Origin of the sequence: Synechococcus sp. A10-1-5-9, from assembly GCF_047716785.1 — a bacterium.
GTDB lineage: Bacteria > Cyanobacteriota > Cyanobacteriia > PCC-6307 > Cyanobiaceae > Synechococcus_C.
On the sequence record NZ_CP180406.1, the window covers coordinates 53,382 to 102,206 of the forward strand.

The following is a 48,825-nucleotide window of genomic DNA, read 5'->3' on the forward strand; positions in this document are numbered from 1 at the left end:
GGTGCCTCCGAGATCACCGGCCAAAAATGTTTTGGCTGCCATGGGGTGGTGTCTGGCATCGATCCCAAGGGTGAAGATGGTGCCGTTAAACGGCAAGCGATCTGGACGACATCCTTGAAGGATCGAGGTCGTCAGTGTTGTCCTTCTGGCCCAGCTTCATTGAAGAAGTTCAGCGGAAGCGGCCCCCAAGTAGTGCTGGGATGACTCTCGTCATCACCATGGCCAGTGATCAGGATTCCTTCCCCCAGGCCCTGTTCGATGCGGATGCGGATAGATCCGCCGTTCTGATTGGCTTTGAGGAACACAGGTCCTTGTTCCTCGGTGCTGGCTATCACAGTCATGGGCTCCCACGCCTGGCTGCGTTCGAGCGCCCGAAGGGCCGCTAAGGCTTGAGCGGCAGAGGGGGCCATGACGCCAACGGTGAACCAGCTGGCGCTGTCCATGGCTTCGGTGAGCTCGGATCGCAGGCCTTCCCAGACCTCAGAACTGAGCTCCGGAGCCCCGCGCAGACGGGCCAGATCGCCGAGGGAGGTGATCGCAGACTCCGTCATCCCTTCAGCTCCAGTCCTGCGGCACGTTGTGCGTTGGCGTTCTGAACAGCTCGGAGTAAATCGGCCACAGTCACCACACCGAGATCGCCATCCCTGCGGCTGCGAAGACTCACGGCATTTTGTTCAGCTTCCTTGGCACCGATCACGGCCAGAACAGGAATTTTCATCTGTTCGCCGGTACGGATCAACTTGCCGAGACGGTCGCCGCTGCGATCGATCGTGGCCCGCACCCCCACCTGGGTGAGCTGGTCCAGCAGGCGTTCGGCGTAGGGCTGCACCTCATCGGTGACCGGTAGCAGCCGCACCTGCTCGGGGGCCAGCCAGAACGGATAGTCGCCCGCGTAGTTCTCGGTCATGATCCCGAAGAACCGCTCCAGGGAGCCGAAGATGGCCCGGTGGATCATGATCGGGCGCTGTTTGCTGCCATCCGCAGCGATGTAATCGAGCTTGAACCGCTCCGGCAGGTTGAAATCGAGCTGGATGGTGGAGCACTGCCACATCCGGCCAATGGCATCTTCGATCTTGAGATCGATCTTGGGTCCATAGAAGGCCCCGCCGCCTTCATCGATCTTGTAAGCCCAGCCTTTGCGTTCCAGCGCTTCGATTAACCCTTTGGTGGCCAGATTCCAGACGGCGTCATCACCGATCGATTTCTCCGGGCGAGTGGAAAGGTTGATTTCGTAGGTATTGAAGTCGAAGGTGGAGAGAATCCGCTCGGTGAGGTCAAGGATTTTCAGGATCTCATCGCTGATCTGTTCTGGAAGGCAGAACACGTGGGCGTCGTCTTGGGTGAAGCCGCGCACGCGCATCAGGCCGTGCATCACTCCCGGCCGCTCGTAGCGGTACACGGTTCCCAGCTCAGCCCAGCGGATCGGCAGTTCCCGGTAGCTGCGCAGCTTGCTGGCGTAGGTGAGCACATGGAACGGGCAATTCATCGGCTTGAGCTGGTACTCCCGCTCGTCCACCTGCATCGGGCCGAACATGCTTTCGGCATAGAAGTCGAGGTGGCCAGAGGTCTTCCAGAGGCTGATGTCGGCCACGTGGGGGGTGTAGAGCAGCTCGTAGCCACCTTCGAAGTGGGCCTGGCGCCAGAAGTCCTCGATCAGCAGACGCATGCGGGCTCCTCGGGGGTGCCAGAACACCAGACCGGCACCGGCTTCATCCTCGATTGAAAACAGATCAAGGTCTTTACCGATGCGGCGATGGTCACGCCGCAGAGCCTCTTCCTTGCGCCGCTTGTGCTCGGCAAGCTGTTCGGGGGTCTCCCAGGCGGTGCCGTAGATCCGTTGCAACTGGGCCTTGGTTTCATCGCCGCGCCAGTAAGCCCCCGCCACGCTCTCCAGCTCAAAAGCCTTGGCGTTGAGCTGGCCGGTGTGATCCACGTGGGGGCCGGCGCAGAGGTCCCACCAGTCGTCACCCAGGGTATAGAGGGTGATCGGCTCTTGGAGGCCTTCCAGAATCTCCAGTTTGTAAGGCTCGTTCTGGGCCTTGATCTTTGCTTCGGCCTGGCTGCGGCTCACCTCGACGCGCTCGAGGGGCAGCTTCTTGTTGATGATCTTGATCATCCCTTTCTTGATCGCCTTCAGATCGGCTTCGGTAAAGGGATCCGGGTTGTCGAAGTCGTAGTAGAAACCGGATTCAGTCCAGGGGCCGATGGTGACGCGGGCCTGGGGAAAAAGCTGTTGCACCGCCATGGCCATCACGTGGCTCATGGAGTGGCGGATTTTGAGCAGCTGCTCGTTCTCGCTGGTTTTGGGCAGCACCACTGGGCTGGGGGGGGCTGAGGTCGTTGCTGCCGCGCTGCTCACCGTCTGCTGATCGGGATTCGCCATCCTATGGGGATACTGCCTGCACCCTTTGATGAAGCCGGATCGGGATCCTGAAGCCGATGCTCTGCTGGAGTCCCTCCTGGATTCACTGTTGAGGGATTTCAATCACTGGTTCCATCGGGGAGAAGAGTTGCTGAGGGTCTGTCCGGACGCTGTGATGGATCGAAAGGACCGTGAGGCCATGGCGGCGCGGCTGGATGAGGGCCTCAGGGCCATCGAAGCAACACGAGCGCTCGTGAGCGCCAGTCCTGAGGCGATGGCCGTGTCGATGGATGCCATGGCTCCGTGGCACCAGCTGGTGATGGAGGTTTGGGCTCTGGCGGCTCAGGTGTCCAGAACGTCTCGATGAGGAGCGCTTCAGGCCATCGACGCAGCGGTTGGATCAGCCTGGGAGTGCTTGCTGCCCTCGTTCTTCGCGCTCGTGGCGTGCCTCTGCTGTTGCCAGGGTGCCCTCTGCGCACTCTCACAGGGATTCCCTGTCCCACTTGCTTTCTCACCCGTTCGGCTCTGGCCACGCTGCACGGTGATCTCGGAGAAGCCTTGGAGCTTCATCTCTTCGGCCCACCCTTGGTCTTGGGCCTGGGTTGGGTCGGATGGCGGCAGGCGGTCATGGGGAGAGAGCTGCCCAGGCTGGGATCGTCCCGCTGGCTCCTGCTCATCGTTCTCGGCGCTGGACTGGGTTTGTATTGGATCGTGCGCCTGGGGCTTTGGTTTGGTTTGGCTGTTCCCCAGCCAGCTTGATCAGCTTTCGGTCCCGTTTCGTAATTCGCTCAGATTGCTCCTGTAAAACGCCAAGAGTTCGGAGTGGGACTTCACGGGTTGGCCATAGGCACTGCGTCCAGCATGGGTGGGGAAAGACGCCCATTCCGGTGCCAGACGGTTCATGGCGGCCCTGGTGAGCCCATTGCGGTCGACCTCCTGAAGGGCGCCGCGCTTTTTCACCAGGTGCAAAGCGGCTTGGTCTTGATGCTTGGGAGCAAAGCTGGGGAGCTTGAGCTTGCGTGCTGTTTCCTGCCAGGTACTGGGGAGGAACTGGTAAGCGCCGGCAGCAGCGCTGGAGTAGCGCTTCACCACGACGCGTTCAGGATGACGCGACAGATCTTGAAAGAGCCCACCGCCGTACAGGGTGCGGTACCCGAGGTCTCGGCCATCTTTCCAGGTTCCTTCCGCGTAGCGGATGGTATTCAGCAGGGCCCTGCGTTCCGGCGTAATGGTGTAAGGGGTGGCTTCTAGATCGTCGGTGCGCTCTTTCTGCTCTTGGCGACGAAGAGCATCATCCACTGTTTGAGCCTGATCCACTCGCTCCTCGGAGCGTTCGGCCTGGATGCCCGTCCCCAACGTCATCATTAGACCCACGCTGAGGGCTCCAATGCCGAGGATCTTGGGTCCGGAGGTCTTGGAAGAGCGGATCAATGTGGTGGTTTGACGCAGCAAGCCGGGAACGCTCCAGAGGAATGGAAGCGCCACCTTCGTTAATGGGAAGGGGCTCTGGCGAGTGGGTCGGGGTCGCCCTTGACGCTACGAAGTCTGTATGCCTGAGCAAAAACACTCAGGCCTGAGCTTGCCTGAGACCCATGAGATCTTGCTTCTGGACTGGCAATCCCCCATGGGAGGGTGCCGGCGGGTCGCTTCGGCTCTCAGGAGGTATTAAGTATTAGTGAAACTTTTTAGTTCCTTTGCCAATGATCAGCTGCTTCTGAGAAAGCCGAGGGCTGAGCGAACCCTTTGCGCGCTGGCATCCGCGACGGCACCAGCACGCTGGCGGCCGGTTTCCAGTACGGCGAGGAGCTGAGCACGGTCTTCCATCAGCTCGTGGTAGCGCTTTTGGATTGGATCGAGGGCCGCCACCGTGGCCTCTGCAAGAAGGGGTTTGAATTGACCCCACCCCATCTCAGAGCACTCCGCGGCTGCTGCCTCACGCCCTCTGCCGCTTAGAAGGGCGTAAAGCCCGAGCAGATTGTCTGTCTCTGGGCGTTCAGGATTGCCGAATTCAAGGCCTCGTTCCGGGTCAGTCTTGGCCCGCTTGATCTTCTTGGTGATCTGGTCCGGAGGGTCGAGCAGGGTGATGCGGCTTCCCTCATTCGGGTCGCTTTTGCTCATCTTGCTGCGACCGTCGGTGAGGCTCATCACCCGAGCGCCGTCCTTGAGGATGAGCGGTTGGGGAACCTTCAGGATCGGTGCGTCCTCGGTTCCGAACCTTGCATTGATGCGCTGCTGCGCGATGTCACGGGCGAGCTCAAGATGCTGTTTCTGGTCCTCTCCGACGGGGACGAGATCAGCGTCATAGAGAAGGATGTCAGCGGCCATGAGCACTGGGTAATCCAGGAGCCCTACGGACACGTTGTCCCCCTGTTTCAAAGCCTTCTCCTTGAACTGGATCATGCGTTCCAGCCAATTGAGAGGAGTGACGCAGTTCAGCAGCCAGCAGAGTTCGCTGTGGGCAGGCACCTGGCTCTGCACAAAAATCGTGCAGAGCTCAGGATCGAGCCCGCAGGCCAGGTAGAGGGCCGCCGTTGAGAGGGTGTCTTCCGCCAGGCGTTTCGGATCGTGGGGCACGGTCACGGCATGGAGATCCACCACGCAAAAGAACGTGTCGTGGTCGTGCTGGAGATCCACCCAGTTTCGGATCGCTCCGAGCCAGTTCCCTAGATGGAGGGCACCGGTTGGCTGGACGCCAGAAAGAACGCGTGGCCTCCCCATCGATCAGGCTCCGGGCTCGCTGGTCGGGGCCGCTTCGGCTGCAGGTTGTTCGGTTCCTGCGGCTTCAGGATCCGCAGACGCAGGTTCGACATCAGCGTCTGCGCTGGTTTCGGGCTCAGGCTCGGGCTCCGGGGCAGGAGGCTGAGGCTTGGCGGGTCGTGCAAAAGGGTCAGGCTTGGAGCTGCGACCTCCTTCACCCCGGCCCTCGCCACGACGACCGCCCCGCTCGTCATCACGACGACCGCCGCCACGGTTCCCCTGGGCACGTTGCTGGGCCACCAGCTCATCAAGCTTTCCATCCTCGAGCATCTGCCCAAGGGTGCGGACAGCAAATCCGAGCACTGCCACGGTGGAGCGCAAATTGAGGGCTTCCTGGAGCGCCCGCGCGGATCGCATCTCGTTGTCGCTCAATCTGATCCTGAAGCCGCCACCCTCTCGGTTGCCGGGGCCGCGGCCGCCTCGGGCTCCACGACCGCCCTCGCGGCCGCCTTCACCTGGTCCGCCCTGTTGGCGGGAATCGCTGTAGGAATCAGTCATGGCCTGGGGCCTGGAGTCAGGCGCAAGTGTGACGCATCACCGCAGCCCAGGGAATGTCCTGGGGAGCTTCGTCAGCTGTTTCAACCGTGGGTACCCCGAAAGGTGATCTGTTGTTCCGCGTAATCCCTCGGCTCCAAGTGGATGGTGCAGCGCACCGGTCCGAACCGGGTCTCCAGTCGATCCTCGACCTGCTCGGTGATGCGATGGGCTGCCGCGAGGTCATCCACGTCCACCACCATGTGCATGTCGATAAAGACTCTCTGTCCCAAGACTCCGCGGCTGGCGATGTCGTGGCAATTCAAAACTCCAGGAACTCCCATGGCCTGCGCATGAATTGCTTCGGGGGCAATGGCGATGTGATCAACCAACCAGGGCAGGTTGTCCCTCAGAACATGCCAGCACACGCGAATCAGGATCACGGCCAAGGGCACGGCCAGAATGAGATCCAGCCAGTTCACTTTGAAGATCCAGGCACCAGTCAGTCCCACCAGCACAATCACAGTGGTCCAGATGTCGCTGGTGGTGTGATTGGCATCGGCCAGAAGCAGCTGACTGTTTAGCTTTCGTCCTTGTCGACGCTCATAACGGGCCAGCACGACGTTCAGCACCAGCACAACGAGAAGCAACAGGAGTTCGGGCCAATCAATCCTCAGCTGGGGAAGTCCATCCAGAATGCGCTGGCCACCCGTGATCAGGATCTCGATCGCGGTAAAGAAGATGAATCCGGCGATCGCCAGGGCTCCGATCCCCTCATATTTGTCGTGTCCGTAGGGATGGTCGCGATCGGGCCTCGGGTCAGAGAGGCTGTTGGTGATCAGCGCCAGCAGGCTTGAAAGGGCATCTGTCGCACTGTGCATGGCGTCCGCGATCACCGCCAGGGATCCGCTGGCCAACCCCACCGCAAGCTTGAGTGCGGTCATGCTGAGGTTGATGGTCAAGGCCACCATCAGCACCCGCTTCACCTCGTTTCTGCGATCGCTGGCCATGGAAGGCTGATGATGACCTCTCAACCATATGGAGAGACCTTTGTCCTGGCCGTCAGGAAGGGTCGGATTGCCCGCTGCACGATTTCAGGCTGGCCATCAGCGGGTGCCGTAAGCATCGAGGTGAGCTAGGAAAGCCGGGTGTGTGGGCCCGTCGTGCAGTTTCCGGTGCAATCGATCCGCAACCTGGTCGTTTCCGGTTGGTCTCTGTCCCCCCGATTGGCAGGTCGGCTGGCTGTTTCCGCAGGTGTGCTCACCGCTGGGCACTGGTTGCTCACCGACGTCGCTCACATCCCAGGAGGAGGTTTCGGCGTTCTGGCGGCTGGAGCCGGCCTTTGGTGGCTATCCCGTCCGGTGAAGCCTCCTGTTTTTCAGGAACCCGAATCACTCAAGGGCTGGATTCAGCGTTGCAACGATGTTCTTCGTCAGTTCGCTGAACTGGAGACCGTCCTCGGGTTCACCGATCTGTGCAAGCCCAGAGCCGCCGAGCTCGATCGCTTACTGGACTTCGACGAGCCGCTCAGTCTTGGGGTGGTAGCCACAGACGGCACACCTTTACCGTCGACGGAGCGTTTGCAGGTCGCCCTGGCGGGTGTTCGCAACCTCGACCTCTGCATCGGAAGGCCTCTTCCTGTTGTTGGGACGTCCTGGAGCTGGCCAGCTGATCTGCAGCAGCTCGATGTTCTTCTGCATGTTCTGCCCCTGCCCCTGCGGGCGGCTGATCTGCTCTGGCTGGAGCAGCTGCCTGTCGATCGTCCCGTGTGGTTGCTGCTCGAGTCGGAGTCATCCAGGTCTGAGCAGATCCAGGCCCTGAACTGTCAGCTTCCGGAGCGTTGGCACCAATCGCTGCTTCCATGGAACGGGACGGCCGAGACGCTCAGGAGTGTGCTCCAGCCTGTCCGTCGTCAGCTTGATGAGCCACAGTCTGTTAGAGACATCACCCGTCAGCGACTGCTTCGGGACCTGCACCGCTGCTGGCAGGCCGATTTGGAAGGGTTTCGCCGCGAACGGTTTCGTGCCCTGCTTCAGCAAAGCCAGTGGATCGTGGCCGGTGTGGTGGCTGCGTCGCCGCTTCCCAGTGTCGACCTCCTGGCTGTCGTGGTTGGCAATGGCCTGATGGTGAAGGAGATGGCAGCAATCTGGAATTGCCCTTGGAGTCAGGACGTCCTGCAGGCTGTGGTGCGTCAGCTCGGGGGTGCCGCTCTCGCCCAGGGCGTTGTGGAATGGAGCGGCCAGGCGCTGCTCGGTCTGGCCAAGCTGGATGGTGCGAGCTGGCTAGCGGCTGGCGCGGTTCAGGCATTGAGCGCTGCTTATCTCACCCGCGTGGTGGGAGCGTCGATGGCGGACTGGATGGCTCTCAATGCTGGCGTTGCGGAGCCCGACCTCGAAGAACTCAAGCGTCAGGCGCCGTTGCTGGTGGCCCGCGCCGCTGACCGGGAACGACTCGATCTGCGTGGTTTCGCAGACCAGGCCCGCGACTGGATCCGAGCGAGGAGCGACTGGAGTGCCGCCTGACTTTGCATTAATTCATGAAGTATTCATGAAGCTGTTATGAATTAATGCTGCGAGATGACTCGAATAATGTGAAGTGGTGGTTATTGATCGACAATTCCATACTCTTAATTCTGAATCCAGGCCTTCAATTTGAGCGTTTGGATTCATTCCCGTACTCATTTGATTCATGGCTACTGCAATTCGCAGCGGTCGCCGCGGCAGCTGGGAAAGCTTCTGTCAGTGGGTCACCGACACCAATAACCGCATCTATGTGGGCTGGTTCGGTGTACTGATGATTCCCTGTCTGCTCGCAGCCACCACCTGCTTCATCGTTGCCTTCATCGCAGCGCCAGCTGTTGACATCGACGGCATCCGTGAGCCCGTCGCCGGCTCCCTGATCTACGGAAACAACATCATCTCCGGTGCTGTTGTTCCTTCCTCGAACGCCATCGGCCTGCACTTCTATCCCATCTGGGAAGCGGCTTCTCTTGATGAGTGGCTGTACAACGGCGGTCCTTATCAGCTGGTGGTCTTCCACTTCCTGATCGGTATTTCCGCCTACATGGGTCGCCAGTGGGAACTCTCCTACCGCCTCGGCATGCGCCCCTGGATCTGCGTTGCTTACAGCGCTCCGCTGTCTGCTGCCTTCGCCGTGTTCCTGGTGTACCCCTTCGGTCAGGGTTCCTTCTCTGACGGCATGCCCCTCGGCATCTCCGGCACCTTCAACTTCATGCTGGTGTTCCAGGCAGAGCACAACATCCTGATGCACCCCTTCCACATGCTTGGTGTGGCTGGTGTGTTCGGTGGTTCCCTGTTCTCCGCCATGCACGGTTCACTGGTGACCTCCTCCCTGGTGCGTGAAACCACCGAGAGCGAGTCCCAGAATTACGGCTACAAGTTCGGCCAAGAGGAAGAGACCTACAACATCGTGGCTGCCCACGGTTACTTCGGTCGCCTGATCTTCCAATACGCCTCCTTCAACAACAGCCGCAGCCTTCACTTCTTCCTGGCTGCCTGGCCTGTGGTCGGCATCTGGTTCACCTCCATGGGCGTCAGCACCATGGCGTTCAACCTGAACGGTTTCAACTTCAACCAGTCTGTTCTGGATGGTCAGGGCCGGGTTCTCAACACCTGGGCTGATGTGCTGAACCGCGCCAACCTCGGCATGGAAGTGATGCACGAGCGCAACGCTCACAACTTCCCCCTCGACCTGGCTGCTGTTGAGTCCACTCCTGTGGCTCTGCAAGCACCTGCCATCGGCTGAGGCTGAAGTCTCTTAACCCAAAGATTCAGCGTCAGTTGAATCGGAAAGCCCTCACCTCACGGTGGGGGCTTTTGTTTTGGGTTCAAACGTTCAGGACTGATGTGTTGCCATGTGCCTCATTAAATCGATGCACTTGCAGCTGTAGGCCCATTCGTTGTCGTACCAAGCCACCAGTTTCATGAAGCGGTCATTGAGAGCCATCCCCGCTCCCGCGTCGAACACCGACGTGCAGCTTTCTCCCAGCAGATCATTGGAGACGATCGGATCTTCCGTGTAGCCAAGGATGCCCGAAAGACCATTCTGTGAGGCCTGTTTGATCGTCTGCTTCAGATTCTCGTAGCTGGTTGGACGGTCCAGATTCACTGTGAGATCGACCACGGAGACATCAGGAGTGGGGACCCGGAAGGCCATGCCGGTGAGCTTGCCGTTCAGTTCAGGAATGACGCGGCCTACGGCTTTTGCCGCTCCCGTGGAGCTGGGAATAATGCTTTGCCCCGCTCCCCGTCCTCCACGCCAGTCCTTCAGGGAGGGACTGTCCACTGGTTTCTGCGTTGCCGTTGTGGCGTGCACTGTGGTCATCAGACCGCTGACAATCCCGAAGTTGTCGTGCACCACCTTTGCCAGAGGGGCCAGGCAGTTGGTTGTGCAGCTGGCGTTCGAGACAATCGCCTGCCCGGCGTAGCTGGTGTGATTCACACCCATCACGAACATCGGGGTGTCGTCCTTGGATGGAGCACTCATCACCACGCGACGGGCGCCGGCATCCAGGTGAGCCTGGGCCAACGGGGCAGTGAGAAAAAAGCCCGTGCTCTCGAGCACGTAATCCGCGCCGATCTCGCCCCAGCGAAGCTGACTGGGATCTCTTTCAGCGGTGATCCGGATCGGTTGGTCGTTCACAACAAGCGCTCCGTCCTCCACGCGGATGTCGCCTTGAAACTGACGATGGGTGGAGTCGTAACGCAGCAGGTAGGCCAGGTAGTCGACCTCGATCAGATCATTGATTCCCACTACCTCCACATCCGGGCAGGTCATGGCCTGACGAAAGGCGAGCCGGCCAATGCGGCCAAATCCATTGATGCCGATGCGGATGGCCATTGAGCGATGGAAAGCAGATCCTTTCCGGCTTATAGAGAGCTCATGCGCTCTTGAACGCTGCCCTTGCGGGGATCCGCACAGGTCGCATCGCGTGCAGCCTTCTGAATCAAGGATCAGCTGGACTTATCAAAGCCATCACCGATCCTCGTTGGCGCAGCCAGTGTCTTTGGTTGTGGAAGAGCAAAGTCCCTTTACATTGTGAAGGTCGGTTAACCGACTTTTTTTACCGCTGACGGGTTTTCCCTGACGCTTTCTCCCCCGTACTCATGACCACCACCATTCAGCAGCGCTCCGGCGCCAATGGCTGGCAGTCCTTCTGCGAGTGGGTCACCTCCACCAACAACCGCCTGTATGTGGGCTGGTTCGGTGTGCTGATGATCCCCACCCTGCTGGCTGCCACCACCTGTTTCATCGTTGCCTTCATCGCAGCGCCCCCCGTCGACATCGACGGCATCCGTGAGCCCGTCGCCGGCTCCCTGATCTACGGAAACAACATCATCTCTGGTGCTGTTGTTCCTTCCTCGAACGCCATCGGCCTGCACTTCTATCCCATCTGGGAAGCTGCTTCTCTCGACGAGTGGCTGTACAACGGCGGTCCTTACCAGCTGGTTGTCTTCCACTTCCTGATCGGCATCTTCTGCTACATGGGTCGCGAGTGGGAACTTTCCTACCGCCTCGGCATGCGCCCCTGGATCTGCGTTGCTTACAGCGCACCTGTGGCTGCTGCCTCCGCCGTGTTCCTGGTGTACCCCTTCGGTCAGGGTTCCTTCTCTGACGGCATGCCCCTCGGCATCTCCGGCACCTTCAACTTCATGCTGGTGTTCCAGGCAGAGCACAACATCCTGATGCACCCCTTCCACATGATGGGCGTCGCAGGTGTGTTCGGTGGCTCCCTGTTCTCCGCCATGCACGGTTCACTGGTGACCTCCTCCCTGGTGCGTGAAACCACCGAGAGCGAGTCCCAGAACTACGGCTACAAGTTCGGCCAAGAGGAAGAGACCTACAACATCGTGGCTGCCCACGGTTACTTCGGTCGCCTGATCTTCCAATATGCCTCCTTCAACAACAGCCGCAGCCTTCACTTCTTCCTGGCTGCCTGGCCTGTGGTCGGCATCTGGTTCACTGCCCTGGGCGTCAGCACCATGGCGTTCAACCTGAACGGTTTCAACTTCAACCAGTCCATCCTTGATGGTCAGGGCCGCGTCCTGAACACCTGGGCTGATGTGCTGAACCGCGCCAACCTCGGCATGGAAGTGATGCACGAGCGCAATGCTCACAACTTCCCCCTCGACCTGGCTGCTGCTGAGTCCACTCCTGTGGCTCTGCAAGCACCTGCCATCGGCTGAGGCTGAAGTCTCTTACCCAAAGATTCAGCGTCAGTTGAATCGGAAAGCCCTCACCTCACGGTGGGGGCTTTTTGTTGTGAAGCCACGGACGCATCGCCACGATGCCAACAAGACCGTGTCGCAACGATGGATCCATCTACAAGCGGTCACGGTCCCTGGAACTTGTCCTCACTTCTGGATTTTTCCCGTCCTGCGCATGCAGCCTGGTCTGATGTGATGCGCGGAGCCGGCATCACTACGCTGCTCGGCTGGATCGCCCTGACCTTGAACGCTCCCAGGGCGTTGCTGCCACTCACCCTTGGGTCGGTGTTCACGGCTATTGCAGAAACCGGTCAGGGGCGCGAGCATCCCTGGCGGACCATGGCCTGGACCACCAGCTGGCTCACGGTCGCCGCTGGATTCGGCGCCGCTATTGGCGAAAACACGCCACTGGCTGTTATCGCCTGTGGAGCCATGGGCTTGATCTGCGCCTCTGCAGCAAGCCATGACAAGCGAACGGCTGTTACCAGTCTGCTCACGTTGGTGGTGTTCACGATTTACGTGGGCTACCCCGGGCCCACTGTTCCGGCCCTGCAAGACATGGGGCTGATTCTTCTGGGGGGGGTGATCCAAACCCTCGTTTGCTCAGTGGTTCATGCCTTCCGACAGGTGAAGCATGAGCGCCTCTGCATTACACCAATCTGGAGACATCTGAGGACCTTTCGCCCGTCAGACATGCACGTACGGCATGGCATTCGGCTGGCCATCACTCTGATGGTGGCTACAGCTATTTCGGAATCGACAGGCTTGCCTCATCAGTACTGGTTGCCTATGTCGGTGGCTTGGATGAGCAGGGCTCAGTTGAACAACACCTGTCAGCGTGTTCTGCATCGTTTGTTCGGCACTTTTTTAGGGCTGGGTTTCATTGCACTGGTGGTGCGGTGGATCGGTCCACAAGGAGCGCATTGGTTACCGCTTTCACTGTTAGGAGCGGGGATCCTGATCGCCTACGTCTGGGTGCACTACGCCGCAGCGGTGGTCGGTGTGACCATCTGGATCATCGCCGCCTTTGCCCTAGTGGGAGATCCTGTGATCGATACGCTCTGGAACCGCATGCTTGACACCACCATCGCCTCCGCGATCGTGCTGATGGCAGTTTGGATTGATCCTCGTGCCAGTGAATCATGAATGCATCGACGTGGCTGATGCTGAGACCGCTCTTGTGACTCTGTGAGCTCCCGCCATCGGCTGAGGCTGAAGTCTTCAAGAGATTCAGCTTCAGTTAAATCGGAAAGCCCCCACCGAAAGGGGGGCTCCTTATTGCCTTGCTTTTGGCTGATTCGTCAGGCTCAATTTTCAGGTGATGCCGCTTATGCCCCCTGCTTCTCTCCCCTCAGAACCAACCTGTGGGATCTGTGTGCTCCATCAGCACTCACCTCAGCTCGAACCCATGGAGATCTGGAGAAGTGAGCATTGGTTGCTGCGTCACCATCCCCATCCCAGTCCCCTCGCAGGTTGGTGTCTGCTCGATGCCCGACGCCACTGCGGAGGTCCTCTTGATTTCAGTGCTGTTGAAGCGGCGGAATGGGGCCTCATCGTGCAACGTGCCTCGCTCCTGGTAAAGCAAACCAGCGGTTGCGAACGCGTGTACGCCATTGCCTTCGGGGAGGGAGCGCGCCATCTCCATCTGCACCTCATCCCGCGTTGCAGCGGCATCCCCGAGACGGAAGCGTGGGCCGTTGCAGACCTCTATCGGGATGTGAAAGATAAGCGCCGCTTAGCGGCGGCTGATTCCGAGGTTGATGCCTGGATTCAGGATGCACGCCACAAGGCCCTCAGCCTGATGGCCTCAGCCGTGTAGATCGAAGCGGTCCAGCTCCATCACCTTCACCCAGGCTTTGACGAAGTCGGCCACAAAGCGGCTGCTGCCGTCGTTCTGGGCGTACACCTCAACAATCGCGCGAAGCTGGCTGTTGGATCCGAACACCAAATCGGCGCGGCTGGCGCTCCAGCGTTCGGCTCCGCTTGAACTGTCGTGACCGACATACGCATCCTGGGCTTCGTTGGTCGGTGTCCAGCGGGTTGTCATGTCCAGCAGGTTCACGCAGAAGTCATTGCTGAGTACGCCGACATTTGTTGTGAACACGCCTTGCCGGTTGCCGCCGGTGTTGGCGCCCAGCACGCGAAGACCCGCCAGCAGCACGGTCATTTCAGGGGCGCTGAGCGTGAGCAGCTGGGCTTGATCAATGAGCAACTCCTCGGCCCGCAGGGGAAGGCCGCTGCGTTTCCAGTTGCGGAAGCCGTCCGCCAAGGGCTTGAGCACATTGAAGGAGGCGGTGTCGGTCTGCTCCGGGCCGGCATCGCTGCGACCGGGTCTGAACGGCACCATGACCGATTGGCCGCCATCAGCGGCAGCCTTCTCCACGGCGGCACACCCTCCCAGTACAACCAGATCGGCAATGGATACCGACTTGCCATCGGTGCGGCTGCTGTTGAACTCGGACTGAATCGTCTCCAGGGCCGCGAGAACTCCATTCAGCTGCTCGGGGTCGTTCACCTCCCAGGTGCGTTGGGGCAAGAGCCGGATGCGACCTCCGTTGGCACCCCCGCGGCGATCGGAGCCGCGGAATGTGGATGCTGAGGCCCAGGCTGTTGCCACGAGGGCGGACATGCTTTGGCCACTGGCCAGGATCTGCTGCTTGAGGTTGCTGATGTCAGCGTCATCGATCAGCGCATGGTTGACGTCAGGAATCGGGTCTTGCCAGATCTGCACCTCCTCGGGAACCTCCTGGCCGAGGTAAAGAGCACGGGGCCCGAGATCGCGATGGGTGAGTTTGAACCAGGCCCGGGCAAACGCATCGGCGAAGGCCTCCTGGTCCTGATAGAAGCGCCGGGCCACCGGCTCCATGATCGCGTCGTGCCTGAGCGATAGATCAGCGGTGGTCATGATCGGTGCTGACGACTTCCCGGCCACATGGGCATCGGGAACCATGTGCTCGGGCTTCACATCCTTGGCCGTCCATTGCCAAGCGCCGGCTGGGCTCTTGGTGAGTTCCCAGTCATAGGTGAACATCATCTGGAAATAGCCCTGATCCCAGCGGGTGGGGTTCGGTTTCCAAGCGCCTTCGATGCCACTGCTGATGGTGTGTTGTCCTTTGCCCGTTTCGTAGCTGTTTCGCCATCCAAGGCCCTGCTCATGGAGAGCAGCACCTTCCGGCTCGGCGCCCAGGTTGCTGTCTGGAGCTGCACCGTGGCACTTGCCGAACGTGTGACCACCAGCCACCAGGGCCACCGTTTCCTCCACGGTCATGCCCATGCGGGCAAAGGTTTCACGCACGTCGCGACCTGACGCCACAGGATCGGGTTCGCCACCAGGACCCTCAGGATTCACATAGATGAGCCCCATCTGAACGGCTGCAAGGGGTTGCTCGAGCTCTCCCTTTTCGTTGTGCCGCTCATCGCTGAGCCAACCGGTTTCCGTCCCCCAGAACACATCCTCTTCCGGTTGCCAGATATCCACACGGCCGCCGGCGAAGCCGAAGGTGCGGAAGCCCATGGATTCCAGGGCCACATTGCCCGACAGGATGATCAAGTCAGCCCAGGAGATGGCATTGCCGTACTTGCGTTTGACTGGCCACAGCAGCCGCCGGGCCTTGTCGAGGTTGGTGTTGTCAGGCCAGCTGTTGAGGGGGGCAAAGCGCTGGTTGCCGTGGCCTGCTCCGCCGCGACCATCGCCCGTGCGATAGGTGCCTGCGCTGTGCCAAGCCAGACGGATGAACAGTGCTCCGTAATGACCCCAGTCGGCGGGCCACCAGTCCTGGGAATCGGTCATCAGGGCCTGAAGATCAGCCTTCAGGGCGGTGTAATCAAGTGCGGTAAATGCTGAGGGGTAATCGAAATCGTCGCCCAGCGGATTGGAGGCCGGGTGATGTTGATGCAGGATCCCGAGGTCGATCTGATTGGGCCACCAATCGCTGTTATCTGTTCTCCCCGCAGGTGTAACGGCTCCCGTGTGACCACTGAATGGGCATTTCAGATCTGACATCGAAAGCGTCTACATCCACTTTTGGACCTTATCCATCAGCTCAGATGGCCGCCAGCGATCTAGCGCACATCTCCAGGGTCTGAAGCAGCAGTCGGTCGTGTCCTGGAGAGGCGATCAGCCCAAGACCAAGCGGCTTGTTGTCCACTCCCCCAGTGGGAATGCTGAGTTCAGGAGCCCCGCTTAGGCCAGCCAAGGCATTGAGCAGGATGAGTTGTCCCACCAGCGAGCCCGCACCACGATCCAGGGAAAAGCTGCCGATCGCTGGGGCTGTGCACGGTGTGATCGGCTGTGCGAGCAGCCCATGATCACCCAGCAGCGTGGCCAGAGTGTCGCGGACGTGCTGACGGTGTTGAATCACCTGCTCCTGTGCACCCTTGGACCGGTTCCGCACCATCGCGAGGTTGCGTTCCAACACCGGTCCCAAGGGCAGATCGTTTGGCAGTGCTGCGAATGTGGCCGCTATCTCATCCCATTGGATCGTCTGAAACAGATTCTGGAGCTGCTGCGGATTCTTCAGACCGAAGGTCGCGAGGGGGAGCGCTTTGATCTCGCAGTGGATTGTTTGGCTGAGTTGTTCAGAGCTTTTGATCAAGGCCAAGCGGACGGGTTGTTCGAGATCCGTCCAAAGTTCAGGGATCCAGTACAGCCTTGTTGGCGCAGGAGCCTCAGCGGATTGGCGCTGTTTGTTCGAAGAAAGCAGCACCTTGGCTGCCGCTAGTAACACCTGCGGGTCACGGCTGAACAGACCCGTTGTATCGAGGCTTGGTGCTAGCGGCTGCAGTCCTTGAACGGACACCGCACCATGGCTTGGTCGCCAACCCAGCAGACCGCACCAGCTGGCAGGCACGCGAATCGATCCACCGGTGTCGGTGCCCAGTGCCAAGTCCACGTCACCCCTGGCCACAGCGGCAGCGCTGCCGCTGCTTGAGCCACCGGTGATGCACCCAGGGTTGGCACTGTTGGGGGGGCTCCCGGTCCAGGGACTCTCCCCGCTGAGACCGAAGGCAAACTCATCCATGGTGGTGCTGCCTGTGCAGATTGCGCCCGCATCAAGCAGTTGTTGAACCGCGTTTGCGTTGCTGAGGCTTGTGGATTGTCGTTCTCGCCAATGGGGGTTGCCGCAGCCTCGCCGTTCTCCTTTGAGATCGAACAGATCTTTGGCTGCGAAGGTGTGGCCCTGGAGTGGACCTCCCTCGCTTCCGGTCATCTGCAGCCGGCGAATCCAGATGGTGTCTTCTTGCATCACATGGGCCGAAGGCAACCTCGAACAGCGTTGTGTTGCGGACCGACAGTTTTAGCCATAGGGGCCGAAGCGCGTGGCGCAGGCAGCACCGCAGCGGGCGCCGAGACGGACGGCATCGCCGACCTCCCAGCCAGCGGCGAGTCCAGCGGTGACCCCTGCGGCGAAGCTGTCACCGCAGCCGTAGGACTCGACCCTGGGCCCAGGGAGGGGCTCCGGCGCGTAGCGACCTCCAGGCATCAGGAGGCCTCCATCGGCACCTTCCGTGGTGATTCGCAGCATGGGGGCGGGATCAAGGGTTCCCTCGGGAAGCTGTTCGTCGGGATCAAGGCCACTGCCGATCAAGGCATCGAGTGGAACCGATGCTTCCTGAAGCACAGGCAGACGCAGTCTTGGCGTTGCTGTCAGCACCTTGGCGGTGCGGGCAAGGCGCAGGCCAGCGGCATCGGTCGCTGATACGAACACGCCATCGCAGTCCGCGAGTCGTTCCCAGCCGAGGGCATCCTGCGCGCAGGGGGTGAGTCGATCTCCGATCACGGTGATGGCACGGTCGCCGCCTGGATCCATCAAGCTGATGCCATGTCGGCTCGGAGTGTCACGCCAGGCGATGACTGGCTCCACCCCCAGCTGCCTGAGCCGTTGTTCACTGCGATGTCCGATCGCATCGCTGCCGAGTGCGGTGAAAAACAGCACTCGTCTTCCGGTGAGACGTGCTAGCTGAACAGCCACCACCGCACCGGCGCCCGCCGGTTCCTCGAGGGATCGGCAGGCCCGGCTGATTCGGCCGGGCTGGGGGAGGCAGTCCACCTCCAGAAAGGTGACCCATTCCTGATGGCCGATCACGGCCAGGTTCAACGCGGACAGGTCTGGCAGGTCGCTCAAAGCCACAGAGTTAAGGGACGGGCAGGATGGACTGGGCTGCATCCCGAAGGCGGACATTGATCTTGCCGCCCACGGAGTTCACCTTGACTCCGCCGGTGATGTTGAGCGTCTCCCCATCGGGAGTGCTCACCTGAAGCGTTTCCCCATCAACCGCCCGAATTGAAACTGGGTTGGAGACCTCAGAGACGACAATGGGGGAGGCCACGTTCACATCACTGTTGACCTCCAGCGGCGTGCTGGTGTCCACCTGGATCGACCGGCTTAAAGCGACTCCATCTGGAATTTTGACGCTTCCACTCACTGGAAGAACCTTGGCTGCCTCCACAGACAGTGCCCCTTCGCTCTTGACGCGCACTGGGGTTTTGAACTGCTCCACGCTCACTCCACCGACGAGCTTCACCGGCAGAGGCTGACTGAGGGGCAGACCGATGGGGATCGGTTTTCTCAGAATCTGCACGGCAGCGATGGCCACGGCCCAGGCCGCCAGCACCACAGCTAGAGGCCAGCGACTGGCCATGAGCAGTTCGAACCAGCGGGGATCGTTCGTACGCGTTCGCGTGTCACCGCGCTCGGTCATGGCAGCCGTTCAATGCAATCAACTCGGTTGTACCGGGTTCTGGACGCGGCAGCATGACTTTGAACGCTCTTTTTTGTCGCTCAGAGTTCGTACTCCCCCTCGAATTGGGCCAGCAACCCTTTGTAGAGGGCAAGCGTTCCCTCACTTTCTTCTGTGAAACCTTCGGTTTCATAGAGCTGGGCTAGATGGGTGCTGGCCATGTGCACGCGAGAAAACGCTTCCGCGTACTCGTTCTGGATGTCTTCTTCTCGGATATCCCGAATCATCGCGGAGATGAATTCAACCTTTTTCTGGGCGGCTTTGATATCAGCCTCCATCTCCTTGCTGAGCTTGCGGCGCTTGCGAGGCATGCCTCTGATCTGACAGCCCTCAACCCTAATGCATTCTCGCGTCTAAGACATAGATGGGAAGAATTGGAATCGATTGCAGCGCAGTCGTTCTTGAGCGTCTGTGCCTGCAAGGATTTGCTGGAGTTTGCTTTTAGTTACTCGCGTTGTTACTTCTTGCTTTGTTATCTGATTTTGATCGATCAACAGGGGGTGATGAGGGCAATGGGTGGTTGCAGCGCCGGCACTCAGGGCTTAGCGTGATGATACAACAGTACTATCAGTGAAGGAAGCGTGAAGGAGTGGCCATTCGTGGATGACCGTGATCTGGAGAGCTTCAACGGGGCGCAGAGTTGCTCGAGTTGCAGCAGCTTTAGGTACGTATCCCTGGCTCAATGCCAGGTGCTGGGGTCTTGTCATCTGAAGCAGCGGCTTCTGCCGCCTGGAATGCAGCTCATCCGTAAGTGCAAGGCCTGGTCCCACGCCACGCCTTGGGCGATGGGCTCCACTTCTGCAGCTGAGGTTTAATTACGAGGTGCTGACGCTAGATCTAAATTTAATATTCACCGTCTGCAAAAGCGTTGATGGCCTGGGAATACACGCAGCTCCGTTTTGTTCCACGCGGTAAAAGCTGGACAGGTGAAATTGAAGAGCTTTGGTTGGACGACAAGCAACTGATCTCCAGGAACCAACCGCAACAGGTGAGTCTGGTAGAGCTGATGAATGAGCTTGGTTCCCAGGAGTGGGAGCTGGTGACTTATGCCCAGCCCTTCACCGGCTACCACGGGGGCTGCTACACCTTTAAACGCCAACGCTGAGATCAAAAAGGGGAGGGCATTCCCAGGGCCTCCCCAATAGGCGCAGTGCCGTCCGGACTTCTGGCTGCGCTCACCTCAGTGTGGTTCATAGCGATACACGCTTGCCAGGGGTAAATCACCTACTTATGGGCCGATACGGAGACGGGCACGGCTGGTCTGCATTGGGCAGCGGCAGCTGAGCCGTGTCCCGAAGGGGAACGGGCTATCTGCCGGGGCAGTAGTGGGCCGTCAGCCAGGCTTCAGTTCATTTCTTATGTGCAAAACGATTGTGCGCTGATGAGTCTCGAGTTAAGTGCGGTGGCGTCGCGGATGCGTTACGGATGCGTGCCGTCGCCTTAGCTGTGGTTCTGCCAGTCGATTTGCCTGGATTATCAAGGGTGTGTAACTTTTGATTGGCTGTTGGGAATTGTTCTTAATAAGTAAACAGCCATAAGTTATTCGTTTGATGCGTATGTAATACATACGATTAACGTACGCCGCCGTGCAATCCGGTGGCTTCCTAGCTCTAGGAATTTGTTTTGAGAAATTCTGCAGAGCATTTAATTCTTTTAGCTATCTGTTTGTTTAGAGCTGTTCTTAATCCAGAAGTCTTTGGGTGCGGTGCGGTTATGAGCCTGCTGTTCACTGCTGCAGAACCGCTTGCCTTTAACAAACTGAGCCTCGGTTTTGGCTTCTTCAATGTGTTCTTGCATCTTGAGTTCTGTGTATTCCTTCTCTGCTTTCTCGATGTCGAAGTGCTCGTGCTGACCTGGTTCTGTTGCTAATCCTTTCTCTCCTGGGGCCATATCCCAGATTGCTTTCTTCTTTTTCTTGGGGAGTCCTGGTTTGCGTTGCTTCAGGTTTCTGCGTAAGCCGTGCTCGTCGGCCCATTCTTCTTTGGGCATCGGCTTGAACTTATCTGATGCTGGTTCGCCAGTGATATCTCGTGCAGTACGTGCGGCTTCGAAGAACAGGGCTTGTTCTTTCTCTTGTGCTTCTTGTTTATCTGTGACGTAGTTCTGATAAAGCAGGTCAACTCGCTGACGGATTTCGTCCATCTCTTCTCGGGTGAATTTGTGCTTACCCGTGATGCCTCCTATTTTGTGAACGAACTCGTCAACGTCAAGGTCTGGAATACCGCTGCGTGCTTCTGCTCTTTGGCGAATGCGTTGCTGTGCTTTAAGCCTTAGCTCTTCTGCTGAGAGGTCCTGATATCCACGGAACACTTCAGTAATCGTTCGCTGCTGATTACTTTCGAGTGGGCTGAGGATTGCAGCCATCAGCGGTACATCTTTCTCTGTAAGAGTTACTGTTGCTGCGACTGCTACTTGGCATGTGTTTCCTTTGAAAAATGCTGGTGCTTCAAGCACGGCAACAGGCCGCACTGAATTTACAGTGTTGAGCATTTGGCAACTCCTTTAATGAGGAAATTTTTTCTTTCATGCGGAATAGGCTCACGCCCATATAGATGATCACTTGCCTATGTGAATACATTGGCTATAAATATTTAATTGTGTGGGATATCTTCTCAATGCTTGCTACATTTTCTTTGTAGTCTTTAGGAACCTTTTGCTATGCGGCAGCTCATAGCACCATTGGTATTGTTATTGATTGCCATCGGCTTTTGGCTGTCTGACCGACCTACTGCTGATACAGCCGGCAGCGGCGAGAGTTCTGCGGATATCACAACGGATGATACGGACGTAGCGAAGAAGAAAGCGGACACTAAGGGTTCAGTAGATACGATAGTGTCAGATGACATCTTTCCTCAGAAATATTTGACCAATTGGGAGACTGATGAGGGATTGCTGTCTTTGATGCGAGCTCCTGATAGCAAAACTATTCGGGGAATTTATTTTCACCCTGTTCGCACTAACGAAATAAGGGGAAAGGTAGTCACTTCATACATTAGCAGGCGTTCTGCGGCGACATTGACAGGTTTCTGGTTTCAACCTGTTTCAGATAAGAAGTGCAATTTTGAAAAGAACGGAACTTATTATTGGGGAAGACTGGCCTTTATGTTTAAAGATAATAGCTTTAAGGGGATATGGGGCTATTGCGGTGACGAGGCTAATTATTACTGGAATGGTAAGCGTGCGTAAGCATTTTGGATTCTATTAAAAAAGCGCCTAGTTTTCTAAGCGCTTTTGAAGTGTTGCCACCCACAAACTCTGCTGAATGCAATCAACTGAACTAGACAGATTTGATTTGACTGACTTCATATTGGCTCAGCTTCACGCTTTGCTTTCACATGCTGGTAACGCTGCTTGCCTGCCTGTATTTGAGCAGTCCTTGGATTGCTTTTCTTAATACAAGCAGCAAGGAAGCCGTTTTCCAGAATCACAAGTTCCACGATGTTGCGATCAGCCATTTTGTGCAGAGACTCTTCGGCAAACTCTGCACAGTCACGACGTGGATGCTCACCGCCCTCAACCCTAGAGCTGAGGGTGGAAGGTGGTGTCGATCAGAAGCAGAAGGGCAAATACTGGGCGCTGCAGGCGGCGTAGCCGTCAACCAGTGGGCCTAGGCCGATCTGATGCAGGATTCCTTGTCCAGTCAGCCCTTCGGTGATCACGCCGATCACAAAGCCGAGCATGGCGGCTCGTCCGTTGAAGCGCTCGACCCGTTCCAGCTGCTCCTCATGAATGGCCCGGGCTGCGGAACCTTGAAACCAGCTGTCTTGCGCAGAATTACGTGTCATGACTTGCTTTCGCTCGTATTGCAACAAATCCTAACAGTTGTTTGACGAATGGCTCCGATCAGGGCTTTTTCCACTCCACTGGCTGTCTGCGCCTGGGATAGAGCTCGCGGCAGAGCGGGCACACGGTGCCATCGCAGCCGCGGGCTGTGCAGTGGTCCCGTCCATAAAAAATGATCTGCAAATGGAGTCTGTTCCAGGCGTCCTTGGGAAACAGACTTTTGAGATCCTTTTCCGTCTGCGCCACTGAGTCACCACTGCTCAGTCCCCAGCGCTGGGCCAGGCGATGGATGTGGGTGTCGACCGGGAATGCCGGCACTCCGAACGCCTGAGCCATCACCACGCTGGCGGTTTTGTGGCCCACGCCCGGCAGGGCTTCCAGCTCCTCGAAGCTGGCTGGAACCTGGCCTGCATGCACATTCACAAGGATGTGGGCCAGCTTGTGAACATTTCTCGACTTGGTTTTGGCCAGGCCAAGCTGGCGGATGTGGGAGAGGATCTCTGCTTCCTCCAGGGCGGCCATCGCCTCCGGGGTGGGGCCAGCGGCAAACAATGCCGGTGTCACCTCATTGACCTTCTTGTCGGTGCACTGGGCACTGAGCAGGACCGCAATCAACAGGGTGAAGGGATCGCTGTGGTCGAGGGGGATCGGTGGCTCGGGATAGTGCGCGTTCAATCGCTCCAGAACCACGGCTGCCCGCTCGCGCTTCTTCATGACGCTGAAACGAAAACGCCATCGTTGCAGCGCTTTCTTCCGGATGCGAGCATCAACTACTGCTGACGGCACAGTTGATGAGCTCCCAGGAGTCCAGACCCGAATCCGACACGCTGAACGCCTATGAACGGGTGGTGCAGAAAGAAGAGGAAGCGGCGGAGAGGCGGGCGAAGCCTAAAGATGCAAAAGAGGATGACCCCAGTGATCTCTACCGACAGCACAGCCATCAGCAGTCGATGGAGGGAGGCTGAAGCTGAATCAGGACCCGGGTTGAATCGCTTTCTTCACAGACTCAACACCCTTCTGGATTGCTTCGGCGGGTGCCTTGATCATCTGCTGCTTGGTGTTTGACCAGATGTTGATGGCGTACACAATGGATCCACCGATGATCAGCGCGGCTACCACCAATCCGAAGCCGTTGCCTCCCTGTTTGATCACAACGGGTTGTTGCTGATCCTGTTCGCTCATGGCCATGGTCATTCCTGAAAGGGTTGTAGCCATGGAATTGTGCTCAAGCTGCTGATTTGGATCTGATCTACGGTCAATCTCGATGCGGCCTTCACCTCCTTGAACAGCACAACCCGTGGAGTGATTTACGTGTCGGTGTGGGTGGTGATCTGGGGCACCGCTTCGTCACTTGTTGACTGGCTTCTGCTCAATGCCGACCTCTATGAGATCGGCAGTTTTGGTCAAGTTGCCACCTTCATCGGCTATGGAGCGGCCGCTGCTGTTTTGGCGGTTAAGACGTCGGGACGTTTCCTAAGCAGTGGTCGTCAGGATGACCCTGACGCCTGAGGCTCTTTCTGAACGACTTTCGCTGTGATCAGTCCGGCAATGAATCCCGTGGCATGGCCGATCCAGCTCACGCCTGCGGGAGAAGCCCAGGGAAGAAGTCCGGGCAAGGCACTGCCGAACAGCACCAGCGTGATCAGGCTCAACAGGATGGCGAAAGGCCGCCGTTCGAGAAAGCCGATCAACAGCAGGTAGCCGAGGAGGCCATACACCACGCCCGAGAGGCCATGGGCGCCGACGGGCCAGAAGAGCCACACCGGGATCTCCATCAGGATGACCGCGATCCAAACGGCGACATAGGCCCTGGTGTTGCGCGCCAGCACCAGGTAACTGAGGGGAAGAAACACCAGGCTGTTGGCGAGCAGATGCCCAAAGCCTCCATGGCTGAAGGGGGCCGTGACAAGCGACCACCAGGGTGTCCCCGGGCCCATGGCCAGGTTCCAGCGACCGGCGAACACCAGTTGATCGATCAGCTCCTGGAGCCAGGCGATGCCGAGGAGGACCAGCGGAAGCGCGATCACTGCACGCGGAACGTGACACCCATCACGGCGGTGATGTCTTTGTCGATTGTGCGGGTGTCGTAGGCGCCGTAGCGGCCCATGTCGGTTGAATTCGGAACCGTGATCTGAAACGTGCCCGTATCGGCTTTGGTGATCGCTCCGATCCCTGACCCTGCCTGACGTGCAATGGCCACGGCGCGTTTGCGCGCGTCCGCTGTGGCTTTGGCGAGCATGTCGACCCGCTTGTCGGCGAGTTTGGTGTAGGTGTAGGCGGGCGGCTGAATCGTGAGCGAAACGCCATCACCCACCAGTGAACCGATGGATCGGGACACCTTGCTGATGAGGCTGACATCGGGCGTGCTGATTCGGATCGGCTGCCGGGCCGACCACTCGGTTTTGATCAAGGCTCCGTTCACGCGGTTGCGGATGTCATTGCTCGACGATTCGAGCACCGCGAGCTGAACCGAGCCATCGGGGACGCCCTGCGTACGCAGAAACGCCAATGTTCGCTGAAGATCAGGCTGCAGGTCTTGATAAGCGGCCTGTTGGCTTGTTCCGCTGCCTAGTACAACCACGGTCCAGTCGGCGAAGTCACTGCGGATGCGTTCCGTGCTGGCTCCCGTCACGGTGATGGTGTCCGCGGCTGTGCGTACCCCTTTCACGGCCACAGCACCGGCCACCACCAGTCCGGCACTGAGCACCACCATGGGCAGCACCAGCGGGGGCGTCCTGCGGATCCATCCAAGGAGGCCGCTCGCCGGTTCGCGTTGGGACTGCGTCTCGGTTTCGCCCACTGAATAACTCTTGTTCGTATCAAAACCCTAGGGATTGGGGTGTCTTCCGGCATGTCCGTAACGGAACGGAGCTGTGACCGGCTATGAATCCTTCACCGCTTCTCCGATTCCCTCAATGACCTCCAAAACTGAGGTGATCGTGATTGGGAGCGGCATCGGCGGTCTGTGCTGTGCAGCTCTCTGTGCTCGCGCTGGCCATGAGGTGCTCGTCCTGGAGGCCCATGGGGCCGCAGGCGGAGCTGCCCACGGCTTTCAGCGCCAGGGTTATCACTTCGAATCCGGTCCATCGCTTTGGAGCGGACTGGGCCGGTGGCCCAGCAGCAATCCTCTCGCTCAGATTCTTCGAGCTCTCGATGAACCCCTCGAGGTGATGCCTTACCGGGACTGGGATGTTCTCTTCCCAGAAGGCCACCTTCGGATCGGTGTTGGCGCCAAAGGCTTTGAGCAGGTGGTGCAACAACTTCGCGGTGATGCGGCCTTAGATGAATGGCGACGTTTCGCCAGGATGCTGCAGCCGATCGCAGCGGCGGCTGATGCCCTTCCCCTTCTGGCGCTTCCAGCGGGAGGAGTCGATGGAATCGGGCCCCTTTTCAGACGCAGTGGCCGTTTGTTGCCTCACCTTCCGGCCCTTCGGCATCTCACCGGTGCCTTTGGACCTCTTGTGGACCGTCATCTGACGGACCCCTTCTTACGCCATTGGGTTGATCTGCTCTGTTTCCTGATCAGCGGAATGCCGATGGCGGACACCAATGCTGCGGCCATGGCCACCCTGTTCGGGGAGTGGTTTGATCCCGACGCCTGTCTTGACTTTCCCAAGGGTGGAAGTGCCGGTGTTGTGAACGCTCTTGTGCGGGGCTTGCAGAAGCATGGGGGGACGTTGCGACTGGGTGCCCGGGTGAAACAGATCAGGCTTGATGGCGATCGGGTGATCGGCGTGGATCTCACCAACGGCGAGCAACTGGATGCTGATCATGTGGTGAGCAATGCCGACGCCTGGAGCACGGCGGCGCTGCTGCCTGAGAATGGGACGTCGCGATGGCGTCAGGAGCGTTTGAACACGCCCGCTTGCGGTTCATTCCTGCATCTTCATCTCGGGTTTGATGCTTCTGGGCTGGACGATCTGCCGATTCACACCGTCTGGGTCGGGGACTGGGAGCGTGGCATCACCGCGGAGCGCAACGCGGTGGTGGTGTCGATTCCGTCGGTGCTTGACCCCGGCATGGCCCCTGCCGGTCAGCACGTGCTGCATGCCTACACACCAGCGAATGAACCCTGGGAGCTCTGGAGCGGGTTGGATCGCTCCACGCCGGACTACGAACGCCAGCGTGCGGATCGCTGTCAGGTGTTCTGGCATGTGCTGGAGCAGCGCATTCCGGATCTCCGTAGCCGGTGCCAGGTGGTCATGGAGGGCACACCCCTGACCCACCGCCATTATTTGTCGGTGCACAACGGCAGCTACGGCCCGGCCCTTTCCGCTGCTCAGGGCCTGTTCCCTGGAGTGCAGACCCCGGTGAAGGGGCTTCTGCAGTGCGGTGCCAGCACGTTTCCTGGAATCGGTATCCCTCCGGTGGCTGCCAGCGGTGCGATGGCAGCCCATGCCATCACCGGAAAGAAAGCCCAGGCTGAGTTGCTCGAAAGCCTGGCGCTCTGACGACCCTCCCCTGAACAAGTCCAAGGAGCGATTGGCCTTAGGGACACGCGCTTTCCCTTTTCTTTCCTTAGGTTCCGCGCCGATGTCGAGGGCTGCCAGTGGTCGTTCAGGTTCTCAGTGCCAACGAGCGCTACAAGCTGGATGGCAGTGATGACGCACTCTTCTACAGCGAACCCCGGTTCGTTCAGCATCTGGATGCTGGCTTCAGAGGGCGACTGACCCAGCTCTACAGCGAGCGCATCCCCGGTTGTGCTGTTGTTCTCGATCTGATGAGCAGCTGGGTGAGTCACCTCCCTGACGACCAGCGTTACGAACAGGTCATCGGCCATGGCCTCAACGCCCAGGAGTTGCAGGCCAATCCCCGCCTCGATCGTCATTGGGTTCAGAACCTCAACGAGTTGCAGTCGTTGCCCCTTGACGACAGCAGTGTGGACTGCACCTTGATTGTGGCGGGTTGGCAGTATCTGCAGCAACCGGAAGCCATCGCCGAGGAGCTTCTCCGAATCACCCGCCCCAACGGCCAGGTGATCGTGGCCTTCAGCAATCGCATGTTTTTCACCAAAGCTCCCCAGATCTGGACCGACGGAGCGGACGGCGATCATCTCCGCTACGTCGCTGAGGTGCTGATGGCCCAGGGTTGGCCCAAGCCGGAACTGGTTGCTGAGGAAACCCGCAAGCCTGGTCCCATGGGATGGTTGGGCGGAAAGGGCGATCCTTTCTTTGCGGTGATCGCTACCAAACCCGTTCCATCAGTTGTCTCCTTCTGATTCGTCAGGGGGAATCGACTGCCAGCCACTGTCCCAGAGCGATCGGTCGCGGAGCTCTCTCCAGCTGAGGCGAAGCCGCACCTCGGGGGTGAGAACTGAGCACAGCTCAACCCAGCGCTCCGATCCCCGTCCCCCCTGGAGCACGAGGCGGAAGTGGCGTCTCCCTTCTCGGGGGATGCGGCTTGTCCATGCTTTGGTTGCTTTCCAGCTCACCTAGCCTTCGTTCATTGCCTGCAGCTCATGATGCCGCTGCTTTGGGCTCGCCTGTTGCCAATCGTCAGCCGGGCATGACCACCATCGGCTACTGGGATCCCCAAACGGATCTTGCCGCGTTGCTGAAGATCATGGAGGGACAGGCTGCTGCAGCCTTGGCAGACTTGCGGGCGATCCTGGCCGATGTGATCAAGGAGACCCTGCCATGAGCCCGCGCACGATCGCCATCAGTGGAGCGTCTGGCAAGACTGGATTCAGAATTGCCGAAGAGGCGCTGGCGGCTGGAGATCAACCGCGGCTGCTATTGCGCGCCGATTCACAGATCCCAGCGTCGCTGGAGGGTTGTGAGCAGCACCGTTTGAGCTTGATGGACTCCTCCTCCCTGGATCGGGCCCTCCGTGGCGCGGATGCGCTTGTGATCGCCACCGGAGCGCGTCCGTCGGTGGATCTCACTGGTCCGATGCGTGTCGACGCTTGGGGTGTGCAGCGGCAGCTGGAGAGTTGCCAACGGGTGGGGCTGCGCCGTGTGGTGCTGGTGAGCTCTCTCTGTAGCGGACGCTGGAGGCATCCACTCAACTTGTTTGGGCTGATTTTGGTGTGGAAGCGCGTGGGGGAACGCAGTCTTGAACGCAGCGGCTTGGATTGGACCGTGATCCGCCCGGGCGGGCTTTCGGAACGGGAGGAGTCGCTCGAGAACGAGGGCGTTGTCTGGACAGGGCCAGATCAACAGGAGAGTCAGTCCATCCCCCGGCGCCTGGTGGCCCGTTGCTGCCTTGAGGCCTTGGATACGCCGGGATCGATCGGTCGGATCCTTGAGGTCACAAGTAACGCTGGGCAAACCGTGCAACCGCTATCGAAGGCGATGTTGAGTATCGATTCCTACGGCACAACCAAGGGCACCGCGCGATAAATAGTCCGTCAAAGGGCATTGCTCTGGGGCGCAAATCGGGAGATCCAAGACGGGCCAGCACCCGTCTTTTTTATTCAGACTCTCCGCACAGAACGGCGTGCTCATGGCTGATGTGGATCTGGCGGTGATTGGCGCCGGCCTTTCGGGCTGTGCTCTGGTGTCGGCTCTTCGCCGCAACCACACGTTTGACTCGATGGTGATCTTCGAGGCCGGACGCGGGCCGGGAGGCCGTTGTGCAACGCGACGCCGGCGGGATGATGCCCTCTGGCGACTGGATCATGGGGCACCGACCCTGAGCTTCAGCGGTTCACCCCAGGGACGGTTGGGCGCGCTGGTTGGCGATCTCTGCGATCGCGGGGTTCTGGCTCCGGATGCTGGTCCCGTGTTCGGTCTCGATGGGGATGGCGCGCTGTGTGAGCTTCCCGCTCATCCGTTGCTTTGCGGTCCGCGCTGGCGCGGCCAGCCCACCATGGCCGCCGTGGCCGAAACGCTGTTGGCAGACGCTGGTGACGCTGTCTTTACCTGCTTCGGGGAGCGGATCAGCAAGCTCAGCTGGGAGGACGGACGCTGGTTGCTGCCCGGTGGCTGGCGGGCACACACGCTGGTGTTGAGTGGAACACTGCTGGCCCATCCGCGCTCGCTGGCGATGCTGGGCTGGCCCGATGTTCCATTGCGCAGCGCTGTGGCTGTTGGGGTTGATCCCGGACTTGATGCAGCCCTTGAGTTGATTGCCGTGATGACGGCCAGCGTGCGCTGGAACCTGATGCTGGAGTTGCCTTCGGTCACTGGCGATCCGTTCTCCAGCAATCCGTTTCCCAGACAGATCTGGCTCACAGCGGAGGCTCGGGATCATTGCGGTGTCGAACGGCTGGTTCTGCATCAACAGAGTGGTGGCCGCCTCGGTTTGGTGGTGCATGGCCTCGACGATGGTGCTGCGATCAGGCCGGACACCCAACCGGATCTGCTCGTGCATCACGAGAATCGACTGCTGGCGGTTTTGCCCCAGCTGCTTGTGCCGTGGCCTGCCTTGCAGGCAGCTCTCCCTGGGGCGCGAAGCCTCGGGGTGATGCGCTGGGGTGCGGCGCAGCCCCTGGATCAAGCGCTGCCCAGGTCTCTGCAGTGGTGTCCGCAGGCCCGGGTGGGCTTCTGCGGCGACTGGATTGCTGGCGCAGGCTTCGGGATGGCGGAAGGCGCTCTGCAGAGCGCGCTGGATCTGGCAGAAACGCTGCAGTGATGCGTCCGGTGGCTGAAGCAACACTCAGATTTGTTTCATCAGCTAAAAAAAATCCCGAGATTGCCCGCTGAGGCTGGCTGTGTTCCGGATCGCGCGTCAGAACTGAGGAAAGGCTTCCTTCCATGCGATCGCATTTTCAGCCGGTTCGGCTTCACGCCAGCGTCCACGACGATGACCCCTGCCAGTGCGCTGAATGTGTTGCCTTGCGAGGTCGCCTGCAAACCATGGTTCTGTCGGCACCGGGGCGATCGACATCGAGGCGTCCCAGCGCGGAACATCGCTGAGCGTTGGTTTCAAGGTTGGTTGAAGCCTTGATTCTGTAGCGCTTGGGCCAGGGTCTGAAGGCGTTGAGCATTCACCCCAAGATCCGAGTCCCCCAGGCGTGAAATAGATCGGGCTTCGATCCGTTCGGGTGTGGATGCATTGAGCTCCAGATCATCAACAAAGCCGAAGATGCGGCTGCTGAAGGTGGCATGGAGGTAGGCATCCTCCCGACTGATCACCTCCGCTTGGGGTGTTGATTCGATCAGTGTGGTGAGGCTCTCCAGTGCTGCGCTGGAATCCGTCACAGCCCATTCGACCCGCGCGCAGTGCGCTGGCCCAGGGCAGGCGCTGAGATGGCCTCCATTGACGCCCAGATCCTCTGGCACCGGGCCGACCAGATGAAACAACGCGAGCACCAGGGGGAGAGCGAAGAGAGCAAACGCGGGCATGACTTGATGATGAGCGGGTGGGCGGCTCAGGTCCAGCGCACTGGATCCTTGGAGTTCAGATGCTGCACATGATCGACGTCACGATCGAGAAGATCGTGGCTGATCGTGAGGCAGATGCTGTCGAGGGGAAGGGAGAAGCTGCTTCCGTCGGAGTCGAAAGGTCCCTCGACGTAAGCGCCGATGCGTTCCGCCATGAGGAACAGCAGCACAATCAGCACTCCACTGATGGGGTTCTGGTGCCTGGACCCGGGTTCGTGAAAGTACAGAAGCAGAAGCAATCCGAACAGCCAGGTGAGAAGGCGTACGAACACGTCATAAGACGCGGGCAGCGGTGTGTTGCGGATCCGTTCCAGTCCTCCGATGGCCTCCGTGCAGGCATTGGCCACCTGCATCAGCTGCAACCGTCCGAAACTATCAATGTGCCCTTGGTGATAGAGGGCTCTGATCCATTCGGCCCGCAGCAGACAGAGCTGACGCAGGCTGCTGTTGCGGGGCAGCTTGAGGCCATCGAGAAGTCGTCCCTGCAGCTCTCTGAGCTCCCGATGCCAGAAATTACGCAGCTCGAAGTTCAGCTGCCACACCAGCGCTATCTGCAGCTGCAAAAGTTTGTGTTCCTTGTTCCGGTTGATCCTGTCGCTGTTCAGGTAAGCGCGGATGGTGTCAGCCCAGCTTCGGCTCACAATGAGGATCGCTCCCCAGAGTTGTCTGGCCTCCCACCAGCGCTGGATGGCCTGGGTGTTTCGGAAGCCGATGAAGATCGATGCTGCGATCCCGAGAATCCTCACCACATTGCCGTTGGCTGTTCAGCCGCGGGGAACCACGTCACTGTTGATGAGCACCGCGATTGTGAGCAGCAGCAGCAATTCCAGTCGCATGCGTTGCATCAGCTGCAGCAGCACCAGGGGGTAGTCCCGGCGCCGCGTGCTGGGCGGATGGCCGTAGTCACCGAGATCAATCATGGTTTTGATGTCGCGGTCGCTCCTCCGAGACGGCGATCATGACTGCACTTGTGGCAAATCCATGCATGCCAGCTGGACCGAGCAGTGGTGGCCGGTGGCTTATTTGCGTGATCTCGATCCGGGCAAGCCGCAACGCTTCACATTGCTTGAGAGGGACCTCGTTCTGTGGTGGGACGGTGTCAACAGCACCTGGCGCGCCTTCAATGATGTCTGTCCGCACAGGCTGGTGCCCCTGAGCGAGGGGCGCATCAACTCCGCGGGCGATCTGGAGTGTCCTTATCACGGCTGGAGTTTCAACGGGGAGGGGCACTGCACCCGCATCCCCCAGATGGGGGATGCGGGTAGAGCCCGTGGCCGACGGTCCAACTGCGCCAGCCTGCCAACGCGCTCGGCCCAGGGGTTGCTGTTCGTTTGGAGTGGTGATCCGGAGAAGGCTGAGTCCAACGATCTGCCTCTGGTGCCTTCGCTTCAGGAAGAGGGGGATGGCTGGGCCGATGGGTGGATCGTGCAGGACACGTTTCGCGACTTGCCCATGGACGCTCTCACCCTGCTCGAAAATGTGCTGGATGTGAGCCATGTGCCCTTCACCCATCACAAAACCGTCGGAAAACGGGAGAACGCCGCTCCTGTGCTGGCTGTGATTCAGTCGGAGGATGACTCGGGCTTTGAAGCTGTCTGGGACGAGGGCCCCCGCCGGGGGCGGCTGGGTTCCCAGTTCACCCATTTCAAAGCTCCGCAGTTGATGTGGCACGACCTCGATGCCAAGGGGTTCGCGCGGATTCTCACCGTGGTGTATGCCGTGCCGATTCGCCGCGGGCAGTGCCGTTTGTTCGCCCGGTTCCCGTTTCAGTTCAAGTCGGCGTTACCGAAGGTGGTGGTGGGTCTGCGCCCCCGCTGGCTGCAACACATCGGCAACCACAAAGTTCTGGAAGACGACCAGGTGTTTCTGCACTGGCAGGAACGGGTGCTGGAGTCTGCTGGCGGCAGCGCTGGCGCCGAACGCGCGTTTTTCCTGCCCACTGAAGCGGATGTGTACGTAGCAGCGTTGCACCGCTGGATCAACAACCATGGTGGAGAGCCCTTCGCCGGACAGCCGCTTCCCCCCAGGCAGGAGGTCGACGCTCTGATGGATCGGTATCACAGCCATACCGTGCATTGCCGCAGTTGTTCCCAGGCCTTGCGGTGGATTCGCATCGGGCAGCCGTGGTGCTGGGTCGTCCTCTGGACGGCTGCGGTGTTGATCGGTCTGGGGCAGATGGGCTGGTTGAGTGCCTGCGGCGCGCTGCTGGCCGTTTTCGCTGGTCTGCTTCTCCAGCGTCTGCGGCGTTGGGAGCGGGGTTTGACGGCCGGTGATGGGCTGGCGCCGCGCAATTATGGAACCTGATTGATGACATCATCGGCTCGGAGATGATCCGTGTGACCTCCCCCTGCCCTGACAGCGTGATCGTGGCGCTTGGGGTTCATGACTGGCCAGTCTGGGCCAGTGAAGTGAGTGAATTTCCCTGGCATTACGACCAGAGGGAAACCTGCCTGCTGTTGGAAGGCGATGTGACGGTCACTCCCGACTCCGGCGAGTCCGTGCACATCAAGGCGGGTGATCTGGTGGAATTCCCTGCCGGGCTGAGGTGTACGTGGACCGTGCATCAACCCGTGCGCAAGCATTATCAGTTCGGTTGATCGTTGGGCTCCTTGCTGACGCGCTGCAGTCTTCAGACATCCACATCGGCTCCCCACTGAGGTCTGCAGGGTCGCCAGCCCACCCTCAAAAGCTCTCTCCACAGCTGCTCTGCAGTTTCTCGCCGCAGGTGCACCCGGGTGGTCAGCAGAGGAGGCTGGTCTGGAAAAGGTCTCCCTGAATCCACGAACACGCGGGGGTCGCGGTTCCAGCTTTTTTCATCGGGATGGAAGCGCTTCGTGTTCTGGGTGCTTGGGTCCTGGATCCAGCCGTGACGGGGCATCGCTTGCGGGGGGTGATCAGAGAAGCGCGCATCCACTCCTCCGCCTTGAACGGTGCGTAGGGCGAACTCGGAGCCATGGAGACGCTGCTGGTACACCTGTTCTAGACAGGTAGTACAGATGTGTCAATGCGTTGTGGCGTTGTCCGTGTGGCATGACTAAAGACAGGGGAGCACTGTTGCGGCTTTCGCTTTGATCTCCGTCTGGCAAGCACCGTCTGCAGGGGCCCCGCTTGAGTGCGCCCAGCGGCCTGCACTTCAACCTGTTGCTGATGAGCTGGTGCTGGAAGTGATGCACTGCGGCCTCTGCCACAGCGACCTATCGATGATCGGCAATCACTGGGGAGTGAGCCGCTATCCCTTGGTGCCAGGCCATGAAGTGATCGGCAGGGTCACGGCGGTCGGAGAGGGAGTGGATCCAGGCGTGATTGGTGAGGTCCGCGGTCTGGGCTGGATCAGCGGCAGCTGCAACCACTGCAGCCTCTGCCTTGGGGGTGATCAGAATCTCTGCAGCTCTCTGGAGGCCACGATCGTGGGGCGCCAGGGGGGATTCGCCAGTCATGTTGTAGCTCGGCAGGACTGGACAATTCCGCTGCCAACCGGATTGGATCCGGCTGAAGCGGGTCCCCTGTTCTGCGGTGGCGTCACCGTGTTTGCGCCGCTTGTGGATGAGGCGGTGTCACCCACGGCCCATGTGGCCGTGGTCGGCATCGGCGGACTGGGCCATATCGCCTTGCAATTCGCGCGGGCTTGGGGCTGTGAAGTCACCGCGATCACCACCAATCCCGCCAAGACGGAACAGGCGCGCCGATTTGGAGCTCATCAGGTGGAGGAACTGGAAGCGCTTTCCGATCTTCAGCGTCGGTTTGATCTGGTGATCAATACGGTCAACCATCCCCTCGACTGGAGTGCGGTGATGGCCTCCCTCAAGCCCCGGGGACGCTTGCATCAACTGGGAGCCGTGCTCGAGCCGATTCAGGTCGGCGCCTTCGATCTCATCTCTGCGCGGCGGTCGATCACCGGCAGCCCCACGTCCTCACCGGCCAGCCTCCTGAAGATGGTGGAGTTCTGCGTTCGCCACAACATCCGCCCCTTGGTGGAACGTCTGCCAATGGATCAGGTGAATGTTGCAATCGAAAGGCTTGCCAAGGGCGATGTGCGCTATCGCTTCGTGCTCGATGCGTGAATCTGGAGGCGTTTTGAAGACAGGTATGAAAGCCCCCGATTCTTTGCTGGAGCGCATCGCCGAAGTTTCGGGCATGGGACGAGGCTGCCGGCGGCTGGTGGTGCTGCTCACTCAGCTCGGTGATTTCGACTCCCTGGAGTACGCCCAGGCTCTTGTTCCGGCTCTGCCCCAGCTGGATCAGGCGGGGATCCAGCTCTTGGCGATCGCCATCGGAGACCGGGAGGGTGCTGACCGGTTCTGCGCATTCACCGGTTTTCCGAGCGAGCGGCTGCAGGTGGAGCCTGATGCTCGCCTGCACCAGGACCTGGAGCTGTCTCCAGGGCTTCAGGCCCCAGGCGGAGCGTGGCCTTCCTTGCTGCTGATGTGTGCAGGCATCGGCTCTCCCGGCACCCTGGCTGAAGTGCTGCGTGGTTACACCGGCGATCGCACCGCGCCCCAACGTTTCAGCGACGATGAAGTGATCAGCATCGGTGTGTTGCCGGCGATCCCCGCCGGACTGTTTCGCCGGGCCGGTGGCGGCGGGTTTCAACGACCGTTCGAATTGGCCACGGTGCGCCTGCGCAACATGAATGAGGTTCTGCGCCACTGGGGCACCTATGTCCCCGACGATCGCTTCATCACCCAGCGGGGAGGCACGTTCCTGTTGGAGGACGACGACTCCCTGCTGTACGTCCATCGGGACCGCGGCATTCTCGGTTTTTCCGAAACGATGAATCGTCCGCTGGCTTTTCTCGATCCCTGGATACCAGATGCCGGTTGATCCGAGCCATCCGGTTCCGTTGCCTCCCTGGCGGCCTTTGCTGCGGGGAGCCCGCCAGCGGGAGGGACGGGCTCCGGGGGCCAGCTGGCTCCAGTTGGCCAGCATGGCGGCCGATGGCACGCCGCGGGTGCGCACGCTGGTGTTTCGCGGCTGGAGTGATGAGGGCGCCCTCGAGCTGCTCACCGATGCCCGCAGCGAGAAGCCAGTTGAACTCAGAGGGCAGGGGCAGGTGGAGCTGTGTTGGTTGTTCCGCAAGGCCAGAGAACAGTTCCGGTTGCGTGGAGCCGCTCAGTTGCTCCGTGATGGCGACGATCCTGAGGCTCTGAACGCCCACTGGCATCGGTTGACGCCCGGAGGGCGCTCGGTCTGGGCCTGGCCGCATCCGGGGCAGCCCTTCGATTCGGCTGGCCCCTGGCCGCAGGAGGTCGCCGACGGGGCACCTCAGCCCCCGCACCTGGTGTTGATCCGCATTCAGATTCAGCGTGTGGAGCAGCTCGATCTCAAACCCCATCCCCACCGGCGTCTCTGCTGGGATCGAGGCGAGGGTTGGGCCGAGCGACGGCTCAATCCCTGAACGTCCAGAGGGCGAGCCCACCACCCCGGCCCCGTGCCGCCAGCCAGCCGCTTGCATCCCTGTGGATCAAAGCGAAGAACGGCTTGCGCTTGGCGGCTGGAGCCGGCAGCGACCGTTGCAGCAGGGTGATGGCGCCCAGCGTCAGCCTGACCTGCTCGAAGTGGAAGCTCAGCAGGGGTCTGCCTCCAGCCAGCTCCCCAGGTCCGTTGAACTGCAGGGCTAGGGCACCGAGGTTCACGGCGTTGCGCAAGCGCAGCCCTTTGTCGTCGGCCAGGCTGATCTCCAGAGAGGCGCCAAGGCTGCGCAGCAGCCATCCGCTCAGGGCGTTGGCGTCGCTTTGTCCCTTGGGCCAGATGGTCTGAAGCTGCCAGCAACCGATCAGGTCTTTGGCGTTGATTCCACTTCCCTGATGGCGAACCTGCCGCTCGAGCGTCAGCAGATCGTTCCCTGTCACGGTGGTGATCGGAATGGACAAGGAATTCTCGACACTGTCGCCGACATGCTGTCGGATCGTGCGCAGGCGTGCTAATTGGGAGCACCTTCCTTAGCGATTTCATGTTGTTCCTCATGCACTGGCACTTCAAGACCGGCTATCACGAGAAGGCGGCTCGCAAGTTCCTGGAGACCGGTGCTCCTTTGCCGGCTTGCAAGTCGTGGAAGCGCTATCACGCACCCGGATCGGTTCAGGGCTGGATCCTGGTGGAAACCGATGATGCCGGCGTCTGCTACGAGCACGCCGCCGAATGGGCGGAATGCCTCGACTGGACGGTGACACCCGTGTTCACCGATGAACAGGCCGGTCCCCTGATGGGCAAGGTCTACAGCTAATCGCACGACTTGAGCCGTCGTTCGTCTCCGTCTTGCCGCCAAACTGCGGCAAGACCTGGGGGCGTGATGACAGAGGACTCGGTGAAGGCGGAGGCGCTCTCCTGGGCTGCCCTCGAGGCTCTGGCACCGGCTGCAGCTGAGCGGGTGGAAGGCCCCACCAACGCCCAGGCCAGCTTGCGGCTGTTCGGGCACTCCGAGGCGGACGTGCAGGTGACGTTGTTCCGGGACCACCACGCCTGGTGCCCGTACTGCCAGAAAGTCTGGCTCTGGCTTGAGCTGCGCCGGGTGCCGTACCGGATCCGCAAGGTCACCATGCGCTGTTATGGCTCGAAGGAGCCTTGGTTCACGGCCCTGGTTCCCTCCGGAATGCTGCCGGCCCTGGAACTCAATGGTCGCCTGATCACCGAGAGCGATCGCATCCTCGAGGCCCTCGAACGCGCCTTCGGGCCGGTGGGAGCCGGCATGACGGACAGGCGGGTGAGGCGGTTGCGCGAACTGGAACGGCTGCTGTTCCGTGCCTGGTGTGTCTGGCTCTGCTCTCCGGGCCTTCGCGAGGATCAGGAACGGCGCGCCCGGGACCAGTTCCAGCGGGTGGCCACCCAGATGGAGGAGGCGATCGCTAGTGGTGGCGGACTTTGGCTGGATCCCGATGATCCGATGGGGCCGATACCCGGCACCGCGGATCTGGTGTTCATCCCCTATGTGGAGCGGATGAATGCATCACTGGCTTATTTCAAGGGGTTTGCTCTGCGTGAGGCCCATGGCGGCATCGACCGTTGGCTGTCAGCCCTCGAGCAGCTCGAGACCTACCGCGGCACCCAGAGTGATGTGCACACCCATGCGCATGATCTGCCTCCGCAAATGGGCGGATGCTGGTCGGATGGCAGTGCCCAGCAGCAGCGCATGGCCGCGGCAGTCGATCACGGTGAGGGGCTAGGTGCCCTGGAATGTCGATGGTCACCCTCCCCAGGGGAGGTGACACCCCAGGCCAGAGCCCTGGAGCGGGTGCTGCGCCATCGCAGCACGCTGCTGGCACGCAGCCCTCTCGGGGAGGCCTTTGATCAGCCCTTGCGCGCGGCACTCACGACGCTGATCGCTGGGACCTCTGTGATGCCAGCTCCGGGGTCAGCCGCAGCTCTGCGCTATCTGCGGGATCGCATCTCTGTGCCCCGCGACATGCCTCTGCACAGCGCCCGCTTCTTGCGACAAGCTCTGGAAAGCACGGCGTCTCTGGCAGGAGTTGATCAGCCGTCTCTGCTGCCGTTTGAGCATCGCTTCGATCAGGATCCACGGCCGTTTGTCAGCTCGGGCACCTGATCGGGTCCCCACGATCAAGCAAGGTGGGGAGCCTTCTTACTCGATGCTCCGATGGCTGGAGATGGATTCGGAGCGACAGGCTCCTCTGCAGCTGGCGCCAAGCGCAGCAGCTCTAAACGCAAGCCCCGGCAGTCGAATCATCAGCGGGAACGCTGTCCCCTCGGTCGGGATCCCGGCTTCGAGGCGATCTGTGCCCGCCAGACCCTCGGCTTGGCCTTGTCCGGTCGCCTGACAGAGCAGGCTGTGAAGCGGGCGCACAAAGCCTTGGCTGTTCAGCATCACCCCGACAAAGGCGGTGATCCCGAGATGATGACCAAGCTCAACAACGCCCGCGATCTGCTCCTGGAGCCAGAAATGGAGGCAATCACTGTTTGACGGTCACAGTCGCTCTTCTTGGCACCGGTCTGCTCGGTTCCGCCATCGCTAGCCGTCTGCTTGCGGTGGGCTGCTCTCTGCGGATCTGGAACCGGGATCGAGCCCGTTGTGAACCGTTGATTGCGGCGGGTGCCCAGTGCTTCGGCCAGCACGGTGATCACCGTGCTGCGGGATGGTCCCGTGACGTCTGAGGTGGTGGCCTCGCTTGGTGCCCTGAATCAGAGCTGTGTGATGCCTATGGGCACCATGGGCATCAGCGAAAGTGTGGCTCTGGAGGCCCAGGTGCTGCATCAAGGCTGTCTGTATCTAGAGGCGCCAGTTCTGGGAAGTCGTCCTGAGGCACTGGCTGGACGCCTGCTCGTGATGGCTGGCGGAGAGCAGGCGGTGTTTGATCAGCAGCACGTCCTGCTCAGCCACCTTGCTGAAGAGCCGAAGCGAATGGGCCCTGTGGGAACCGGGGCAGCTTCGAAACTCGCGCTCAACCAACGGATCGCCAGCCTCACCCATGGCTATTCGTTGGCCTTGCGATTGGTTCAGGCCTCCGGTCTGGACGTTGACAGTTTCATAGATGTGGTGCGTCCGTCGGCGCTGTATGCGCCGACGGTGGACAAGAAGCTCAAGCGGATGCTGGCCCACGACTACAGCGATCCCAACTTCAGCACCAGCCTTCTGCGCAAGGATCTGAACCTGTTTTTGCGGGAGGAAAACTTGGCTGGAGTGAATGCCGACGCTCTGGAAGGACTGTCTTCTTTGCTGATGCGTGCGGAAGGAACGGATCTGGACGCTGGTGATTACAGCGCCCTGTATGAGCTCACCGCCGCTGAATCGCCCCTCAGCTGAGGTACCAGCGGATCAGTGCCAACACTTGACCGGCCGGGCCGTAACCCGTGATCCATTCGCCGATCAGAGCAGCAGCAAATCCAACCATGGCGGTGCGACCGTTCAGCCTCTCGACTCCGGCAAGAGCGCTGGTGTTCCAGGGGCGGTTGGTGGTGAGACCTTCTCCGAACGCTTCAACGGGCTCGTAGTGGAAGCGCGGTTCGGGCATGGCGTTAGCTCTGTTCATGTTGGAGCCTATGCAGAGACGATTGATTTCTGAATAGGGTTCAACCGGTTATTGCGATGTCAGTCGTGGATGCAGAGCACCTCCGGTCCCTGTTCACCAAGCCTTACGGCGTGGCCGCTCCTACAGAGGATCAGTGGAGGGAGCTGTATGACGAGGCTGTGCATTTCCAGGATCCAACCCAGGAGCGCGACGGCATCAAGGCTTACATCGAGGCGCAGGATGGATTGATGCGCCGTTGCGACGATGTTTATCTCACTGCTTCTTCGATCGCTGTCGATGGAAACACCGCATTCATCGAATGGGAGATGGGGCTGAAAATTAAAGGGATTGAATTCATCTATCCGGGGACGAGCCGTCTGCGGTTTAACGCCGAAGGAAAAGTTTGCGATCACCGCGACTATTTCGATTTCGTTGGGCCGACCTTCGGACCTGTGCCGGTATTGGGCGGATTTGTGCGCTGGCTTTACAAGCGGTTTGTGGATTGAGAACGGCTCAACTTCCAGAACGCCAGGCTGGTGACGGCCGCCCCAAAGCCGAGGAAAAGAGTGAGAAAGGTTTCGCTGCTCATGTCAAGAGAAGTACAACTTTCACAATATTTTGGCGGGCTTGAGCGCTTTCCGTGGGCTGACCCCAGGTGTTGCTAGGTAATTTTGCTTAATGCCGAGTGAGCCAGGGGGAATGCTCGCGGGCTTGTGCCCGGCCTCGTTAAATTTTCTAAACGATTCAGGCTTTCCCGTGCTCAGAACCATTCTTTCGAAGCCTCTTCTCGCCGATTTGGGCCTACTGGTTCTCCGCGTCTTCACGGGAACTCTTTTGATTCACCACGGTTACGAGAAGCTCGCCAATATCGACAATTTCGCGGACGCCTTTGTTCGTCCTCTGCATCTGCCGTTTCCGATTGTTCTCTCATATATCGCCGCCTTCTCCGAGATCGGTGGTAGCTGGCTCCTGATCACTGGGCTTCTGACCCGTTTTGGTGCTCTGGCCATTCTCGGAACGATCACTGTGGCGATCTACCACGCCGTGATCACGGCCGGTTTCAATATTTATCTTCTCGAGCTTCTTGGTCTTTACTTCGCCGCTGCCGCAGCGGTTTTGGCGGTTGGTCCCGGTTGCTTTTCTATCGATGAATTAATTGTTCGTCGTTTCTCCTCTGCTGAGCCGTCTGAAAGTTCTGAGTCTGATGCTTTTGCAGGTTCTGTGAACTAATTGTTGTTTAGGCTGGAGTTATGAACTTCAGCCCTTTTTTCTTTTGAGATATGAGCTCAATCAGTTCACCAATTTGGAGTCTGATTGTTTTTGCAGGAGTATTTGCTGTTTTGCAAGTTTGGTGGATCGGTTCTTTGATGGTAAGGAATCGACGCTCAAAGGGTGAGCGCCCACTGACTTCATCCCAATTTCGCCAAAGTCTCGAACGGATTTTCAAGGACAAACCTTAAATTGTCGGAGCTTTTAGTAGCTCGACTGAGGCAAGGTGAATCCTGACTGCATATGCTGCACATCGAGCATGATCCAGGTGAGCCAGACAAGAAGGGCCACAACACCTGAACCCGCAGCGAAACGTCCCACATTGCGGATCAGCAGCTCAAAGACACTGACTTCCTTCATGGCAATCGATCGGGTGAATTCATATTGCTTGATCATGGCCTGATGTGTGGACGTTTTGCTCTCTCCATCTCAGTTTCGGCTCTCCCGCATCCCCTGCGAGAGCGCCTGGATCCCGTGCATCGCGAACGTTACGAGCCTCGCGACATGATTCGCCCTGGAGAACCTCTCCTGTCCTTGCGCCGGGATGAGAGGGGGACCTCCCCGGCTCTCATGCTCTGGGGTCTGATTCCTGCTTGGTGTCGGAATCCTTTGGCCGGACCAAGACCCTTCAATGCCCGTGTTGAAACTCTGAATGACAAAGCCAGCTTTCGGGGTGCCTGGCGTCATCGCCGCTGCCTGATTCCGGCCAGTTGTTTCTTTGAAAAAGGCTGGCGGATCCGGCGGGGAGATCAACAACCGTTCTGGCTAGCCGGCCTCTGGGAACGCTGGCTCGGTGCCGATGGCAGTGAAATCGAGAGCACCACGATTCTCACCACCACTCCCAATGCGCTCATCCGGCCTTTGCACCCGCGAATGCCTGTGGTGATCCCGTCAGGGTTGGAGGACGCGTGGATGGCTTCTGTTGATGGAGCCGGCTTAAGGGCCTTGCAACCCTTATTGGAAAGCTGGGATCCCACCGGTTGGATTCGGGATCGGCCTGGAGACAGTGATCAGCCTGGAGACAGTGATCAGCTCTCTCTTTTTGAAAGGCTTTAGCGTGTCGCAAGACACCATGGCAAACCCTGGTTTCCCTTAGCTTTCTTAAACAGATATTCGAAGATTCATGCAACTCTATTTTGTGATCGGCACGATGCCTGATATTGACAGCCAGCTTGATGTTTATCGGGAATTCATCAATTACTTCGAAGGTGGTTGTCAAAATGATTGTTTCGAGGGCTTTGAATTGGTTCAGCGGGCACACCTTCCTGGTCAAGGTCAGGTGGTGGCTCTGATGAAAGCCCGCGGCACTGAGGAACTCTTCCGACATCTCGCACCCTGGCGGGCACAATTCGGCGTGGAGATGGAGATCACTCCAGCGATCAGTGATGCCGAGGTTGTGGCCAATCACAAAGTTCTGTTCGCCTCAATGGAGGATTGACTGATCGAGGCTCCGCGACTTGAGGGGTGGTGCGTCACTCAGAGGATCATCGCCATTGCATCATCCTTTCGGGGTTCAACCCTCAGTCGTTTTTCTCTCAATCAAAAAGATGCCGTTATTTTGCTGATCTGGTTGAACAATTCTCAGGATATTAATCAGACGATGGTTGTATTTTGAAGTTGCGCTTTTTCAGCGTTTGAGTCTCGATAACTGCCTTAAGCCAAGCTCACGAACTTGATCTGGAAGTGGTACGTATCCGAGGCGTTCAGCATCATCCTGACCTTGGCTGCTCAGGATGAATTCCAGGCTGCGTCGTAACGTCACAGTGTTGTTTCCGAGTCCACGGGCCGGAACCAGCATCCAGTTCAGAGTGACGATGGGGTATCCGAGATTGGGATCAGGATTTTTGCCCACTAAGCGTTCATTCAGGCGAATGGTGCTGACAGCTGCACTTGCCGCTTCCTGAGTTGGACGTAGGAATTTCCCTTGGCGATTTTCGAGTGCTGCCACTTGCAGTGGTTCGCGAACGTATGCGGATTCGATGTATCCGATGCTTCCAGGCGTGGAGTTCAATGCTGTTGCCATTCCATCAGATCCTTTCACTGCATGACCAATGGGCCAATTCACCAGACGCCCGTTCCCTGGCCCATTTTTCCAATCTTGGTCCATCGACGAAAGGGCTGAAGTGAAGCTTTCAGTACTTCCCGATTTGCCTGCCCGATGCAAAACGGTGATGGGAAGGTCGTTGCAACCAACCTGAGAGAAATTGTCGATTTTTCCAAGGAAAATACCTGCAAGTTGGCTCCGGCGCAGCCTTAAATCGCATCCTGGGGCGTTGTAGGCAATCGCAATGGCCCCAGCTGTGACTGGGAATGCCAAGAGGCCTTTTGGAGCCTTTTTAACTTCCTCTGATGAGGGTGGATCATCAGTTCCTGCAAAGTCATTTGTTCCCTTAAGCAATGTGCTGATGCTTTTGCCGGACCCCATGCTTTCGATTTCTGCATAGATGTCTTCATTCACCGCTAGTTGGTTGAACCAGCGAAGATAGGCCTGGAGTCCAAACGTGCTACTCGTACCGTTCAGAACGAGAGGTTTTCGGTCTTGATTTTTTTGCTCAGCTGAATTGCTGCAGCTTGTAAGTAGCGCTAAGACTATGCTTGAGAGAAGCTTGAAACGAAACGTTTTGATCAATGATTTGAACATTATTGAATGCGCTCCATGATGCTTTCAAATGTTGATGTGATGTTGATCAGGTTATGAGCTATCGGATTGGAATAAACAAAAAGTAGGATGACTGGGACAGGGGCTGAGAGTAAAAGAACAATTGCTGCCCAAGTCAGGGTCCAGCTGCCGCTATTGACCAGAAAAACCATCAATGCAAGCGCGAAGTACATCAAAGCGATTGCAAAGGTTAGGCGTATTTGAAATTCCTGTTTCGAGAGCGAAAGGCGCCTTTCGCGACTGTCAATGAGGTCGAAGCAAAAGTCGCTTGCTTTTCTAATGTAATTTGCCGATTCGGGCGTGATCATTTGCCCTTTTGGTTGAATGGCGTTACTTGATGCCAGGAAATCACGCAGGCGCTCGAGTGAATCCCTGGCCTCTTCGCTGCTTTCACCATGGAGCATGTCGTCGACTTCGGTATGCGCAACTTTGTCGGCATAGGTGTAAAGTAATCGCCTTGATTCAATGCGTTGTTCAGGTTGCAGCACTGACATCACCGCAACTAGTTTGTTGACTGTAACGACTTCGTGCGTTACAGCATTGCGAAGATTGGTGAATTGGAAAATGACATTCGAAAGTAAAAATGCCGTCGTCAATGTATACAGAGATCCAAGCGGGCTGAGTTGTGAGGCTTGAAGTTTTAAGCTGCCACGAGCCTTAACCCATTTGGCTAGGAATAAGGCAATCGCTGTAAGTGATAAAAATCCGAGGTAAATTAGTGGTACGCCGGCCTTTAGCAGTAGATCACTCATGGGGGCTGGAATTAATTAATAAAGGAGCCGTCTCGGCCTACTAGAAATGTAAGGTGAACGATATCGCTGCCATTGCGTTGCCTTGGCCCGAATGTCACTTTGTAGCCTCCTAGGTCGACTGTCCCAAGGGACTCAACAGCAGTGATGAAGCGTTTGCGTGTGAGGTCAGGGCCTACCTTCTGAAGTGCCTGAACGAGCATTGATGCTGCAATGTACCCTTCCAGGCCGACGAAGCTATAGGGAATATCCGGCTTCAGTTTGCTGATTTTATTTTGGTAATCCCGGACGACTGGAGTTCGCCGGTCCCAAGGAAATGGCACGACCTGACTGATCCCGATTCCGTGTCGTAGTTCCTTGGGGAGTGATCGGGCTAGAGCGTTGCTGCCCACAAACGACACAGTTAAAACCTGAGCGTTGCTGCCAAATTGGCGTAGTTGGGATATGAAGCTTGAGACTGTTCCGTAGGACGAGACAACGAGAACAGCATCAGGTCGTGCTAAAGCCACCTTTCTTGCCGCATCGCTTGTGTTCGAGGAATTGCGTTCTACAGTTGTTTCTACGACAGGTTTCAATTGATGTTTCGCCAAAGCTTTTTTGAGCCCTTCTAGGCCATCACGTCCGAATGAATCATTTTGATAGGCGATGGCAATTGATTGCCGTCCATAACGAATTAAATAGCTGACAATGGCCTTGATTTCTTGGTGATAGCTGGCTCGGATGTTGAATACATTCTTTTTCATCGGCGAGCGAATGATCTGAGCTCCAGTGAGCGGTGCAATTAAAGGAATTTTGCTTTGATCAATCAAGGGCAGCGAGGCTTTGACTGTTGGTGTTCCCAGGTAGCCAAATAGGGCAAAGACTTTATCCTTGTTGATAAACTTTTTGGTGTTATTCAGTGTTAGCTCTGGATTGTATTGATCATCGCGATAAACTATGACGACCTGGCGTCCATGGATGCCTCCCTGTGCATTCACGTGATCAAAAACCAAGTGAGCGCCTTGTCGATACTCTCGACCGAGCTCACCCGATGGTCCGCTGAATGCTGCCGATTGTCCGAGCAAGATCGAGCGTGGCGTGACGCCGATCTCCTCAGCATGAACCGTTGTCGTTAAGCCTGCAAGCAGAAAGAGAGTCGTAATCGTTGTCTGCTGAAGCATTGGATGAACCTTTCGGTTGCCTCCTTCCACGCAGGTCGGTCATCGTTAGGTTCCACTATTGCAGCGAGTCGACTGCGTGTTGGCAACAATTCATTCGTGTCCAGTCGGGACTATGGGTGAAGTCGAGTGATTGCCGGCGTTGGTTGCGTTGGCTGTGCAGTGGACGCTTCAAGGTTCTTGTATCCGGCTTGAATAAACCGATCGCGCCAGCGGCGTTCCTGTTGTTCGGCTTCAGGAGTCCCTTCCTGGGGAAAGTTCCGGATGAAGTCCTTGTCTTGGCAAGGAACATAGGGTCCTTGCTTGAGTTCGAAGATCACGGAGTCGTACTCCAGAGCCACCAGCGTGTGAAATTGACCTGCGGCCACTTCCACTCCACGGATGGGACCCGATGCTGAGATGGTTTCCTGTTGATGAACCTCTCCCTCAGCGCTGAGGATCATCAGGCCGATCGCTCCCTGCAGAACGAGAAAGCATTCGAAACCTGCCTCTGCCACGTCGCGGACATGGCGATGGGGACGCACGTAGGTGCCGGGCTGCAGCACTTTGAGAAAACGCTGCACCGGTTCGGCTTCTTTGTGGAAGTTGTGGTTGCAGCGTTTCCGTGGTCGCTGGGCGGCTTCCGCGGCCAGCGCGTTGAACAGGGTCTGATCGATGCGCTGAATCGGAGATCGGCTCATCGGCGCTGCTCCCTCAAGCGGCGCATGGAATTGCGGGGCATCAGTCTGTTGTTTCTCAGGGACGGCATTCCGTCGTTGGGACGTTGGGCGCGTGGGTGGTACCCGATGAGGGCAATGCCGATCAGCATCAGCAGAATCACTGCACCAGCGCGTAACACCCGAAACATCAATACACCCGAAACATCAATGGCTGGAGGTCAGAGCATTGATCAGTTGATCGACCTGGTGTTGCAGCAGCGAGATCGGATCAGTGCCCTCGTCTTCGCCGAGATCCTTCACGCTCCAGAAGCGGATCTTGGCTTCCAGATCTGGGAACAACTCCTGCACCATCGGTCTGTGGGCTTCGGCATCCACGGCCACCACCACATCGGCTTGTTTCACGTCATCTCGGCTCACCTGACGGGGCATCGCCAGTTGCGTTGGATCCACGACAACTCCACGCTGTTGCAATGCGATCTGGGCCTCGATGGCCATCGCTCCGATGTTGCCGTTGCCGGATGTCACCTTCAGGCCGGCTGATCCGGCGCGAACGTCATCACCGTTGCCCTGGAGGGCGATCTGGTGATTGAACCAGAATTCCGAGAAGCGGCTGCGGAAATAATTGCCGGTGCAGAGGATGATAACGGTTCGCATCGCTGCGGTCAGGAGGGAGGGACTGCAGGAGATGCACGCACCACGCCCTGTTCCAGAGGAAGCAGATCATCGTCATCGGTTGCTCGACTGCGAACCGGTGCACTGAACCCCCTGGCGCGGGCATTCCTGACCTCAAACGGGCCCGGCGTGCCGGTGGGAACGGCCAGTCGCAGAGCGAAAGGATGCTCTCCAGGTTCCACATCACCGATGGATCCCACCCGGGTGCGGTTCTGAAGAACGGGCTCGCCACTGCGGTCGAGGATCCGGGCATACACGTCGGTATCGACGACCGCACGCCGTGAGGTGTTGTTCACCATGCCGCTGAGCACGTAACAACTCGCTCCTTCCGGGCTGGTGATGGTGGGTCTGCTGGCCGCTGCGGGGCTGGGCTGGGCTCCTGGATCTGCGGCATCACAGGGAGCCAACGACACGCCGGTGAGGGGCAGGTCGGCGGCGAGTGCCGGCTGGGCCACCAGCATCAGCAGCGCGATCAGTCCCGCAGCAAAAAGTTTGGCCATGGCTCAGTGCTGCAGGCTGGCTAGGGTGTCGGTGAGTTCGGCGACATCGGACAGACCGTTCACGTCGAACCAGGGAGCCGTAGCCCAGTCGAATCCCTCTCCGAAGGTGTTGTCCGGAGCTGTGATGTACCAATGGCAGTTCACATCGGGGACATCAACAGCGCACTGGGACCAGTCGTTTTGCCACTGGGGAACCTGCACCCACATCACAGCGGCAAAGAGCAGGGAGAGAAGGCTTCTCAGCACGGGACCCAGACAGGATGGTGGGACGCTACCAGGGTTCTGATGGTGCTGCGAGCACTGCGGCTTTCCTGTCGCTAGGACGTGGGGAGTGATTCGTCTCTGACGCCACCCCCGCATGCAAAGTCCATCCCCGATGCGTTCTGTCAACTCCGGAGGTCCGGAGGGGGGCTTGGTGGCCATCGTGGCCCTTGTGCTGGCTGGTCTGCTGCTGCTGGCGCAGTCTCTGTTCGTGGTTCCCGCTGGCGAAGTGGCGGTGATCACCACCCTGGGCAAGGTGAGCGGGACGCCGCGGCAACCGGGCCTCAACGTGAAAGCGCCCCTGGTTCAGCAGGTGTGGCCGTTCAGTGTCCGCACCCAGGTGCGCCCTGAGAATTTCGCCACGCTCACGAAGGATCTTCAGGTCATTCAGGCCACAGCCACCATCAAATACGCCCTGCGTCCTGATGAAGCCGGTCGGGTTTACAGCACGATCGCCAGCAGCGACCGGGATGTGTATCCGCGGATTATCCAACCCTCTCTTCTGAAAGCGCTCAAATCTGTGTTCTCGCAGTACGAGCTGGTCACGATTGCGTCGGAGTGGAATGACATCTCCGCTCTGGTGGCCAGCACTGTGGCGGAGGAACTGGATCAGTTCGATTACGTGAAAGTGGTGGGACTTGATCTCACCGGTCTTGAGATTGCCGAGGAATACCGGGCAGCGATTGAGCAGAAGCAGATCGCTGAACAACAGCTTTTGCGGGCGCAGACCGAGGTGAAGATCGCTGAACAGGAGGCCCTTCGTTACGACACGCTGAACCAAAGCCTTGATGACCAGGTGCTCTACAAGCTCTTTCTTGATAAGTGGGATGGTCAGACCCAGGTGGTGCCCGGCCTGCCTGGAGGTGCGGCAGGAACCCCGCCGGTGATCGTCGGGCGGCGTTGAACCGGTTCACAGCATGCTTCGCCTTGATCCCGGGCTGATTCTTCCGACTGTCATCACAAATGTGTTCCCAGGGCGTCGTCTCGCGCTCTGGTTGTTCGTCCCCTTGATGGTGGTCACGCTTTGGCGCAGTCAGCATCACCTGTTGGCTGCCGATGGTGGCGCCCAGTCGATCGCCCACATTCCCCTCAACGTCTACCCGGAACCGGCGGCTGCCACGATCGTGGGCCTGTTCGCCCTCTGGGGGCTCAGTCAGCTGGTTCTGGCGTTTCTGCAGCTGCTGGTTCTGCTGCGCTACAAGTCCATGATCCCTCTGATGTATTTGCTCACGCTGATCGAATACGGCGTGAGAGCCCTCTACATCCCG

General features: G+C 58.9%; 68 protein-coding genes and 1 pseudogene (2 of these 69 running past the window's edge). 32 read left to right on the forward strand and 37 right to left on the reverse strand.

The genetic code is table 11. The features are described from left to right. From ACLM45_RS00315 to thrS, 3 genes are all read right to left on the reverse strand, one after another. Window positions 1-42: the 5' portion of a glucokinase gene (locus tag ACLM45_RS00315; protein WP_415411444.1), read on the reverse strand. 1,035 nt of this gene lie to the left of the window's left edge; only the first 42 of its 1,077 coding nucleotides appear in the window; it begins with the start codon at window positions 40-42; its stop codon lies off the left edge, out of view. An 89-nt stretch (window positions 43-131) separates the two neighbouring features. After that, window positions 132-551 carry a DUF1824 family protein gene (locus ACLM45_RS00320; protein ID WP_415409974.1) on the reverse strand — a complete coding sequence of 140 codons (420 nt, stop codon included), beginning with the start codon at window positions 549-551 and terminating at the stop codon, window positions 132-134. Further along, window positions 548-2,383: a threonine--tRNA ligase gene (gene thrS, locus ACLM45_RS00325; protein WP_415409975.1), complete on the reverse strand. Its 1,836-nt coding sequence runs from the start codon at window positions 2,381-2,383 to the stop codon at window positions 548-550. Before thrS ends, ACLM45_RS00320 begins: the two co-directional genes overlap by 4 nt. Window positions 2,384-2,411: 28 nt before the next feature. On the opposite strand from thrS, the gene ACLM45_RS00330 reads away from it, so the two are divergent. Both ACLM45_RS00330 and ACLM45_RS00335 read left to right on the forward strand, forming a co-directional pair. Then, window positions 2,412-2,729 carry a DUF2605 domain-containing protein gene (locus tag ACLM45_RS00330; RefSeq protein WP_006040870.1) on the forward strand — a complete coding sequence of 106 codons (318 nt, stop codon included), beginning with the start codon at window positions 2,412-2,414 and terminating at the stop codon, window positions 2,727-2,729. After that, window positions 2,726-3,121, forward strand: coding sequence for a DUF2752 domain-containing protein (locus ACLM45_RS00335; protein WP_415409976.1), 396 nt, complete (start codon window positions 2,726-2,728; stop codon window positions 3,119-3,121). The genes ACLM45_RS00330 and ACLM45_RS00335 overlap by 4 nt, the downstream gene beginning before the upstream one ends. Here ACLM45_RS00335 and ACLM45_RS00340 read toward each other — a convergent pair whose 3' ends face one another. The 4 genes from ACLM45_RS00340 to ACLM45_RS00355 form a co-directional block, all read right to left on the reverse strand. Further along, a complete protein-coding gene (locus ACLM45_RS00340) occupies window positions 3,122-3,847 on the reverse strand; it encodes an endolysin (protein ID WP_415409978.1) in 726 nt (241 codons plus the stop codon). A gap of 219 nt (window positions 3,848-4,066) precedes the next feature. Continuing rightward, a complete protein-coding gene (trpS, locus tag ACLM45_RS00345) occupies window positions 4,067-5,080 on the reverse strand; it encodes a tryptophan--tRNA ligase (RefSeq protein ID WP_415409980.1) in 1,014 nt (337 codons plus the stop codon). A 3-nt stretch (window positions 5,081-5,083) separates the two neighbouring features. Beyond that, window positions 5,084-5,617: a hypothetical protein gene (locus ACLM45_RS00350; protein WP_415409982.1), complete on the reverse strand. Its 534-nt coding sequence runs from the start codon at window positions 5,615-5,617 to the stop codon at window positions 5,084-5,086. A gap of 80 nt (window positions 5,618-5,697) precedes the next feature. Continuing rightward, the gene (locus tag ACLM45_RS00355) at window positions 5,698-6,603 is read right to left on the reverse strand and encodes a cation diffusion facilitator family transporter (protein ID WP_006040875.1); all 906 of its coding nucleotides are present in this window, start codon (window positions 6,601-6,603) and stop codon (window positions 5,698-5,700) included. Window positions 6,604-6,756: 153 nt separating this feature from the next. Between ACLM45_RS00355 and ACLM45_RS00360 the strand changes: the two genes are divergently transcribed. Both ACLM45_RS00360 and psbA (ACLM45_RS00365) read left to right on the forward strand, forming a co-directional pair. Further along, the gene (locus tag ACLM45_RS00360; RefSeq protein ID WP_415411445.1) at window positions 6,757-8,115 is read left to right on the forward strand and encodes a DUF697 domain-containing protein; all 1,359 of its coding nucleotides are present in this window, start codon (window positions 6,757-6,759) and stop codon (window positions 8,113-8,115) included. 166 nt (window positions 8,116-8,281) lie between these two features. Then, window positions 8,282-9,358: a photosystem II q(b) protein gene (gene psbA, locus ACLM45_RS00365; protein WP_415409984.1), complete on the forward strand. Its 1,077-nt coding sequence runs from the start codon at window positions 8,282-8,284 to the stop codon at window positions 9,356-9,358. Window positions 9,359-9,448: 90 nt separating this feature from the next. Here psbA (ACLM45_RS00365) and gap read toward each other — a convergent pair whose 3' ends face one another. Next, window positions 9,449-10,453 (reverse strand): type I glyceraldehyde-3-phosphate dehydrogenase, encoded by a 1,005-nt coding sequence (gene gap / locus ACLM45_RS00370; RefSeq protein ID WP_006040878.1) that lies wholly within the window; start codon window positions 10,451-10,453, stop codon window positions 9,449-9,451. Between the two features lie 266 nt (window positions 10,454-10,719). On the opposite strand from gap, the gene psbA (ACLM45_RS00375) reads away from it, so the two are divergent. The 3 genes from psbA (ACLM45_RS00375) to ACLM45_RS00385 all read left to right on the forward strand — a co-directional run bounded on the left by psbA (ACLM45_RS00375) (window position 10,720) and on the right by ACLM45_RS00385 (window position 13,639). After that, a complete protein-coding gene (gene psbA / locus ACLM45_RS00375; RefSeq protein WP_006040880.1) occupies window positions 10,720-11,799 on the forward strand; it encodes a photosystem II q(b) protein in 1,080 nt (359 codons plus the stop codon). A gap of 126 nt (window positions 11,800-11,925) precedes the next feature. Further along, window positions 11,926-12,966 (forward strand): FUSC family protein, encoded by a 1,041-nt coding sequence (locus ACLM45_RS00380; RefSeq protein WP_415409986.1) that lies wholly within the window; start codon window positions 11,926-11,928, stop codon window positions 12,964-12,966. 262 nt (window positions 12,967-13,228) lie between these two features. Beyond that, window positions 13,229-13,639 carry an HIT family protein gene (locus ACLM45_RS00385; RefSeq protein WP_415409988.1) on the forward strand — a complete coding sequence of 137 codons (411 nt, stop codon included), beginning with the start codon at window positions 13,229-13,231 and terminating at the stop codon, window positions 13,637-13,639. Here ACLM45_RS00385 and katG read toward each other — a convergent pair. From katG to ACLM45_RS00410, 5 genes are all read right to left on the reverse strand, one after another. Next, window positions 13,628-15,823: a catalase/peroxidase HPI gene (gene katG, locus ACLM45_RS00390; RefSeq protein WP_415409989.1), complete on the reverse strand. Its 2,196-nt coding sequence runs from the start codon at window positions 15,821-15,823 to the stop codon at window positions 13,628-13,630. The genes ACLM45_RS00385 and katG overlap by 12 nt on opposite strands. A 40-nt stretch (window positions 15,824-15,863) precedes the next feature. After that, complete coding sequence (locus tag ACLM45_RS00395) at window positions 15,864-17,066, reverse strand: amidase family protein (RefSeq protein WP_415409990.1); 1,203 nt, start codon at window positions 17,064-17,066, stop codon at window positions 15,864-15,866. Between the two features lie 51 nt (window positions 17,067-17,117). After that, window positions 17,118-17,987, reverse strand: a complete 870-nt coding sequence (locus tag ACLM45_RS00400) for a PfkB family carbohydrate kinase (RefSeq protein ID WP_415409991.1) — start codon at window positions 17,985-17,987, stop codon at window positions 17,118-17,120. After that, entirely contained in the window at window positions 17,956-18,522 is a 567-nt protein-coding gene (locus ACLM45_RS00405; RefSeq protein WP_415409992.1) for a hypothetical protein, read from the reverse strand. Before ACLM45_RS00405 ends, ACLM45_RS00400 begins: the two co-directional genes overlap by 32 nt. 80 nt (window positions 18,523-18,602) lie before the next feature. After that, window positions 18,603-18,872, reverse strand: coding sequence for a hypothetical protein (locus ACLM45_RS00410; protein ID WP_415409993.1), 270 nt, complete (start codon window positions 18,870-18,872; stop codon window positions 18,603-18,605). A 560-nt stretch (window positions 18,873-19,432) separates the two neighbouring features. Between ACLM45_RS00410 and ACLM45_RS00415 the strand changes: the two genes are divergently transcribed. Then, window positions 19,433-19,666 (forward strand): hypothetical protein, encoded by a 234-nt coding sequence (locus ACLM45_RS00415; protein ID WP_415409994.1) that lies wholly within the window; start codon window positions 19,433-19,435, stop codon window positions 19,664-19,666. Between the two features lie 548 nt (window positions 19,667-20,214). Here the strand turns inward: ACLM45_RS00415 and ACLM45_RS00420 are convergent. Next, window positions 20,215-21,051 carry a hypothetical protein gene (locus tag ACLM45_RS00420; RefSeq protein WP_415409995.1) on the reverse strand — a complete coding sequence of 279 codons (837 nt, stop codon included), beginning with the start codon at window positions 21,049-21,051 and terminating at the stop codon, window positions 20,215-20,217. Window positions 21,052-21,219: 168 nt separating this feature from the next. Between ACLM45_RS00420 and ACLM45_RS00425 the strand changes: the two genes are divergently transcribed. Then, a complete protein-coding gene (locus ACLM45_RS00425; protein ID WP_415409996.1) occupies window positions 21,220-21,747 on the forward strand; it encodes a hypothetical protein in 528 nt (175 codons plus the stop codon). Between the two features lie 116 nt (window positions 21,748-21,863). Here ACLM45_RS00425 and ACLM45_RS00430 read toward each other — a convergent pair whose 3' ends face one another. The 3 genes from ACLM45_RS00430 to nth all read right to left on the reverse strand — a co-directional run bounded on the left by ACLM45_RS00430 (window position 21,864) and on the right by nth (window position 23,058). Continuing rightward, entirely contained in the window at window positions 21,864-22,016 is a 153-nt protein-coding gene (locus ACLM45_RS00430) for a hypothetical protein (protein ID WP_415409998.1), read from the reverse strand. A 93-nt stretch (window positions 22,017-22,109) separates the two neighbouring features. Beyond that, entirely contained in the window at window positions 22,110-22,346 is a 237-nt protein-coding gene (locus ACLM45_RS00435; protein WP_038004786.1) for a high light inducible protein, read from the reverse strand. Between the two features lie 58 nt (window positions 22,347-22,404). Further along, on the reverse strand, window positions 22,405-23,058 hold the full coding sequence (nth, locus tag ACLM45_RS00440) for an endonuclease III (protein ID WP_415409999.1): 654 nt from the start codon (window positions 23,056-23,058) through the stop codon (window positions 22,405-22,407). A 77-nt stretch (window positions 23,059-23,135) separates the two neighbouring features. Here nth and ACLM45_RS00445 point away from each other — a divergent pair, with 77 nt between their 5' ends. Then, window positions 23,136-23,309, forward strand: a complete 174-nt coding sequence (locus ACLM45_RS00445) for a hypothetical protein (RefSeq protein ID WP_415410001.1) — start codon at window positions 23,136-23,138, stop codon at window positions 23,307-23,309. Between the two features lie 7 nt (window positions 23,310-23,316). On the opposite strand, the gene ACLM45_RS00450 is transcribed toward ACLM45_RS00445, so the two are convergent. Continuing rightward, the gene (locus ACLM45_RS00450; protein ID WP_415410002.1) at window positions 23,317-23,559 is read right to left on the reverse strand and encodes a hypothetical protein; all 243 of its coding nucleotides are present in this window, start codon (window positions 23,557-23,559) and stop codon (window positions 23,317-23,319) included. 66 nt (window positions 23,560-23,625) lie between these two features. Here ACLM45_RS00450 and ACLM45_RS00455 point away from each other — a divergent pair, with 66 nt between their 5' ends. Next, a complete protein-coding gene (locus tag ACLM45_RS00455) occupies window positions 23,626-23,853 on the forward strand; it encodes a hypothetical protein (protein ID WP_415410003.1) in 228 nt (75 codons plus the stop codon). Here ACLM45_RS00455 and ACLM45_RS00460 read toward each other — a convergent pair. Together ACLM45_RS00460 and ACLM45_RS00465 are read right to left on the reverse strand one after the other, a co-directional pair. Beyond that, on the reverse strand, window positions 23,832-24,371 hold the full coding sequence (locus ACLM45_RS00460; protein ID WP_006040905.1) for a rhomboid family intramembrane serine protease: 540 nt from the start codon (window positions 24,369-24,371) through the stop codon (window positions 23,832-23,834). The two genes, ACLM45_RS00455 and ACLM45_RS00460, sit on opposite strands and share 22 nt — an antisense overlap. Beyond that, window positions 24,368-25,144, reverse strand: a complete 777-nt coding sequence (locus tag ACLM45_RS00465; protein ID WP_415410004.1) for an SIMPL domain-containing protein — start codon at window positions 25,142-25,144, stop codon at window positions 24,368-24,370. The genes ACLM45_RS00460 and ACLM45_RS00465 overlap by 4 nt, the downstream gene beginning before the upstream one ends. 115 nt (window positions 25,145-25,259) lie before the next feature. Here ACLM45_RS00465 and ACLM45_RS00470 point away from each other — a divergent pair, with 115 nt between their 5' ends. Together ACLM45_RS00470 and ACLM45_RS00475 are read left to right on the forward strand one after the other, a co-directional pair. Then, the gene (locus tag ACLM45_RS00470) at window positions 25,260-26,795 is read left to right on the forward strand and encodes a phytoene desaturase family protein (protein WP_415410005.1); all 1,536 of its coding nucleotides are present in this window, start codon (window positions 25,260-25,262) and stop codon (window positions 26,793-26,795) included. A 98-nt stretch (window positions 26,796-26,893) separates the two neighbouring features. Next, on the forward strand, window positions 26,894-27,562 hold the full coding sequence (locus ACLM45_RS00475) for a class I SAM-dependent methyltransferase (RefSeq protein ID WP_415410006.1): 669 nt from the start codon (window positions 26,894-26,896) through the stop codon (window positions 27,560-27,562). Here the strand turns inward: ACLM45_RS00475 and ACLM45_RS00480 are convergent. Next, window positions 27,545-27,775 (reverse strand): TIGR02450 family Trp-rich protein, encoded by a 231-nt coding sequence (locus tag ACLM45_RS00480; RefSeq protein WP_415410008.1) that lies wholly within the window; start codon window positions 27,773-27,775, stop codon window positions 27,545-27,547. The two genes, ACLM45_RS00475 and ACLM45_RS00480, sit on opposite strands and share 18 nt — an antisense overlap. 41 nt (window positions 27,776-27,816) lie before the next feature. On the opposite strand from ACLM45_RS00480, the gene ACLM45_RS00485 reads away from it, so the two are divergent. The 3 genes from ACLM45_RS00485 to ACLM45_RS00495 all read left to right on the forward strand — a co-directional run bounded on the left by ACLM45_RS00485 (window position 27,817) and on the right by ACLM45_RS00495 (window position 29,919). Beyond that, complete coding sequence (locus ACLM45_RS00485; protein ID WP_415410009.1) at window positions 27,817-27,984, forward strand: hypothetical protein; 168 nt, start codon at window positions 27,817-27,819, stop codon at window positions 27,982-27,984. After that, the gene (locus ACLM45_RS00490; protein ID WP_415410011.1) at window positions 27,981-28,685 is read left to right on the forward strand and encodes an SDR family oxidoreductase; all 705 of its coding nucleotides are present in this window, start codon (window positions 27,981-27,983) and stop codon (window positions 28,683-28,685) included. Before ACLM45_RS00485 ends, ACLM45_RS00490 begins: the two co-directional genes overlap by 4 nt. A gap of 103 nt (window positions 28,686-28,788) precedes the next feature. Further along, the gene (locus tag ACLM45_RS00495; RefSeq protein WP_415410012.1) at window positions 28,789-29,919 is read left to right on the forward strand and encodes an NAD(P)-binding protein; all 1,131 of its coding nucleotides are present in this window, start codon (window positions 28,789-28,791) and stop codon (window positions 29,917-29,919) included. Between the two features lie 96 nt (window positions 29,920-30,015). On the opposite strand, the gene ACLM45_RS00500 is transcribed toward ACLM45_RS00495, so the two are convergent. From ACLM45_RS00500 to ACLM45_RS00515, 4 genes are read right to left on the reverse strand one after another with little or no spacing between them, the layout of a single operon-like run. Continuing rightward, the gene (locus tag ACLM45_RS00500) at window positions 30,016-30,216 is read right to left on the reverse strand and encodes a hypothetical protein (RefSeq protein ID WP_415410013.1); all 201 of its coding nucleotides are present in this window, start codon (window positions 30,214-30,216) and stop codon (window positions 30,016-30,018) included. Beyond that, complete coding sequence (locus ACLM45_RS00505; protein ID WP_415410014.1) at window positions 30,213-30,632, reverse strand: DUF1499 domain-containing protein; 420 nt, start codon at window positions 30,630-30,632, stop codon at window positions 30,213-30,215. Before ACLM45_RS00505 ends, ACLM45_RS00500 begins: the two co-directional genes overlap by 4 nt. A gap of 26 nt (window positions 30,633-30,658) precedes the next feature. Then, window positions 30,659-31,420, reverse strand: coding sequence for a bestrophin family ion channel (locus tag ACLM45_RS00510; protein ID WP_415410015.1), 762 nt, complete (start codon window positions 31,418-31,420; stop codon window positions 30,659-30,661). Between the two features lie 15 nt (window positions 31,421-31,435). Continuing rightward, window positions 31,436-31,591: a hypothetical protein gene (locus ACLM45_RS00515; protein WP_415410016.1), complete on the reverse strand. Its 156-nt coding sequence runs from the start codon at window positions 31,589-31,591 to the stop codon at window positions 31,436-31,438. Between the two features lie 61 nt (window positions 31,592-31,652). Here ACLM45_RS00515 and ACLM45_RS00520 point away from each other — a divergent pair, with 61 nt between their 5' ends. Next, window positions 31,653-32,975 (forward strand): Rieske 2Fe-2S domain-containing protein, encoded by a 1,323-nt coding sequence (locus tag ACLM45_RS00520; protein ID WP_006040916.1) that lies wholly within the window; start codon window positions 31,653-31,655, stop codon window positions 32,973-32,975. A 23-nt stretch (window positions 32,976-32,998) separates the two neighbouring features. Then, the gene (locus tag ACLM45_RS00525) at window positions 32,999-33,268 is read left to right on the forward strand and encodes a cupin domain-containing protein (protein ID WP_006040917.1); all 270 of its coding nucleotides are present in this window, start codon (window positions 32,999-33,001) and stop codon (window positions 33,266-33,268) included. A 32-nt stretch (window positions 33,269-33,300) separates the two neighbouring features. Here the strand turns inward: ACLM45_RS00525 and ACLM45_RS00530 are convergent, their stop codons facing one another. Beyond that, window positions 33,301-33,549: a DUF1651 domain-containing protein gene (locus tag ACLM45_RS00530; RefSeq protein ID WP_038004789.1), complete on the reverse strand. Its 249-nt coding sequence runs from the start codon at window positions 33,547-33,549 to the stop codon at window positions 33,301-33,303. A gap of 190 nt (window positions 33,550-33,739) precedes the next feature. Here ACLM45_RS00530 and ACLM45_RS00535 point away from each other — a divergent pair, with 190 nt between their 5' ends. The 3 genes from ACLM45_RS00535 to ACLM45_RS00545 are packed head-to-tail and all read left to right on the forward strand — an operon-like array spanning window position 33,740 to window position 36,066. Then, window positions 33,740-34,732 (forward strand): NAD(P)-dependent alcohol dehydrogenase, encoded by a 993-nt coding sequence (locus ACLM45_RS00535; RefSeq protein WP_415410018.1) that lies wholly within the window; start codon window positions 33,740-33,742, stop codon window positions 34,730-34,732. A gap of 25 nt (window positions 34,733-34,757) precedes the next feature. Further along, window positions 34,758-35,492 (forward strand): peroxiredoxin-like family protein, encoded by a 735-nt coding sequence (locus tag ACLM45_RS00540; RefSeq protein WP_415410019.1) that lies wholly within the window; start codon window positions 34,758-34,760, stop codon window positions 35,490-35,492. After that, window positions 35,482-36,066: a pyridoxamine 5'-phosphate oxidase family protein gene (locus ACLM45_RS00545; RefSeq protein ID WP_415410021.1), complete on the forward strand. Its 585-nt coding sequence runs from the start codon at window positions 35,482-35,484 to the stop codon at window positions 36,064-36,066. The genes ACLM45_RS00540 and ACLM45_RS00545 overlap by 11 nt, the downstream gene beginning before the upstream one ends. On the opposite strand, the gene ACLM45_RS00550 is transcribed toward ACLM45_RS00545, so the two are convergent. Continuing rightward, on the reverse strand, window positions 36,056-36,541 hold the full coding sequence (locus ACLM45_RS00550) for a hypothetical protein (protein WP_415410022.1): 486 nt from the start codon (window positions 36,539-36,541) through the stop codon (window positions 36,056-36,058). The genes ACLM45_RS00545 and ACLM45_RS00550 overlap by 11 nt on opposite strands. 80 nt (window positions 36,542-36,621) lie before the next feature. Between ACLM45_RS00550 and ACLM45_RS00555 the strand changes: the two genes are divergently transcribed. From ACLM45_RS00555 to ACLM45_RS00575, 5 genes and pseudogenes are all read left to right on the forward strand, one after another. After that, window positions 36,622-36,894 (forward strand): DUF3303 domain-containing protein, encoded by a 273-nt coding sequence (locus tag ACLM45_RS00555; RefSeq protein ID WP_415410024.1) that lies wholly within the window; start codon window positions 36,622-36,624, stop codon window positions 36,892-36,894. 66 nt (window positions 36,895-36,960) lie between these two features. Further along, entirely contained in the window at window positions 36,961-38,211 is a 1,251-nt protein-coding gene (locus tag ACLM45_RS00560; protein ID WP_415410025.1) for a glutathione S-transferase, read from the forward strand. Between the two features lie 51 nt (window positions 38,212-38,262). Next, window positions 38,263-38,586 carry a hypothetical protein gene (locus ACLM45_RS00565; protein WP_006040925.1) on the forward strand — a complete coding sequence of 108 codons (324 nt, stop codon included), beginning with the start codon at window positions 38,263-38,265 and terminating at the stop codon, window positions 38,584-38,586. 65 nt (window positions 38,587-38,651) lie between these two features. Next, window positions 38,652-38,955 (forward strand): annotated as a pseudogene (locus ACLM45_RS00570) (NAD(P)-binding domain-containing protein); the annotation flags it as partial. Window positions 38,956-39,024: 69 nt separating this feature from the next. Next, entirely contained in the window at window positions 39,025-39,426 is a 402-nt protein-coding gene (locus tag ACLM45_RS00575; protein ID WP_415411446.1) for an NAD-binding protein, read from the forward strand. Here the strand turns inward: ACLM45_RS00575 and ACLM45_RS00580 are convergent. Beyond that, window positions 39,419-39,634 (reverse strand): chlorophyll a/b-binding protein, encoded by a 216-nt coding sequence (locus ACLM45_RS00580; RefSeq protein ID WP_006040928.1) that lies wholly within the window; start codon window positions 39,632-39,634, stop codon window positions 39,419-39,421. The two genes, ACLM45_RS00575 and ACLM45_RS00580, sit on opposite strands and share 8 nt — an antisense overlap. Before the next feature lie 74 nt (window positions 39,635-39,708). On the opposite strand from ACLM45_RS00580, the gene ACLM45_RS00585 reads away from it, so the two are divergent. Beyond that, the gene (locus tag ACLM45_RS00585; protein WP_415410027.1) at window positions 39,709-40,137 is read left to right on the forward strand and encodes a nuclear transport factor 2 family protein; all 429 of its coding nucleotides are present in this window, start codon (window positions 39,709-39,711) and stop codon (window positions 40,135-40,137) included. Window positions 40,138-40,330: 193 nt separating this feature from the next. Next, on the forward strand, window positions 40,331-40,861 hold the full coding sequence (locus ACLM45_RS00590) for a DoxX family protein (protein ID WP_415410028.1): 531 nt from the start codon (window positions 40,331-40,333) through the stop codon (window positions 40,859-40,861). Window positions 40,862-41,104: 243 nt separating this feature from the next. On the opposite strand, the gene ACLM45_RS00595 is transcribed toward ACLM45_RS00590, so the two are convergent. Then, window positions 41,105-41,296, reverse strand: a complete 192-nt coding sequence (locus ACLM45_RS00595; protein WP_006040931.1) for a hypothetical protein — start codon at window positions 41,294-41,296, stop codon at window positions 41,105-41,107. Window positions 41,297-41,302: 6 nt separating this feature from the next. Here ACLM45_RS00595 and ACLM45_RS00600 point away from each other — a divergent pair, with 6 nt between their 5' ends. Continuing rightward, window positions 41,303-41,956 carry an SOS response-associated peptidase gene (locus tag ACLM45_RS00600; RefSeq protein WP_415410029.1) on the forward strand — a complete coding sequence of 218 codons (654 nt, stop codon included), beginning with the start codon at window positions 41,303-41,305 and terminating at the stop codon, window positions 41,954-41,956. Between the two features lie 67 nt (window positions 41,957-42,023). After that, window positions 42,024-42,338, forward strand: a complete 315-nt coding sequence (locus ACLM45_RS00605; RefSeq protein ID WP_006040933.1) for a DUF3303 domain-containing protein — start codon at window positions 42,024-42,026, stop codon at window positions 42,336-42,338. Between the two features lie 189 nt (window positions 42,339-42,527). Here the strand turns inward: ACLM45_RS00605 and ACLM45_RS00610 are convergent, their stop codons facing one another. The 8 genes from ACLM45_RS00610 to ACLM45_RS00645 form a co-directional block, all read right to left on the reverse strand. After that, complete coding sequence (locus ACLM45_RS00610) at window positions 42,528-43,541, reverse strand: substrate-binding domain-containing protein (protein ID WP_415410031.1); 1,014 nt, start codon at window positions 43,539-43,541, stop codon at window positions 42,528-42,530. Further along, window positions 43,541-44,311 (reverse strand): hypothetical protein, encoded by a 771-nt coding sequence (locus tag ACLM45_RS00615; protein ID WP_415410032.1) that lies wholly within the window; start codon window positions 44,309-44,311, stop codon window positions 43,541-43,543. The genes ACLM45_RS00610 and ACLM45_RS00615 overlap by 1 nt, the downstream gene beginning before the upstream one ends. A gap of 11 nt (window positions 44,312-44,322) precedes the next feature. After that, window positions 44,323-45,468 (reverse strand): ABC transporter substrate-binding protein, encoded by a 1,146-nt coding sequence (locus tag ACLM45_RS00620; RefSeq protein ID WP_415410033.1) that lies wholly within the window; start codon window positions 45,466-45,468, stop codon window positions 44,323-44,325. 110 nt (window positions 45,469-45,578) lie between these two features. Then, window positions 45,579-46,145: a WbuC family cupin fold metalloprotein gene (locus ACLM45_RS00625; RefSeq protein ID WP_415410035.1), complete on the reverse strand. Its 567-nt coding sequence runs from the start codon at window positions 46,143-46,145 to the stop codon at window positions 45,579-45,581. Further along, window positions 46,142-46,312, reverse strand: coding sequence for a hypothetical protein (locus tag ACLM45_RS00630; protein ID WP_415410037.1), 171 nt, complete (start codon window positions 46,310-46,312; stop codon window positions 46,142-46,144). The genes ACLM45_RS00625 and ACLM45_RS00630 overlap by 4 nt, the downstream gene beginning before the upstream one ends. A gap of 16 nt (window positions 46,313-46,328) precedes the next feature. Further along, the gene (locus tag ACLM45_RS00635; protein WP_415410039.1) at window positions 46,329-46,778 is read right to left on the reverse strand and encodes a low molecular weight phosphatase family protein; all 450 of its coding nucleotides are present in this window, start codon (window positions 46,776-46,778) and stop codon (window positions 46,329-46,331) included. An 8-nt stretch (window positions 46,779-46,786) separates the two neighbouring features. Beyond that, complete coding sequence (locus ACLM45_RS00640) at window positions 46,787-47,296, reverse strand: hypothetical protein (RefSeq protein ID WP_415410040.1); 510 nt, start codon at window positions 47,294-47,296, stop codon at window positions 46,787-46,789. 3 nt (window positions 47,297-47,299) lie between these two features. Beyond that, entirely contained in the window at window positions 47,300-47,542 is a 243-nt protein-coding gene (locus tag ACLM45_RS00645) for a hypothetical protein (protein WP_006040941.1), read from the reverse strand. Window positions 47,543-47,672: 130 nt separating this feature from the next. On the opposite strand from ACLM45_RS00645, the gene ACLM45_RS00650 reads away from it, so the two are divergent. Together ACLM45_RS00650 and ACLM45_RS00655 are read left to right on the forward strand one after the other, a co-directional pair. Further along, a complete protein-coding gene (locus tag ACLM45_RS00650; RefSeq protein ID WP_415410041.1) occupies window positions 47,673-48,461 on the forward strand; it encodes a prohibitin family protein in 789 nt (262 codons plus the stop codon). Window positions 48,462-48,474: 13 nt separating this feature from the next. Then, a protein-coding gene (locus ACLM45_RS00655; RefSeq protein WP_415410042.1) for a hypothetical protein crosses the window boundary here: on the forward strand, window positions 48,475-48,825 show its 5' portion. 123 nt of this gene lie beyond the right edge of the window; 351 of the gene's 474 nt are visible here — the first part of the coding sequence; it begins with the start codon at window positions 48,475-48,477; the stop codon falls past the right edge of the window.

Excerpts from the sequence above, each read along its gene's own strand:
- ACLM45_RS00555 (WP_415410024.1), top strand. The coding sequence starts at position 36,622 with ATGTTGTTCCTCATGCACTGGCACTTCAAGACCGGCTATCACGAGAAG.
- ACLM45_RS00540 (WP_415410019.1), top strand. The coding sequence starts at position 34,758 with ATGAAAGCCCCCGATTCTTTGCTGGAGCGCATCGCCGAAGTTTCGGGC.
- ACLM45_RS00380 (WP_415409986.1), top strand. The coding sequence starts at position 11,926 with ATGGATCCATCTACAAGCGGTCACGGTCCCTGGAACTTGTCCTCACTT.
- ACLM45_RS00605 (WP_006040933.1), top strand. The coding sequence starts at position 42,024 with ATGCAACTCTATTTTGTGATCGGCACGATGCCTGATATTGACAGCCAG.
- psbA (WP_415409984.1), top strand. The coding sequence starts at position 8,282 with ATGGCTACTGCAATTCGCAGCGGTCGCCGCGGCAGCTGGGAAAGCTTC.
- ACLM45_RS00640 (WP_415410040.1), bottom strand. The coding sequence starts at position 47,296 with ATGGCCAAACTTTTTGCTGCGGGACTGATCGCGCTGCTGATGCTGGTG.
- ACLM45_RS00350 (WP_415409982.1), bottom strand. The coding sequence starts at position 5,617 with ATGACTGATTCCTACAGCGATTCCCGCCAACAGGGCGGACCAGGTGAA.
- ACLM45_RS00505 (WP_415410014.1), bottom strand. The coding sequence starts at position 30,632 with ATGCCCGCGTTTGCTCTCTTCGCTCTCCCCCTGGTGCTCGCGTTGTTT.
- ACLM45_RS00650 (WP_415410041.1), top strand. The coding sequence starts at position 47,673 with ATGCGTTCTGTCAACTCCGGAGGTCCGGAGGGGGGCTTGGTGGCCATC.
- ACLM45_RS00620 (WP_415410033.1), bottom strand. The coding sequence starts at position 45,468 with ATGCTTCAGCAGACAACGATTACGACTCTCTTTCTGCTTGCAGGCTTA.
- ACLM45_RS00575 (WP_415411446.1), top strand. The coding sequence starts at position 39,025 with ATGGGCCCTGTGGGAACCGGGGCAGCTTCGAAACTCGCGCTCAACCAA.
- ACLM45_RS00335 (WP_415409976.1), top strand. The coding sequence starts at position 2,726 with ATGAGGAGCGCTTCAGGCCATCGACGCAGCGGTTGGATCAGCCTGGGA.
- ACLM45_RS00635 (WP_415410039.1), bottom strand. The coding sequence starts at position 46,778 with ATGCGAACCGTTATCATCCTCTGCACCGGCAATTATTTCCGCAGCCGC.
- ACLM45_RS00615 (WP_415410032.1), bottom strand. The coding sequence starts at position 44,311 with ATGAGTGATCTACTGCTAAAGGCCGGCGTACCACTAATTTACCTCGGA.
- thrS (WP_415409975.1), bottom strand. The coding sequence starts at position 2,383 with ATGGCGAATCCCGATCAGCAGACGGTGAGCAGCGCGGCAGCAACGACC.
- ACLM45_RS00525 (WP_006040917.1), top strand. The coding sequence starts at position 32,999 with ATGATCCGTGTGACCTCCCCCTGCCCTGACAGCGTGATCGTGGCGCTT.
- ACLM45_RS00560 (WP_415410025.1), top strand. The coding sequence starts at position 36,961 with ATGACAGAGGACTCGGTGAAGGCGGAGGCGCTCTCCTGGGCTGCCCTC.
- psbA (WP_006040880.1), top strand. The coding sequence starts at position 10,720 with ATGACCACCACCATTCAGCAGCGCTCCGGCGCCAATGGCTGGCAGTCC.
- ACLM45_RS00520 (WP_006040916.1), top strand. The coding sequence starts at position 31,653 with ATGCATGCCAGCTGGACCGAGCAGTGGTGGCCGGTGGCTTATTTGCGT.
- ACLM45_RS00320 (WP_415409974.1), bottom strand. The coding sequence starts at position 551 with ATGACGGAGTCTGCGATCACCTCCCTCGGCGATCTGGCCCGTCTGCGC.
- ACLM45_RS00385 (WP_415409988.1), top strand. The coding sequence starts at position 13,229 with ATGGAGATCTGGAGAAGTGAGCATTGGTTGCTGCGTCACCATCCCCAT.
- trpS (WP_415409980.1), bottom strand. The coding sequence starts at position 5,080 with ATGGGGAGGCCACGCGTTCTTTCTGGCGTCCAGCCAACCGGTGCCCTC.
- katG (WP_415409989.1), bottom strand. The coding sequence starts at position 15,823 with ATGTCAGATCTGAAATGCCCATTCAGTGGTCACACGGGAGCCGTTACA.
- ACLM45_RS00450 (WP_415410002.1), bottom strand. The coding sequence starts at position 23,559 with ATGGCTACAACCCTTTCAGGAATGACCATGGCCATGAGCGAACAGGAT.
- ACLM45_RS00580 (WP_006040928.1), bottom strand. The coding sequence starts at position 39,634 with ATGCCCGAACCGCGCTTCCACTACGAGCCCGTTGAAGCGTTCGGAGAA.
- ACLM45_RS00445 (WP_415410001.1), top strand. The coding sequence starts at position 23,136 with ATGAGCTCCCAGGAGTCCAGACCCGAATCCGACACGCTGAACGCCTAT.
- ACLM45_RS00415 (WP_415409994.1), top strand. The coding sequence starts at position 19,433 with ATGGCCTGGGAATACACGCAGCTCCGTTTTGTTCCACGCGGTAAAAGC.
- ACLM45_RS00405 (WP_415409992.1), bottom strand. The coding sequence starts at position 18,522 with ATGACCGAGCGCGGTGACACGCGAACGCGTACGAACGATCCCCGCTGG.
- ACLM45_RS00565 (WP_006040925.1), top strand. The coding sequence starts at position 38,263 with ATGGCTGGAGATGGATTCGGAGCGACAGGCTCCTCTGCAGCTGGCGCC.
- ACLM45_RS00495 (WP_415410012.1), top strand. The coding sequence starts at position 28,789 with ATGGCTGATGTGGATCTGGCGGTGATTGGCGCCGGCCTTTCGGGCTGT.
- ACLM45_RS00330 (WP_006040870.1), top strand. The coding sequence starts at position 2,412 with ATGAAGCCGGATCGGGATCCTGAAGCCGATGCTCTGCTGGAGTCCCTC.
- ACLM45_RS00420 (WP_415409995.1), bottom strand. The coding sequence starts at position 21,051 with ATGCTCAACACTGTAAATTCAGTGCGGCCTGTTGCCGTGCTTGAAGCA.
- ACLM45_RS00625 (WP_415410035.1), bottom strand. The coding sequence starts at position 46,145 with ATGAGCCGATCTCCGATTCAGCGCATCGATCAGACCCTGTTCAACGCG.
- ACLM45_RS00610 (WP_415410031.1), bottom strand. The coding sequence starts at position 43,541 with ATGTTCAAATCATTGATCAAAACGTTTCGTTTCAAGCTTCTCTCAAGC.
- ACLM45_RS00515 (WP_415410016.1), bottom strand. The coding sequence starts at position 31,591 with ATGATTGATCTCGGTGACTACGGCCATCCGCCCAGCACGCGGCGCCGG.
- ACLM45_RS00410 (WP_415409993.1), bottom strand. The coding sequence starts at position 18,872 with ATGCCTCGCAAGCGCCGCAAGCTCAGCAAGGAGATGGAGGCTGATATC.
- ACLM45_RS00530 (WP_038004789.1), bottom strand. The coding sequence starts at position 33,549 with ATGCCCCGTCACGGCTGGATCCAGGACCCAAGCACCCAGAACACGAAG.
- ACLM45_RS00395 (WP_415409990.1), bottom strand. The coding sequence starts at position 17,066 with ATGCAAGAAGACACCATCTGGATTCGCCGGCTGCAGATGACCGGAAGC.
- ACLM45_RS00430 (WP_415409998.1), bottom strand. The coding sequence starts at position 22,016 with ATGGCTGATCGCAACATCGTGGAACTTGTGATTCTGGAAAACGGCTTC.
- ACLM45_RS00545 (WP_415410021.1), top strand. The coding sequence starts at position 35,482 with ATGCCGGTTGATCCGAGCCATCCGGTTCCGTTGCCTCCCTGGCGGCCT.
- ACLM45_RS00400 (WP_415409991.1), bottom strand. The coding sequence starts at position 17,987 with ATGCAGCCCAGTCCATCCTGCCCGTCCCTTAACTCTGTGGCTTTGAGC.
- ACLM45_RS00435 (WP_038004786.1), bottom strand. The coding sequence starts at position 22,346 with ATGACACGTAATTCTGCGCAAGACAGCTGGTTTCAAGGTTCCGCAGCC.
- nth (WP_415409999.1), bottom strand. The coding sequence starts at position 23,058 with ATGAAGAAGCGCGAGCGGGCAGCCGTGGTTCTGGAGCGATTGAACGCG.
- ACLM45_RS00490 (WP_415410011.1), top strand. The coding sequence starts at position 27,981 with ATGAGCCCGCGCACGATCGCCATCAGTGGAGCGTCTGGCAAGACTGGA.
- ACLM45_RS00600 (WP_415410029.1), top strand. The coding sequence starts at position 41,303 with ATGTGTGGACGTTTTGCTCTCTCCATCTCAGTTTCGGCTCTCCCGCAT.
- ACLM45_RS00630 (WP_415410037.1), bottom strand. The coding sequence starts at position 46,312 with ATGTTTCGGGTGTTACGCGCTGGTGCAGTGATTCTGCTGATGCTGATC.
- ACLM45_RS00585 (WP_415410027.1), top strand. The coding sequence starts at position 39,709 with ATGTCAGTCGTGGATGCAGAGCACCTCCGGTCCCTGTTCACCAAGCCT.
- ACLM45_RS00595 (WP_006040931.1), bottom strand. The coding sequence starts at position 41,296 with ATGATCAAGCAATATGAATTCACCCGATCGATTGCCATGAAGGAAGTC.
- gap (WP_006040878.1), bottom strand. The coding sequence starts at position 10,453 with ATGGCCATCCGCATCGGCATCAATGGATTTGGCCGCATTGGCCGGCTC.
- ACLM45_RS00355 (WP_006040875.1), bottom strand. The coding sequence starts at position 6,603 with ATGGCCAGCGATCGCAGAAACGAGGTGAAGCGGGTGCTGATGGTGGCC.
- ACLM45_RS00590 (WP_415410028.1), top strand. The coding sequence starts at position 40,331 with ATGCTCGCGGGCTTGTGCCCGGCCTCGTTAAATTTTCTAAACGATTCA.
- ACLM45_RS00425 (WP_415409996.1), top strand. The coding sequence starts at position 21,220 with ATGCGGCAGCTCATAGCACCATTGGTATTGTTATTGATTGCCATCGGC.
- ACLM45_RS00470 (WP_415410005.1), top strand. The coding sequence starts at position 25,260 with ATGACCTCCAAAACTGAGGTGATCGTGATTGGGAGCGGCATCGGCGGT.